53 protein-coding genes, 1 pseudogene and 1 riboswitch (2 of these 55 running past the window's edge) are annotated in these 55,208 nt (G+C 74.1%); of the genes and pseudogenes, 23 read left to right on the forward strand and 31 right to left on the reverse strand.

Annotated features, from left to right (window positions below; translation table 11 throughout):
* On the forward strand, window positions 1-72 hold the end of the coding sequence (locus ACFYU9_RS14530) for a patatin-like phospholipase family protein (RefSeq protein ID WP_389344826.1). Its footprint begins 789 nt before the window's first position; the window shows 72 of its 861 coding nt (coding positions 790-861); the start codon falls outside the window, past its left edge; it ends in the stop codon at window positions 70-72.
* A gap of 157 nt (window positions 73-229) precedes the next feature.
* Entirely contained in the window at window positions 230-1,021 is a 792-nt protein-coding gene (locus ACFYU9_RS14535; RefSeq protein ID WP_389345302.1) for a spermidine synthase, read from the forward strand.
* A 26-nt stretch (window positions 1,022-1,047) separates the two neighbouring features.
* Here ACFYU9_RS14535 and ACFYU9_RS14540 read toward each other — a convergent pair whose 3' ends face one another.
* The gene (locus tag ACFYU9_RS14540) at window positions 1,048-2,364 is read right to left on the reverse strand and encodes an MFS transporter (protein ID WP_389217170.1); all 1,317 of its coding nucleotides are present in this window, start codon (window positions 2,362-2,364) and stop codon (window positions 1,048-1,050) included.
* Window positions 2,361-3,485, reverse strand: a complete 1,125-nt coding sequence (locus tag ACFYU9_RS14545) for a hypothetical protein (RefSeq protein ID WP_389217173.1) — start codon at window positions 3,483-3,485, stop codon at window positions 2,361-2,363. The genes ACFYU9_RS14540 and ACFYU9_RS14545 overlap by 4 nt, the downstream gene beginning before the upstream one ends.
* Before the next feature lie 109 nt (window positions 3,486-3,594).
* Here ACFYU9_RS14545 and ACFYU9_RS14550 point away from each other — a divergent pair, with 109 nt between their 5' ends.
* The 3 genes from ACFYU9_RS14550 to ACFYU9_RS14560 all read left to right on the forward strand — a co-directional run bounded on the left by ACFYU9_RS14550 (window position 3,595) and on the right by ACFYU9_RS14560 (window position 7,752).
* Window positions 3,595-4,032, forward strand: coding sequence for a DUF4442 domain-containing protein (locus ACFYU9_RS14550; protein ID WP_389345303.1), 438 nt, complete (start codon window positions 3,595-3,597; stop codon window positions 4,030-4,032).
* Window positions 4,033-4,157: 125 nt separating this feature from the next.
* Window positions 4,158-6,992, forward strand: coding sequence for a glycoside hydrolase family 3 C-terminal domain-containing protein (locus tag ACFYU9_RS14555; protein WP_389344828.1), 2,835 nt, complete (start codon window positions 4,158-4,160; stop codon window positions 6,990-6,992).
* Window positions 6,993-7,086: 94 nt separating this feature from the next.
* Window positions 7,087-7,752: a DedA family protein gene (locus ACFYU9_RS14560; RefSeq protein ID WP_389344830.1), complete on the forward strand. Its 666-nt coding sequence runs from the start codon at window positions 7,087-7,089 to the stop codon at window positions 7,750-7,752.
* Between the two features lie 31 nt (window positions 7,753-7,783).
* Here the strand turns inward: ACFYU9_RS14560 and ACFYU9_RS14565 are convergent, their stop codons facing one another.
* Complete coding sequence (locus ACFYU9_RS14565) at window positions 7,784-8,320, reverse strand: gamma carbonic anhydrase family protein (RefSeq protein ID WP_389217182.1); 537 nt, start codon at window positions 8,318-8,320, stop codon at window positions 7,784-7,786.
* A 195-nt stretch (window positions 8,321-8,515) separates the two neighbouring features.
* Between ACFYU9_RS14565 and ACFYU9_RS14570 the strand changes: the two genes are divergently transcribed.
* On the forward strand, window positions 8,516-9,283 hold the full coding sequence (locus ACFYU9_RS14570; RefSeq protein ID WP_389217185.1) for an acyltransferase: 768 nt from the start codon (window positions 8,516-8,518) through the stop codon (window positions 9,281-9,283).
* A gap of 29 nt (window positions 9,284-9,312) precedes the next feature.
* Here the strand turns inward: ACFYU9_RS14570 and ACFYU9_RS14575 are convergent, their stop codons facing one another.
* Window positions 9,313-10,182 carry an EamA family transporter gene (locus ACFYU9_RS14575; protein ID WP_389345304.1) on the reverse strand — a complete coding sequence of 290 codons (870 nt, stop codon included), beginning with the start codon at window positions 10,180-10,182 and terminating at the stop codon, window positions 9,313-9,315.
* A gap of 112 nt (window positions 10,183-10,294) precedes the next feature.
* On the opposite strand from ACFYU9_RS14575, the gene ACFYU9_RS14580 reads away from it, so the two are divergent.
* Window positions 10,295-10,867 (forward strand): helix-turn-helix domain-containing protein, encoded by a 573-nt coding sequence (locus ACFYU9_RS14580; RefSeq protein WP_389217188.1) that lies wholly within the window; start codon window positions 10,295-10,297, stop codon window positions 10,865-10,867.
* A gap of 50 nt (window positions 10,868-10,917) precedes the next feature.
* On the opposite strand, the gene ACFYU9_RS14585 is transcribed toward ACFYU9_RS14580, so the two are convergent.
* On the reverse strand, window positions 10,918-11,325 hold the full coding sequence (locus tag ACFYU9_RS14585) for a CoA-binding protein (RefSeq protein ID WP_389344832.1): 408 nt from the start codon (window positions 11,323-11,325) through the stop codon (window positions 10,918-10,920).
* Between the two features lie 99 nt (window positions 11,326-11,424).
* Between ACFYU9_RS14585 and ACFYU9_RS14590 the strand changes: the two genes are divergently transcribed.
* From ACFYU9_RS14590 to ACFYU9_RS14600, 3 genes are read left to right on the forward strand one after another with little or no spacing between them, the layout of a single operon-like run.
* Entirely contained in the window at window positions 11,425-12,051 is a 627-nt protein-coding gene (locus tag ACFYU9_RS14590; protein ID WP_389217194.1) for a YigZ family protein, read from the forward strand.
* Window positions 12,052-12,111: 60 nt separating this feature from the next.
* Window positions 12,112-13,281, forward strand: coding sequence for an exonuclease SbcCD subunit D (locus tag ACFYU9_RS14595; RefSeq protein ID WP_389217197.1), 1,170 nt, complete (start codon window positions 12,112-12,114; stop codon window positions 13,279-13,281).
* The gene (locus ACFYU9_RS14600; protein WP_389344834.1) at window positions 13,278-16,364 is read left to right on the forward strand and encodes an AAA family ATPase; all 3,087 of its coding nucleotides are present in this window, start codon (window positions 13,278-13,280) and stop codon (window positions 16,362-16,364) included. Before ACFYU9_RS14595 ends, ACFYU9_RS14600 begins: the two co-directional genes overlap by 4 nt.
* 28 nt (window positions 16,365-16,392) lie before the next feature.
* Here the strand turns inward: ACFYU9_RS14600 and ACFYU9_RS14605 are convergent, their stop codons facing one another.
* The 3 genes from ACFYU9_RS14605 to ACFYU9_RS14615 form a co-directional block, all read right to left on the reverse strand.
* Entirely contained in the window at window positions 16,393-16,842 is a 450-nt protein-coding gene (locus ACFYU9_RS14605) for an Lrp/AsnC family transcriptional regulator (RefSeq protein WP_389217203.1), read from the reverse strand.
* Window positions 16,843-16,918: 76 nt separating this feature from the next.
* Window positions 16,919-18,631, reverse strand: coding sequence for a DUF885 domain-containing protein (locus ACFYU9_RS14610; protein ID WP_389217206.1), 1,713 nt, complete (start codon window positions 18,629-18,631; stop codon window positions 16,919-16,921).
* A 59-nt stretch (window positions 18,632-18,690) separates the two neighbouring features.
* Window positions 18,691-19,188: an Lrp/AsnC family transcriptional regulator gene (locus ACFYU9_RS14615; protein WP_389217209.1), complete on the reverse strand. Its 498-nt coding sequence runs from the start codon at window positions 19,186-19,188 to the stop codon at window positions 18,691-18,693.
* A 60-nt stretch (window positions 19,189-19,248) separates the two neighbouring features.
* On the opposite strand from ACFYU9_RS14615, the gene ACFYU9_RS14620 reads away from it, so the two are divergent.
* The gene (locus tag ACFYU9_RS14620) at window positions 19,249-20,475 is read left to right on the forward strand and encodes a trans-sulfuration enzyme family protein (RefSeq protein WP_389217212.1); all 1,227 of its coding nucleotides are present in this window, start codon (window positions 19,249-19,251) and stop codon (window positions 20,473-20,475) included.
* A gap of 51 nt (window positions 20,476-20,526) precedes the next feature.
* Here the strand turns inward: ACFYU9_RS14620 and ACFYU9_RS14625 are convergent, their stop codons facing one another.
* The 7 genes from ACFYU9_RS14625 to ACFYU9_RS14655 form a co-directional block, all read right to left on the reverse strand.
* The gene (locus ACFYU9_RS14625; protein WP_389217215.1) at window positions 20,527-21,996 is read right to left on the reverse strand and encodes a GNAT family N-acetyltransferase; all 1,470 of its coding nucleotides are present in this window, start codon (window positions 21,994-21,996) and stop codon (window positions 20,527-20,529) included.
* Window positions 21,997-22,072: 76 nt separating this feature from the next.
* Window positions 22,073-24,805 (reverse strand): DUF6493 family protein, encoded by a 2,733-nt coding sequence (locus tag ACFYU9_RS14630; RefSeq protein WP_389344836.1) that lies wholly within the window; start codon window positions 24,803-24,805, stop codon window positions 22,073-22,075.
* Window positions 24,806-24,828: 23 nt separating this feature from the next.
* Window positions 24,829-26,220: an SWIM zinc finger domain-containing protein gene (locus ACFYU9_RS14635; protein WP_389344838.1), complete on the reverse strand. Its 1,392-nt coding sequence runs from the start codon at window positions 26,218-26,220 to the stop codon at window positions 24,829-24,831.
* 159 nt (window positions 26,221-26,379) lie between these two features.
* The gene (locus ACFYU9_RS14640; RefSeq protein ID WP_389344840.1) at window positions 26,380-26,712 is read right to left on the reverse strand and encodes a winged helix-turn-helix domain-containing protein; all 333 of its coding nucleotides are present in this window, start codon (window positions 26,710-26,712) and stop codon (window positions 26,380-26,382) included.
* A complete protein-coding gene (locus ACFYU9_RS14645; protein WP_389217227.1) occupies window positions 26,709-27,131 on the reverse strand; it encodes a hypothetical protein in 423 nt (140 codons plus the stop codon). Before ACFYU9_RS14645 ends, ACFYU9_RS14640 begins: the two co-directional genes overlap by 4 nt.
* A gap of 107 nt (window positions 27,132-27,238) precedes the next feature.
* On the reverse strand, window positions 27,239-28,834 hold the full coding sequence (locus ACFYU9_RS14650; protein ID WP_389217230.1) for an alkaline phosphatase D family protein: 1,596 nt from the start codon (window positions 28,832-28,834) through the stop codon (window positions 27,239-27,241).
* A 367-nt stretch (window positions 28,835-29,201) separates the two neighbouring features.
* On the reverse strand, window positions 29,202-30,662 hold the full coding sequence (locus ACFYU9_RS14655) for a PLP-dependent aminotransferase family protein (protein WP_389344842.1): 1,461 nt from the start codon (window positions 30,660-30,662) through the stop codon (window positions 29,202-29,204).
* A 47-nt stretch (window positions 30,663-30,709) separates the two neighbouring features.
* Here ACFYU9_RS14655 and ACFYU9_RS14660 point away from each other — a divergent pair.
* Window positions 30,710-31,498 (forward strand): annotated as a pseudogene (locus ACFYU9_RS14660) (EamA family transporter); the annotation flags it as partial.
* A 96-nt stretch (window positions 31,499-31,594) separates the two neighbouring features.
* On the opposite strand, the gene ACFYU9_RS14665 reads toward ACFYU9_RS14660, so the two are convergent.
* Complete coding sequence (locus ACFYU9_RS14665; RefSeq protein ID WP_389217235.1) at window positions 31,595-32,428, reverse strand: alpha/beta fold hydrolase; 834 nt, start codon at window positions 32,426-32,428, stop codon at window positions 31,595-31,597.
* 152 nt (window positions 32,429-32,580) lie between these two features.
* Between ACFYU9_RS14665 and sigJ the strand changes: the two genes are divergently transcribed.
* Both sigJ and ACFYU9_RS14675 read left to right on the forward strand, forming a co-directional pair.
* The gene (sigJ, locus tag ACFYU9_RS14670) at window positions 32,581-33,462 is read left to right on the forward strand and encodes an RNA polymerase sigma factor SigJ (RefSeq protein ID WP_389217238.1); all 882 of its coding nucleotides are present in this window, start codon (window positions 32,581-32,583) and stop codon (window positions 33,460-33,462) included.
* Window positions 33,463-33,744: 282 nt separating this feature from the next.
* Window positions 33,745-34,485: a GntR family transcriptional regulator gene (locus ACFYU9_RS14675; RefSeq protein ID WP_389217241.1), complete on the forward strand. Its 741-nt coding sequence runs from the start codon at window positions 33,745-33,747 to the stop codon at window positions 34,483-34,485.
* Window positions 34,486-34,560: 75 nt separating this feature from the next.
* Here ACFYU9_RS14675 and ACFYU9_RS14680 read toward each other — a convergent pair whose 3' ends face one another.
* Window positions 34,561-35,718 carry an ROK family transcriptional regulator gene (locus tag ACFYU9_RS14680; RefSeq protein ID WP_389217244.1) on the reverse strand — a complete coding sequence of 386 codons (1,158 nt, stop codon included), beginning with the start codon at window positions 35,716-35,718 and terminating at the stop codon, window positions 34,561-34,563.
* Between the two features lie 152 nt (window positions 35,719-35,870).
* Here ACFYU9_RS14680 and ACFYU9_RS14685 point away from each other — a divergent pair, with 152 nt between their 5' ends.
* The gene (locus ACFYU9_RS14685; protein ID WP_389344844.1) at window positions 35,871-36,308 is read left to right on the forward strand and encodes a hypothetical protein; all 438 of its coding nucleotides are present in this window, start codon (window positions 35,871-35,873) and stop codon (window positions 36,306-36,308) included.
* A 40-nt stretch (window positions 36,309-36,348) separates the two neighbouring features.
* Here ACFYU9_RS14685 and mug read toward each other — a convergent pair whose 3' ends face one another.
* The 11 genes from mug to bioB all read right to left on the reverse strand — a co-directional run bounded on the left by mug (window position 36,349) and on the right by bioB (window position 47,080).
* Complete coding sequence (gene mug, locus ACFYU9_RS14690; RefSeq protein ID WP_389344845.1) at window positions 36,349-36,876, reverse strand: G/U mismatch-specific DNA glycosylase; 528 nt, start codon at window positions 36,874-36,876, stop codon at window positions 36,349-36,351.
* 62 nt (window positions 36,877-36,938) lie between these two features.
* Entirely contained in the window at window positions 36,939-38,381 is a 1,443-nt protein-coding gene (purB, locus tag ACFYU9_RS14695) for an adenylosuccinate lyase (protein ID WP_389344847.1), read from the reverse strand.
* Between the two features lie 155 nt (window positions 38,382-38,536).
* A complete protein-coding gene (locus ACFYU9_RS14700) occupies window positions 38,537-39,316 on the reverse strand; it encodes an SGNH/GDSL hydrolase family protein (RefSeq protein WP_389344849.1) in 780 nt (259 codons plus the stop codon).
* Window positions 39,317-39,393: 77 nt separating this feature from the next.
* Window positions 39,394-40,413 (reverse strand): hemolysin family protein, encoded by a 1,020-nt coding sequence (locus ACFYU9_RS14705; RefSeq protein WP_389217259.1) that lies wholly within the window; start codon window positions 40,411-40,413, stop codon window positions 39,394-39,396.
* A complete protein-coding gene (locus ACFYU9_RS14710; protein WP_389217262.1) occupies window positions 40,410-41,756 on the reverse strand; it encodes a hemolysin family protein in 1,347 nt (448 codons plus the stop codon). Before ACFYU9_RS14710 ends, ACFYU9_RS14705 begins: the two co-directional genes overlap by 4 nt.
* A 254-nt stretch (window positions 41,757-42,010) precedes the next feature.
* Window positions 42,011-42,448 carry a GNAT family N-acetyltransferase gene (locus ACFYU9_RS14715; protein ID WP_389217265.1) on the reverse strand — a complete coding sequence of 146 codons (438 nt, stop codon included), beginning with the start codon at window positions 42,446-42,448 and terminating at the stop codon, window positions 42,011-42,013.
* 35 nt (window positions 42,449-42,483) lie between these two features.
* Entirely contained in the window at window positions 42,484-43,338 is an 855-nt protein-coding gene (locus ACFYU9_RS14720; RefSeq protein ID WP_389344851.1) for a TIGR03621 family F420-dependent LLM class oxidoreductase, read from the reverse strand.
* A 38-nt stretch (window positions 43,339-43,376) separates the two neighbouring features.
* Window positions 43,377-43,733: a VOC family protein gene (locus ACFYU9_RS14725; RefSeq protein WP_389217271.1), complete on the reverse strand. Its 357-nt coding sequence runs from the start codon at window positions 43,731-43,733 to the stop codon at window positions 43,377-43,379.
* 27 nt (window positions 43,734-43,760) lie between these two features.
* A complete protein-coding gene (gene bioD, locus ACFYU9_RS14730) occupies window positions 43,761-44,450 on the reverse strand; it encodes a dethiobiotin synthase (RefSeq protein ID WP_389217274.1) in 690 nt (229 codons plus the stop codon).
* A gap of 97 nt (window positions 44,451-44,547) precedes the next feature.
* Window positions 44,548-45,828 carry an adenosylmethionine--8-amino-7-oxononanoate transaminase gene (locus ACFYU9_RS14735; RefSeq protein WP_389217277.1) on the reverse strand — a complete coding sequence of 427 codons (1,281 nt, stop codon included), beginning with the start codon at window positions 45,826-45,828 and terminating at the stop codon, window positions 44,548-44,550.
* Entirely contained in the window at window positions 45,821-47,080 is a 1,260-nt protein-coding gene (gene bioB, locus ACFYU9_RS14740; protein WP_389344852.1) for a biotin synthase BioB, read from the reverse strand. The genes ACFYU9_RS14735 and bioB overlap by 8 nt, the downstream gene beginning before the upstream one ends.
* 142 nt (window positions 47,081-47,222) lie before the next feature.
* Between bioB and ACFYU9_RS14745 the strand changes: the two genes are divergently transcribed.
* Both ACFYU9_RS14745 and ACFYU9_RS14750 read left to right on the forward strand, forming a co-directional pair.
* Window positions 47,223-48,419: an 8-amino-7-oxononanoate synthase gene (locus tag ACFYU9_RS14745; protein ID WP_389217283.1), complete on the forward strand. Its 1,197-nt coding sequence runs from the start codon at window positions 47,223-47,225 to the stop codon at window positions 48,417-48,419.
* A 164-nt stretch (window positions 48,420-48,583) separates the two neighbouring features.
* Window positions 48,584-49,024: an ATP-binding protein gene (locus tag ACFYU9_RS14750; RefSeq protein WP_389344854.1), complete on the forward strand. Its 441-nt coding sequence runs from the start codon at window positions 48,584-48,586 to the stop codon at window positions 49,022-49,024.
* Window positions 49,025-49,122: 98 nt separating this feature from the next.
* Here ACFYU9_RS14750 and ACFYU9_RS14755 read toward each other — a convergent pair whose 3' ends face one another.
* The 3 genes from ACFYU9_RS14755 to ACFYU9_RS14765 form a co-directional block, all read right to left on the reverse strand.
* Window positions 49,123-49,599 carry a C40 family peptidase gene (locus ACFYU9_RS14755; protein WP_389217289.1) on the reverse strand — a complete coding sequence of 159 codons (477 nt, stop codon included), beginning with the start codon at window positions 49,597-49,599 and terminating at the stop codon, window positions 49,123-49,125.
* Window positions 49,600-49,602: 3 nt separating this feature from the next.
* Window positions 49,603-49,800, reverse strand: a riboswitch (cyclic di-AMP (ydaO/yuaA leader).
* 315 nt (window positions 49,801-50,115) lie between these two features.
* Window positions 50,116-50,421 carry a hypothetical protein gene (locus ACFYU9_RS14760; RefSeq protein WP_389217292.1) on the reverse strand — a complete coding sequence of 102 codons (306 nt, stop codon included), beginning with the start codon at window positions 50,419-50,421 and terminating at the stop codon, window positions 50,116-50,118.
* Window positions 50,422-50,424: 3 nt separating this feature from the next.
* Complete coding sequence (locus ACFYU9_RS14765) at window positions 50,425-51,048, reverse strand: ATP-dependent Clp protease proteolytic subunit (protein ID WP_389217294.1); 624 nt, start codon at window positions 51,046-51,048, stop codon at window positions 50,425-50,427.
* A 68-nt stretch (window positions 51,049-51,116) separates the two neighbouring features.
* Here ACFYU9_RS14765 and ACFYU9_RS14770 point away from each other — a divergent pair, with 68 nt between their 5' ends.
* The 6 genes from ACFYU9_RS14770 to ureG all read left to right on the forward strand — a co-directional run.
* Entirely contained in the window at window positions 51,117-51,401 is a 285-nt protein-coding gene (locus ACFYU9_RS14770) for a type II toxin-antitoxin system Phd/YefM family antitoxin (RefSeq protein WP_389217297.1), read from the forward strand.
* 173 nt (window positions 51,402-51,574) lie between these two features.
* On the forward strand, window positions 51,575-51,877 hold the full coding sequence (locus tag ACFYU9_RS14775) for an urease subunit gamma (protein ID WP_389217300.1): 303 nt from the start codon (window positions 51,575-51,577) through the stop codon (window positions 51,875-51,877).
* Window positions 51,878-51,892: 15 nt separating this feature from the next.
* Complete coding sequence (locus tag ACFYU9_RS14780; RefSeq protein ID WP_389217302.1) at window positions 51,893-52,231, forward strand: urease subunit beta; 339 nt, start codon at window positions 51,893-51,895, stop codon at window positions 52,229-52,231.
* Window positions 52,224-53,945: an urease subunit alpha gene (locus ACFYU9_RS14785; protein WP_389217305.1), complete on the forward strand. Its 1,722-nt coding sequence runs from the start codon at window positions 52,224-52,226 to the stop codon at window positions 53,943-53,945. The genes ACFYU9_RS14780 and ACFYU9_RS14785 overlap by 8 nt, the downstream gene beginning before the upstream one ends.
* Before the next feature lie 17 nt (window positions 53,946-53,962).
* Window positions 53,963-54,637, forward strand: coding sequence for an urease accessory protein UreF (locus ACFYU9_RS14790; protein WP_389344856.1), 675 nt, complete (start codon window positions 53,963-53,965; stop codon window positions 54,635-54,637).
* A 25-nt stretch (window positions 54,638-54,662) separates the two neighbouring features.
* Window positions 54,663-55,208, forward strand: the 5' portion of a protein-coding gene (gene ureG / locus ACFYU9_RS14795; RefSeq protein ID WP_389344858.1) for an urease accessory protein UreG. It continues 132 nt past the right edge of the window; only the first 546 of its 678 coding nucleotides appear in the window; it begins with the start codon at window positions 54,663-54,665; its stop codon lies off the right edge, out of view.

Consider the following 55,208-nt stretch of genomic DNA (forward strand, 5'->3'; position numbering starts at 1 on the left):
CCCGCGGCCCGCGCCGGCCGGGCCCAGGCGGCGGCCCATGCGCGGGCCGTCGCGGCTCTGTGGGGACAATGAGGGAGTGAACGAGCACCACGAGCACCACGAGCCGGACGAGCACCAGGAGCCGGACGAGCACGACGAGCACCACGAGCCGGGCGAGCACGACGAGGCCCTCGATGCGGACGAGCGGATTCCCGTCGTCCGTGACGTCGACTGGGGCACGGCCCGGCTCATGCCCGACGTGGACGCGGAGCGGGGCTGGCTGCTCACGGTCGACGGCGCACCCCAGTCGTACGTCGACCTCGACGACCCGGCCCACCTGGAGTTCGAGTACGTGCAGCGGCTCGCCCACGTCGTCGACCGGATCGCCGAGGAGGGCGCCCCGCTCGACGTCCTGCACCTGGGCGGCGGGGCGCTCACCCTGCCCCGCTACGTCGCCGCCACCCGGCCCGGCTCCCGGCAGCACGTCGCCGAGGCCGACCGGGGGCTGCTCGCGCTCGTCGCCGAACACCTGCCGCTGCCGCCCGGTGCCGGCATCGAGGTGCACGGGGCGGACGCCCGTGAATGGCTGGAGGTCGTGCCGGGCGCCTCCGCCGACCTCCTGATCGGTGACGTGTTCGGCGGATCGCGCGTGCCGGCCCACCTCACCTCCGTCGAGTACGCCCGCGAGGCCCGCCGGGTGCTGCGCCCCGGCGGCACCTACGCGGCCAACCTCGCCGACGGCGCTCCCTTCGCCTTCCTCCGCTCGCAGCTCGCCACCTTCGCCGGCGTCTTCCCGCACCTCGCGCTCATCGCCGAGCCGGCGGTGCTGCGCGGCCGCCGTTTCGGCAACGCGGTCCTCGTCGCCTCCGACGAGGAGATCGACACGGCCGGACTCGCCCGCCGCACGGCGGCCGACCCCTTCCCGGCGCGGGTGGAGTGGGGCGAGGCGCTCGCCCGCTTCACGGGCGACGCGCGGCCGGTGCACGACGCGGAGGCGGTGCCGTCGCCGGTGCCGCCGGAGGGCGCGTTCGGGATCGGCTGACGCGGCGCGCTGCCGCCCGGCACGCGTCAGCTCAGGTCCGCCGCCTCGCTCCCTACGACGCCGTCGACCCTGTTCACGCCTTTGACCCCGTCGACAGCGTCGCGGCCGCCGTCCGAGGCCGCCACCGGCTTCGTACGCCGCGTCAGGTTCCGTACGTCCGGCACCAGCAGCACCAGGGCCGTGGCCAGCACGATGACCGCCGCCGAACCCCACAGCGCGGTGCTGCGGCCGAGCAGGCTCTCCGCCGGCCCTGCGAGGGCCGTGGAGAGCGGCAGCATGGCGGTCGAGCCGAACCAGTCGTAGGCGGAGACGCGGGAGAGCTTCTCCTCGGGGATCTCCTGGTGCAGCGCGGTCATCCAGGAGACGCCGAACCCCTCGATCGCCACGCCGCTGACGAACATCACGACGGACAGTCCCACCACGCCGAGCGGCACGGCGAGCGCCGCCGAGGGCAGCGCGATCGGGAAGACGCACAGGGTGCCCACGAGGAGCATCCGGCGCGGTTTCCAGCGGGCCATCAGGATCGCGCCGCACAGCGTGCCCACGCCGTACGCGGCGAGGGCGAGGCCCCAGGGCCGGGCGCCGCCGAGCTGGTCGCGGGCGACCAGCGGGCCGTACACCGACTCGGCGGCCCCGACCAGCGCGACCACGACGGAGAACTGGGCGACGATCGACCAGAGCCAGGGGCGGCTGACGAACTCGTCCCAGCCCTCGCGCAGATCGGCGAGCAGCCCGCCGCCGGGCGCGCGCCCGGGGATGTGCGCCACGTCGAGGAAGGCGCGGAGGGCGCCGGCCACGGCGAAGGCGGCCGCGTCGATCGCGAGCACCCAGCCGGGGCCGAAGGCCGCGATCAGCGCGCCGCCGAGCGCGGCACCGCCGATGGCGGCACCGTTCATCGCCATCCGGAAGAGCGCGAAGGCGCGGCTGACCTGTTCGCCGTCGACGCTGGACATCAGCATGCCCTCGGCGGCCGGGTTGAAGAACGCCTGCCCGGTCCCGCACAGCGCGGTCAGCAGCATCATCTGCCACAGCCGGGCCTCGCCGGTGAGCACGAGGACCGCGAACACGGCCTGAGAGACGCAGTTGAGGGCGTTGGCGGCGACCATCACGCGGTGCCGCGGCACCCGGTCGGCGACCGCGCCGCCGATGAGCAGGAAGAGCACCAGCGGCAGGGTGCGGGCCATCGCCACCAGGCCCACGTCGCCGCCGTCGCCGCCGGACTGGATGACGGCGAACGCCGCCGCGATCAGGGCACCGTGGGTGCCCAGGTTGGTGACGATCGCGGCGGCGGTCAGGAGCAGGTAGTTCCGTCCGGCCCAGCCCGGGATCCGCTCGCGGATCACGACTCCGGGGACGGCGGTTCGGGCGCCAGGCGCACGGTGGAGACGATCTTCTTGACGGTCTCGTCCGGGATCTCCTCCTTGACGCCCTTGGCGGCGTACAGCACGAAGGAGGAGAAGTCGCCCTTGGCGTTCTTGAAGGAGAAGGCGATGGACTTGCCGTCCGACTCGCACTTGTTGCGCTTCTTGATGTTCGGGGCGACGGCCGTGGCCATGCTGCCCTGGAGACCGGACGCGGTGGTGTACGGCACGGCCTTGGTGATCTTGATGGTGCCCTTGGGCATGTGCTGGGCGTAGCCGGCCCAGACCCAGTTGCCGGCCTCGTTGTAGGCCGCCTCTGCGGTGTCCTTGGCGCCTTGTCCGCCCTTGGTGCCGGCGCTGCTCAGGCCCCAGGTCTCCGGGGAGCCGTCCTTGTTGGTGTCGTAGCTGCACCAGTTGCTCTTGAGGTGCGCGGGCGCGGACATCGTGACGACGGGCGAGCCGTCGCCCTTCTTCTCGTCCTCGAAGAAGGTGACGACGCCGGGCTTGGACAGCTCCCACTCCGGTGGCACGTCGAACAGCGTCCCGTACTTGGGGTTGTAGACGACCTTCCAGCCGGGGATCGTCGGCTGGTGGGACGCGTCGGCGCGCGGGTTGTCGATCGACGGGGAGGCCGAGGTGCTGGGCGGCGTGCTCGGCGACTGGCTCGTCTTGGGGTCGTCGGCCTGGTTCTTCTTGTCGTCGTCCTTGCCGAGGACGAGCCAGCCGGCGACACCGGCCGCGGCGAGCACGGCCACGGCGGCGACGATCGCCACCACGGTGGTCTGCTTCTTCTTGCCGCCGTCACCGCCGCCCGGCTGCGCCGGACCCGGCATCGCGTACTGCGGCACGGTCGGCTGCTGGTACGGGTTCGGCTGCCCGTATCCGCCCTGCTGCCCGTAACCGGCCTGCTGGGTGGGCTGCTGGTACGGGTTGGGCTGGCCGTAACCGCCCGGCTGGGTCGGCTGCTGGTACGGCCCGGGCTGCGCGCCCGGCTGCTGGTTGGGGTAGCCGTAGCCGGGCTGCGGTGCCGGCTGGGCGTACGGGTTCTGACTCTGGTCCTGCGGGTTCTGCTCGCCCCCGGGCGGCTGCTGTCCTGGCCACATGGGCCGTAACGATAGAGGTGCGAGCGGTGACAGGCTACGGCCGCCCCCGTCCGGGGATGGCCAAGACTGCTACTCGTGGGTAACATCACGGCTCATGAGCGCAGACCAGATGTCCGTCGGTGAGATGCTCGCCGCCACGGTGCCCATGGCCAGGACCCTCAACCTCGAGTTCCTGGAGACCACCCCCGAGCGCGCCGTGGTGCGCCTGCCGGACCAGGCCGACTACCACAACCACGTGGGCGGCCCGCACGCCGGCGCCATGTTCACCCTCGCCGAGTCCGCCAGCGGCGCCATCGTCCTGGCCGCCTTCGGCGACCAGCTCGGCCGGGCCGTGCCGCTCGCCGTCAAGGCCGAGATCGGCTACAAGAAGCTCGCCATGGGCGTCGTCACCGCCACCGCGACCCTGGGCCGTCCGGCGGCCGAGGTCGTCGCCGAACTCGACGCGGGCCAGCGCCCCGAGTTCCCGGTGCGCATCGACATCACCCGCGAGGACGGCGCCGTCACCGGCGAGATGACCGTCGTGTGGACCCTGCGCCCGAACAACTGACCAGGGCCCGGTGCCGGGTTCCCTGAGCGGAGCCCGGCACGGCGGCGCCGAATCGGACGAACCGTCACGCATAGTGCGATCAATGCATGATCGTCGGAATCGTGCCGGTCCGAAGGAGCGTCGCCGTGCCCCACGCCCCCACCCCGGAGCAGCAGGAACAGCGCGAACAGCCGGAGCCGTCACGGCACATGACCGAGCGGCACGCACCAGCCGCGGCTTCCGCACGGGCTCGTGCCGCGGCTCCCGCGACGGCCCCCGCTTCCGCCTTCGCGCCTCGCCCGACCTCCCGGCGCCGGCTGCTCCTCGCCCTCGTCGGCGCGACGGCCCTCACCGCCGCCCCCGCCCTGCCCGGCGGTGTCCGGGCCACGGCGCGCGGCCGCGGCGGCTCCTCCGGCGCCGCACCCGGCTCCGAGCGGGTCGAGCGGCTCCTCGCCCGGCTCACCCTCGACGAGAAGGCCGCGCTGCTGCACGGCGCCGCCGACCCCCACAACCTCGGCCAGGCCGGCTACGTGCCCGGCGTGCCCCGGCTCGGCATCCCGGCCCTCCGGCTCGCCGACGGTCCGGCCGGCGTCCGCGTCCACGCGCCCGCCACCGCGCTTCCCGCGCCCGTCATGCTCGCCGCCGCGTTCGACCCGGCCCTCGCCCGCTCCTACGGGCAGGTCCTCGGCAGCGAGGGCCGCGCCCTCGGCCAGGACGTGGTGCTCTCGCCGATGGTCAACCTCATCCGCACTCCGTACGCAGGCCGGAACTTCGAGACCTTCGCCGAGGATCCGCTGCTCTCCGCCGACCTCGTGGCCGCCGAGATCGGCGGCATCCAGGCCGAGGGCGTCGTCGCCACCGTCAAGCACCTCGCCCTCAACAACCAGGAACGCGACCGGATGACCGTCGACGTCCGGGCCGGCGAGCAGACCCTCCACGAGACCGAACTGCGCGCCTTCGAAGCGGCCGTCGCCGCCGGGGCGGGTGCCGTCATGGCCGCGTACAACAAGGTCGACGGTGTCCACGCCACCGAGAGCCGCACGCTGCTCGGCGACATCCTGCGCGACCGGTGGGGCTTCGACGGCTGGGTGATGAGCGACTGGGGAGCCGTCCACTCCACCGCCGCCGCGCTCACCTCCGGCTGCGACATGGAGATGCCCGGCGGCCGCTACTTCGGCGCCGCCCTCATCCGCGCCGTGCGCGACGGCCGCGTCGCACAGTCCGCCGTCGACACCGCCGTACGCCGGATCCTCACCGTGCGCGAACGGTTCGCCCTGCTCGGAGAGGAGGCGCCGGGGCGCGGGACGACGGGACAGGAGACGCCGGGGCGCGGGACGACGGGACAGGAGACACCGGGACACGGGACGACGGGAGAGCGGACGCCCGGGAACGGGGCCATGGGGGAGGGGGTGCCGGGCAGGACGGGGGGCGCGGGCCGGCCCGCGCGGGACTCCGCCGCCGGGGCGCGGACCGCGCTGCGCGTCGCGCTCGCCGGTGCCACCCTGCTGCGCAACGAGGGCCACGCGCTGCCGCTCACCGGCCCGGCCGCCCGCTCCCTCGCCGTCATCGGCCCCACCGGCGCCGTGCCGTTCGTCAGCGGCGGCGGCAGCGCCCATGTCGTCCCCGACGCCGCCACCAGCCCCCTCGACGCCCTGCGCGACCGCGCCGGTGACGGCGCCACCGTGACGTTCGCCCTCGGCGAGGACCCCTACGGCAAGCCCTTCCCGCGGACCGGCGGCGACCTCGCGCCCGCGCACTCCCGCGACGGCCTCGACGCACTCGACGCCGTGAACGTGGCCGCCGGCGAGAGCTGGCACTACGAGGGCACCCTCACCACCACCGCCGACGACGACTGGAGCTTCTTCGTCCACTACAGCGGCAGACGCCCCACCGTGCTGCTCGACGGCGCCGAGCTCTTCCCCGTCCGGCCGGGCATCGCCGAGTACTTCACCGCCGGCATCGGCGGCCGCGCCGCCGACGGCCTGGAGCTGCGCCGCGCCGACCGCCGCCTCGCCGCCGGCACCCACGTCCTCACCGTCACCGCGGTCGGCGGCACCGACGGGCAGCTCGTCCGGCTGCGCGCCGCCGACACCACGACCCGGGCCACCGACGTCGCCGAGGCCGTCACGGCCGCGCGCGCCGCACGGAGCGCCGTGCTCTTCGCGTACGAGGACGCCACCGAGGGCCGCGACCGCGCCTCCCTCGCGCTGCCCGGCCGCCAGGAGGCCCTGATCAGGGCCGTGACCGCCGCCAACCCTCGCACCACCGTCGTTCTCAACACCTCGTCCGCCGTCACCATGCCCTGGCTCGACGCCACCGCCGCCGTGCTCCAGATGTACTACCCGGGCCAGGAGGGCGGGCCCGCCACCGCCGCCGTGCTCTTCGGCGACGCCGACCCCGGCGGCCGGCTCACCCAGACCTTCCCGCGCTCCGCCGACGCCCATCCCACCGCCGGCGATCCCGGCCGCTACCCCGGGCAGGGCGGGATCGAGCGGTACGACGAGGGCATCCACATCGGCCACCGCTGGTACGACGCCCAGGACGTCACCCCGCTCTTCCCGTTCGGCCACGGCCTGTCGTACACCACCTTCGGGTACGGCGAACCGAGTGCCGAGCCGGTCGGCGACGCGCTGCACGTCAGCTTCACCGTCGTCAACACCGGAGCGCGCACCGGCATCGAGGTGGCACAGGTCTACCTCGGCCCCTCGCCCGACCTCGCCGCCCTCGGCATCGACCAGCCGGTACGCCTCCTCGCCGGCTACCGGCGGCTCCAGCTCGCCCCCCGTGAGCGCCGCCGGGTCACCGTCCCGGTCGCCGCGCGGACGCTGTCCTCCTGGGACGCCGCCCGGCACCGCTGGGTGCTCGGCACCGGGCCGCGCCAGGTGTGGGTCGGGGCGTCCTCCCGCGACCTGCGGCTGACGGCCCGGGCCGAGGTCCGTCCGGTGCAGGGCCGGGCGGCCGGGACCGGGACGGGCGTTTAGAGCCCGCTTACCGCAGCCAAGGTAGGCTGCCCCGGACTCGATTCGTCCTTTGATTCGTCACTCCACTCGTCGCCGACACGGGAGAGGAACCCGCGTGCACGTCCAGGAATGGCTGGAGACGATCCCCGCGATCGCCGTCTACGCACTGGTCGGGGTGGTGATCGGGATCGAGAGCCTCGGCGTCCCGCTGCCCGGCGAGATCGTTCTCGTGAGTTCGGCCCTGCTCGCCTCCCAGCACGGCCACATCAACCCGTACGTGCTCGGCGCCTGCGCCACCGTCGGCGCGATCGTCGGCGACTCCATCGGCTACGCGATCGGCCGCAAGGGCGGCCGGCCGCTGCTCACCAAGCTCGGGAAGAGGTTCCCCAAGCACTTCAGCGAGGCCAACATCGGCCTGGCCGAACGTTCCTTCGAGAAGTGGGGCATGTGGGCGGTCTTCTTCGGCCGCTTCGTCGCCCTGCTGCGGATCTTCGCCGGCCCGCTCGCGGGCGTGCTGCGCATGCCGTACTGGAAGTTCCTCATCGCCAACGTCCTCGGCGGCGTCCTGTGGGCCGGCGGCACCACCGCCGTCATCTACACGGTGGGCATCGTCGCCGAGGCGTGGCTCAAGCGCTTCTCGTGGCTGGGCCTCGTGCTCGCGGTCCTCATCGGCCTCGTGTCGATGCTGATCCTGAAGAACCGGGCCAAGAAGGCCGCGGCCGCCCACTCGGCGGAGTCCGCCGAGCGGGCCGCCGCCACGGAGCCGGCCGCCGCCGAATAGGCCGTCTCCGTGTGCCGGTCCGCGACGGGCGTCAGTCGGCGAAGGTCTCGGCGTGGGCCTTCGCGAGGTGCAGGTACATCTCGGCGTTGAGCCGGATCCCGGCCCGCTCCTCCTCCGTCAGCGGCCGGCGCACCTTCGCCGGCACTCCCGCCACCAGGGAGCCCGGCGGCACCTCCATGCCCTGCGGTACGAGCGCCTGCGCGGCGATCAGCGAACCGGCGCCGATCCTGGCCCCGTTGAGAACGGTCGCGCCCATGCCGACGAGGACGTCGTCCTCGATCGTGCAGCCGTGCACCGTCGCGTTGTGGCCGATGGTCACCCGCGCGCCGATCGACACCGGGAAGCCCGGGTCGACGTGGACGGTGCAGTTGTCCTGAACGTTGGCGTCCTCGCCGAGCTCGATCGGCCCGCAGTCCGCGCGCAGCACGGCGTGGTACCAGACGCTGGCACGCGCCCCGAGCGTCACCTCGCCGAGGACCACCGAGGTCGGCGCCGTGAAGGCGGTGGGATCGATCCGGGGCTCCTTGCCGCCCACGCCCTTGATCAACGCACCTGAGATCTCTGACATCGTTCGCTCCTGCATCACTGGTACGGCCGTCGCGCCTTCGCCTGCACCCTATGGCCTGTCCGGCGGGTCATGGCCGGGGCCGCGACGCCTGGCCGTCCGACCCTGGTCCGCCGGACAGGCCCTGGTCCGCACCCATGACGGACATCACAGCGCACCGGTCTGATCAGCGGCGACGCCGCCGACTACGGTGTCCGGATGCCCCGGAACAGAAACACGTTCTCATCGCTGACCGCCTGGCGGCGCCGTGTCGTCGCGCGCACCCTGCAGGGCGGCTGGCGCTGGATCCAGCAGGCGGGCGCGGTCACGGCCGAGCAGCCGGGGCGGCTGCGGTTCCGCCGGATCGGCGAGGGCACCCGGCTCGCGTTCCCACAGGGCACGGTCTTCGGTGAGGAGTGGATCGAGATCGGCGCCTGCTGCATCATCGCCGAACAGGTCACGCTGACCGCGGGCATGCTGCCCGACCTCGACCTGGGCACGGACACGGTGCTCACCCTCGGCGACGGCGTCGTCCTCGGCCGGGGCAGCCACGTCATCGCCGACGCGCCGATCACCATCGGCTCCGACACGTACTGCGGCCCGTACGTCTACATCACCTCGACCAACCACAGCTACGACGACCCCGACGTGCCCATCGGCCGCCAGTGGCCCCGCTCCGAACCGGTCGTCATCGGCCCCGGCTGCTGGCTCGGCACCGGTGCCGTGATCCTGCCCGGCGCCCGGCTCGGCCGGAACGTGGTGGTGGCCGCCGGAGCGGTCGTACGGGGCGAGGTGCCCGACCACGCGGTGGTGGCGGGCGCGCCCGCGAAGGTGGTCCGGTCCTACGACCCGGAGCAGGGCTGGCAGCCCCCGCTGCGCACCCCGGCGCCGCGCCCCGTCCCGGCCGGCATCACGCCGGAGCAGCTGGCGGCGCTCGCCGGGCTCGACGACGACCAGCTGGCCGAACTGGCCGAGCTGGAACGCTGAGCGTGGCCGCGTGAGGGTGTGACCGCGCGTCAGCCCGAGGCCAGCAGGACCGTGCCGACCAGGGCCAGGCCCGCGCCCGCGGCCTGGACCGCGCGGAGCCGTTCCTTGAGCACGCCGCGGGCGGCCAGGGCCGTGACCACCGGGTAGAGGCTGGCGAGCACCGCGGCGACGGTGACCGGGCCGCGCTGGGCGGCCAGCGAGTAGGTGCCGTTCGCGGCGACGTCCGCGAGACCGACGAAGGCGAGCGCCGGGAGCGCCAGGGCGATGGCCTTGAGGCCGCCGCCGCCCTCCGGCAGGGCGCGGCCGCCGCGCCTGACGGAGAGCCACAGGGCTCCGCCGCCGACGACGACGTTGGTCACGCGCTGCACGAAGAGCGCGAGGAAGAGACCGGTCAGGGTGGTGGACGCCTCGGAGATCAGGGCCATCACCGCGCCGAAGCCGAAGGCGGCGACCAGGGTGAGGAGCACGGCCTGGCGCTGCACGGGCGCGCCGCGCAGCTCCGGGCCGCCGGCCAGGACGACGCCGATGACCGCGACCGCGATGCCGGCGAACTGGAGCAGTCCCGGCCGGTCGCCGAGGAGCAGGCCGACGCCGACGGGGACGACCACGCCGAGCGAGCCGAGCGGGGAGACCACGCCCATCGGGCCCAGGGCGAGGGCCTTGTAGAAGGCGAGCATCGCGGCGGGGCCGACCGCGCCGGCGGCGACCGCGTACCAGAGCCGGGGCCCGGCCTCGTCGAGCGCGCCGGTGGCGAGGACGACCGAGCCGAGGACGACGACCGCGACGGTCTGCGAGACCACCACGACGGTCAGCGCGGGGAAGCGGCGGGTGAGGAGACCGCCGCCGAAGTCGGCGAGGCCCCAGAGCAGACTGGTGGCCAGGGCGAAGACCGCCGTCAGTGCCGTCATCAGGGGATCCTCGCAGTACAGTGCAGTGAACAATCGGGTGCACCACACCGTAGTACAGCCTGTTGGACTCTGTCATTCAAGATATTGGACGGTTGGACGGAAAGTGTCGGACCTCGATCAGCTCACCCAGTCGCTCGCCCGCAACCTGAAGCGCTGGCGCAACGAACGCGGCTTCACGCTGGACGCCCTCGCCGCCCGCGCCGGGGTCAGCCGCGGCATGATCATCCAGATCGAGCAGGCCCGCACGAATCCCAGCGTCGGCACCACGGTCAAGCTGGCCGACGCGCTCGGCGTCTCGATCACCACCCTCCTCGACTACGAGCAGGGCCCCCACGTCCGCCTCGTGCCGCCGGAGCAGGCCGTACGGATGTGGTCCACCTCCACCGGCAGCCACACCACGCTCCTCGTCGGCGCCGAGGCCCGCGGCCCCCTGGAGCTGTGGAAGTGGACCCTGATGCCGGGCGACGGCAGCGCCTCCGACCCGCACCCCGACGGCACCACCGAACTCCTCCACGTCACCGCCGGGACGCTCACCCTCGTCGTGGACGGCGAGGAGCACCCGATGCCGGCCGGCACCTCCGCCGTCTTCGAGAGCAACGTGCCGCACGCCTACCGCAACGACGGCACCGAGCCCGTGGAACTCACGATGGCCGTCTCCATCCCGCCCGCGCGCTAGGGCCGGTCCGGCGGATCAGGGTCGGACGGGCCCCGGCCCGGGCGGCCGCGTCAGCCCAGCTTCGGTATCTCGATGGCGGGGCAGCGGTCCATGACCATCTCCAGCCCCGCCTCCCGCGTGCGCGCGTACGCCTCCACGTCGACCACGCCGAGCTGGAACCAGACCGCCTTGGCGCCGATCCCGGCCGCCTGGTCCGCGACCGCGCCCGCCAGCTCGCTGTTCACGAACACGTCGACCACGTCCACCGGGAACGGGACGTCCGCGAGCGACGCGTACCCCTGCTCGCCGTGCACCGTCTCCGCCTTCGGGTGGACCGGCACGATCCGCTTCCCGAAGCGCTGGAGCGTCGCCGCCACCCCGTACGCCGCCCGGGCGCTGTTGGCGGACAGCCCCACGATCGCCCACGTGTCGCCGCTCTCGGTGAGGATCCTGCGAACGGTCTCCGGGCTGCCGTACATGCTCTGCCTCCTGTGGGCGCGGTGACATGGTCTGCCGGACCGTGCAACCAGCGCGATCACGAGGAGATTCCCGAGTTCGCGAGCGCATAGGCTGGCGGGATGCAGGAGCAGTACCGCACGCTCGCCGCCGAGGGCGTCCACGAGTCCGAGATCAACCGATCGCGCTTCATCTGCGCGCTGGCGCCCGTCGCCACCGAGGAGGAGGCGCAGGCGTTCGTCGGCCGCATCAGGCGCGAGCACCCCACCGCGACCCACAACTGCTTCGCGTACGTCATCGGCGCCGACGCCTCCGTGCAGAAGGCGTCCGACGACGGCGAGCCCGGCGGCACCGCCGGCGTGCCGATGCTCCAGATGCTGCTGCGGCGCGAGATGCGGTACGTCGCCGCCGTCGTCACCCGCTACTACGGCGGGGTGAAGCTCGGCGCGGGCGGGCTCATCCGCGCCTACGGCGGAGTGGTCGGCGAGGCCCTGGACGCCCTCGGCACGGTCACCCGGCGCCGCTACCGGCTCGCCACCGTCACCATCGACCACCAGCGCGCGGGCAAGCTCCAGAACGACCTGCGGTCCACCGGGCGGTCCGTGCGCGAGGTGACCTACGGGGAGGCCGTCACGATCGAGATCGGGCTGCCCGACGCCGACGTGACGGACTTCACTGCCTGGCTCGCCGACGCCACCGCCGGCGAGGCCGCCTTCGAACTCGGCGGCGAGGCCTACGGCGATGCGTGAGCCCGCCTCCGGCCCCGGACCGGCCGGCGTTGTCACACCCCACCGATACGCTCAGCATTCATGAGGCTTCTGCACACGTCGGACTGGCACCTGGGACGGTCGTTCCACCGGGTCGCCCTGCTCGACGCCCAGGCCGCGTTCCTCGACCACCTGGTGGCGACGGTGCGCGCGCGCGAGGTGGACGCCGTCCTGGTGGCCGGTGACGTCTACGACCGTGCCGTGCCCCCGCTCGCCGCCGTCGAGCTCTTCGACACCGCGCTGCACCGGCTCGCAGACGCCGGCGTGCCCACCGTCATGATCTCCGGCAACCACGACTCGGCCCGCCGCCTCGGCGTCGGCGCCGGCCTGATCGGGCGCGCCGGCATCCACCTGCGCACCGACCCGGCCGGTGCCGGCACCCCCGTCGTCCTTGCCGACGCCCACGGCGACGTCGCGCTCTACGGCCTGCCCTACCTCGAACCGGCCCTGGTCCGCGAGCAGTTCGGCGCCGAGAAGGCCGGGCACGAGGCCGTGCTCGCCGCCGCCATGGACCGGGTCCGCGCCGACCTCGCCGGCCGCCCCGAAGGCACCCGCTCCGTCGTCCTCGCCCACGCCTTCGTCGCCGGCGGCGAACCCAGCGACAGCGAGCGCGACATCACCGTCGGCGGCGTCGCCGCCGTCCCCGCCGGAGTCTTCGACGGCGTCGACTACGTGGCCCTCGGCCACCTCCACGGCAGCCAGGCCCTCACCCCGCGCGTCCGTTACTCCGGCTCCCCGCTCGCGTACTCCTTCTCCGAGGCCGACCACCGCAAGACCATGTGGCTGATCGAACTCGGCGCGGACGGCGCCGTCGAGCTCGCCGAGCGGATCGACTGCCCCGTGCCCCGGCCGCTCGCCCGCATCCGCGGCCACCTCGACGACCTGCTCGCCGACCCCGCACTCGCCCGACACGAGGACGCCTGGGTCGAGGCCACCCTCACCGACCCCGTGCGTCCCGCCGACCCCATGGCCCGGCTCGCCGCCCGCTTCCCGCACACCCTGCACCTGGTCTTCGACCCCGAGCGCGGCGACGACGACCCGCCCGTCTCCTACGCCACCCGGCTGCGCGACCGCAGCGACCAGCAGATCGCCGAGGACTTCGTCGCCCACGTGCGCGGCGGCGCCGGACCCGACGGCGCCGAGCGGACCGTCCTGTACGGGGCCTTCGACGACGTCCGGGTGGACGCGGCCGAGCGCGAGGTGAGCCGGTGAGACTCCACCGCCTCGCCGTCACCGCCTTCGGGCCCTTCGGCACCGCACAGGAGATCGACTTCGACGCCCTGTCGTCGGCCGGGCTCTTCCTCCTCCACGGACCCACCGGCGCCGGCAAGACCTCCGTCCTCGACGCCGTCTGCTTCGCGCTGTACGGAGCCGTGCCCGGCGCCCGCCAGAGCCCCGGCGCCGGCCTGCGCAGCGACCACGCCGCCGCCGGCACGTACACCGAGGTCACCCTCGACCTCACCGTGGGCGAGCGGCGCCTGGAGATCACCCGCCGGCCCGCCCAGCAGCGCCCCAAGCGGCGCGGCAGCGGCTTCACCACCGAGAAGGCGCAGAGCTGGCTGCGCGAGTACGACACCGAGGGCGGCGAGTGGCGCGCGCTGAGCCGCTCCCACCAGGAGATCGGCGAGGAGATCACCCAGCTCCTCGGCATGAGCCGGGACCAGTTCTGCCAGGTCGTGCTGCTGCCCCAGGGCGACTTCGCCCGCTTCCTGCGCGCCGACGCCGAGGCCCGCGGCAAGCTCCTCGGTCGGCTCTTCGACACCCGCCGCTTCGCCGCCGTCGAGGACCGCCTCGCCGAGCTGCGCCGCACCGCCGAGCAGGAGGTCCGCGAGGGGGACGAGCGGCTGCTCGCCCTCGCCCACCGGATGGCCGAGGCCGCCGGGACCGCGGGGGGTGCCGGCGTGGCGGAGCGGCCGGGCGAACCCGGCCTCGCCGAGGCCGTCCAGATCCGCGCCGCCCTCGCCCGCAGCGAAGCCCGTGAGGCCCTCGACATCGCAGGCCTGCGCCTCGCCGCCGCCGAACAGCGGCAGACCGCCGCCCGCGCCGCGCTCGACACCGCCCGCGAGCTCGCCGACCGCCAGGCCCGGCACGCCGACGCGCTCCGCCGCCAGGAGGAGCTGGCCGCCCGCCGCCCGCACCGCGACGACTGGCAGGCCGCCCTCGACCGCTCCCTCAAGGCCGACCGGGTCGCCCCCGCGCTCGGCCTGCGCGAGCACGCCGAGCAGGCCCACCGCGCCGCGAACACCGCCCGCGACCGGGCCCGTTCCGAGCTGCCGCCCGCGCTCGCCGACGCCGGCGCCGAGCGGCTCTCCACCGTCGAGCGGCGGCTGCGCGAGGAGCTCGGCGGCCTGGAGTCCGCCCGCCGCGCCGAACGACGGCACGCCGAGATCGCCGCCGAGCGCGCCGGACTCGACCGCGAGGCCCGCGCCGACGAGGACTTCCTCCAGGACGCCACCGCCTGGCTGGCCGGCTGGGAGCCGCGCCGCGCCGCGCTCCGGCAGCGCGTCGAGGCCGCCCAGGACGCCACCGCCCGCGCCGAACAGCTCGCCGGCCGCCTCGCCCCGGCCCGCCGCCGTCTCGCCGCCGCCCGCCGCCGCGACGAGCTCGCCACCGAACTCGCCGCCGCCCGCGAGCGGTTGACCACCGCCCGCGAGCGCCGCAACGAGGCCCACGAGCACTGGCTCGACGTCAAGTCCCGCCGCCTGCGCGGCATCGCCGCCGAACTCGCCGCCGCCCTCGCCCCCGGCGCTCCCTGCCAGGTCTGCGGCTCCGCCACCCATCCCGCCCCCGCCCGCACCACCGCCGACCACGTCGACCGCGCGGCCGAGGACGCCGCCTACGCGGCCTACACGCGCGCGGACGAGATCCGCACGGCGGCGGAGACCGGAGTCGCGGCGACGGCCGAGGCGTGGGAGGCGGCCCGGCAGGAGGCACGAGCGGAGGCGCCGGACGACGGCGCGGGCCTGCCGGCCGACGGTGCCGCCGGCGCCGGCCGGGTCGCCGGTTCGGCCGCCGACCCCGTCGTCGCCGAGCTCGCCCACGCGGTCGACGAGCTCACCCGCGCGCACGCCGAAGCCCACGCGCTCGCCGCGCAGACCCATGCCGCGCGCGAGGAGCTGGCGCGGGCCGAGCGGGAGTACGAGGAGCGGGGGAGCGCGCTGCGGGAGGCCGAGCGGCGGGTGGCCGGGCGGACGTCGCGGCGGGAGGCGCTGGAGGCGGAGCAGGACGCCCTGGCGGGCGAACTGGCGCGGGGACGCGGCGAGTCGGGAAGCGTGGCCGCGCACGCCACGCTCCTTGAGCGGCGGATCGCACTGCTGACCGAGGCGGCGGAGACCGTACGGGCGGCGGAGGTGACCGCGCGCGGGCTCAAGGAGGCCGACGCTCGGCTGGCCGACGCCGCGTTCCGGGCGGGGTTCGACACGCCCGCCGAGGCCGCGGCCGCGCTGCTCGACGAGACCACCCGCCGGACGCTCCAGCAGCGCGTCGACGCCTGGCAGGCCGAGGCCGCGGCCGTCGCCGACCGCCTCGCGGAGGAGGCCACCGCGGCCGCCGCCGCGCTGCCGCCGGCCGACCCGGCCGCGGCCGAAGCCGTACACGCTGCCGCCGAGCGGGCGCTGCGCGAGGCGACCACCGCGCTCTTCGCCGTACGGGAGCGGACGGACGCGCTGGCCCGGCTCTCCCGGGCGGCCGACGCCGAGGTGCGCCGGCTCGGGCCGCTGCGCGAGGAGTACGAGCGGGTCGCCCGGCTCGCCGGGCTCACCGCCGGCACCTCGGCGGAGAACGAGCGCAAGATGCGCCTGGAGTCGTACGTGCTCGCCGCCCGGCTCGAACAGGTCGCGGCCGCCGCCACCGCCCGGCTCCAGCGGATGTCCGCCGGCCGCTACACCCTGGTCCACTCCGACGCCCGCAGCGGCGGCCGGCGCGCCGGCCTCGGGCTGCACGTCGTCGACGCCTGGACGGGCAACGAACGGGACACCGCGACGCTCTCCGGCGGCGAGACCTTCTTCGCCTCGCTCGCGCTCGCCCTCGGCCTCGCCGACGTCGTCACCGACGAGGCCGGCGGCGTCCGGCTCGACACCCTCTTCATCGACGAGGGCTTCGGCAGCCTCGACGACCAGACCCTCGACGAGGTCCTGGACGTCCTGGACTCCCTCCGGGAGCGGGACCGCAGCGTGGGCATCGTCAGCCACGTCGGCGATCTGCGCCGCCGCATCCCGGCCCAGCTGGAGGTCGTCAAGGCCCGGCACGGGTCGGCCGTCAGACTCCGTACGGGAGGGGAAGCGCTCAGCGGCTGAGCACAGGGGGAGGGGCGGTCGACCGGCTTCAGCGGCCGATGGCCCGCCGCGGCAGCGGCGAGGAGTAGACGACGCTCGTCGTCACCGAGCCCAGCGTGCCCACCTTCCCGGAGATCTCCTCCAGGTGCCGCATCGACCGGGCGGCGACCTTCAGGACGAAGCAGTCGTCGCCGGTCACATGGTGCGCCTCCAGGACCTCCGGCGTGCTCGCGATGAGGTCGTGGAAGGGCTTGTAGTTGCCGTTCGGGTAGCGCAGCCGGACGAACGCGAGGATCGGCAGGCCCAGCCGCTCCTGGTCGACGACCGCCGTGTACCCGGCGATCACCCCGGCCTCCTCAAGGCGCCGCACCCGCTCGGTCACCGCCGACGGGGACATGGACACGGCCCGGGCGAGCTCGGCGAAGCTGGCCCGGCCCTGCTCCTGGAGGGCCGCGAGGATCCGCCAGTCCGTGGCGTCCGGGGTGTATCCGCTGGTCATGGGCGTGACCTTGCAGGGAAAACCCCGGGAGTTCAAGTCCTCCCGGGGTATCTCACATCCGTGCGAGCGCGGCGGCTCACAGCTTGGAGATCTCCTCCACCAGGTCGTCCAGACCCAGCGGCCCCTGCGACAGCGCCGCCATGTGCCACGCCTTCGCGTCGAACGCGTCGCCGTGCGCGGCCCGCGCGTTGGCCCGGCCGAGCAGCCAGGCCCGCTCGCCCAGCTTGTAGCCGATCGCCTGCGCGGGGACCGAGAGATAGCGGGTCATCTCGCTGTCCACGAAGGCCGGCGGCCGGCTGCTGTGCCGCTGGAAGAAATCCTGCGCGAGCTCCGGCGTCCACCGCTCGCCCGGGTGGAACGGCGCGTCCGCCGGGATCTCCAGCTCCAGGTGCATGCCGATGTCCACGATCACCCGGCAGGCCCGCATCATCTGCGCGTCGAGGTAGCCGAGGCGGCGCTCCGGGTCCTTCAGGAAGCCCAGTTCGTCCATCAGCCGCTCCGCGTACAGCGCCCAGCCCTCGGTGTTGGCGCTGACCTTGCCGACCGTCGCCTGGTAGCGGGAGAGCCGGTCGGCCACGTGCACCCACTGCGCCAGCTGGAGGTGATGGCCCGGCACGCCCTCGTGGTACCAGGTCGACACCAGGTCGTACACCGGGAAGCGCGTCTCCCCGTCGACCGGCAGCCAGGTGCGGCCCGGCCGGGAGAAGTCCTCCGACGGTCCGGTGTAGTACGGGGCGGCGGCGCTGCCCGGCGGGGCGATCCGCGACTCCACCCGCCGTACCCGCTCGGCGAGTTCGAAGTGGGTGCCGTCGAGCGCGTCGATCGCCTCGCTCATCAGGCGCTGCAGCCAGGTCCTGACCTCGTCCACGCCCTCGATGTGCGCGCCGTGCTCGTCGAGGTGGGCCAGCGCCTCCCACGGACCGGCGCCGGGCAGGATCCGCTCGGCCTCCTGGCGCATCTCGCCGAGCAGCCGGTGGTACTCGGACCAGCCGTACGCGTAAGCCTGGTCGAGGTCCAGGTCGGTGCCGTTGAAGAAGCGCGACCAGCGGCGATAGCGCTCCCGGCCCACCGTGTCGGGCGCGTCGGCGACCGCCGGGGCGTACACGTCGCGCATCCAGTCCCGCAGCTCCGTGCACGCCAGGTCCGCGCCCGCGCCGGCCGCCGCGAGCTCGCCGCGCAGCTCCTCGGGCACGGTGTCGCCGGCGCCCGCCGCGAAGCCCGCGAACCAGCCCCGGCCGGTCCCGTCCGGTCCGGCGGCACTGACCCACTCGGTGAGCTGGGTGACGAAGGTGGCGGTGGCGCGCGGCCCGCCGCGCAGGCCCCGCTCAAGACCGAGGCCCAGCGACTCCCGGTAGCCCGCCAGGGCCGCCGGGACCGCGCGCAGCCGCGACGCGATGGCCGTCCAGTCCTCGACGCTCGCGGTGGGCAGCATGGTGAAGGAGAGGCGCACGCTGTGCGCGGGCGAGCGCAGATTGCTCACGCAGCACAGACCCTCCTGCGCGTCGTGCACGAGGAGTTGGGCGGTCAGCCGCTCCCGCAGCAGCCGCGCGCAGCGCCGCTCGGCCTCGTCCGCCGCGCCGGGCTGCCGCTCGGCCTCGTCGAGCCGGGCGAGGGTGCGCCGGGCGAGGGCGGCGACGGCTTCCTGTCCGGCGGGAGAGAAGTCGGGCAGCCGGCCCGCGCTCTCCTGGACTCCCAGGAACGTACCGGTGATCGGGTCGAGTTCGATGAGTGCGTCGACATGGTCGTCGGCGACCTGGCGGGGGAGCGCGGGGCTGGAAGTGTCTGGCATGGGGGTCATCCTCGCGGGTGCGTCGTTCTCGCGTCACCCTCCGGCACTCTCATCCGATCTCAGTCGGCTGACAAATGAGCACCCGCGACGGGCGGCAGCAGCGGGCCGCACTCCCACTGCTGGAAGATCAGCCGGGTCTCCACCCGGGCCACCTCGCGCCGCGAGGTGAACTCGTCCAGGACGAGTCGCTGCAGGTCGGCCGGGTCGGCGACGGCCACGTGGACCAGATAGTCGTCCGGTCCGGTGAGGTGGAAGAGTGCCCGGGACTCGGGCAGCGCCCGGATCCGGTCGACGAACGGGCCGATCAGTTCGCGCCGGTGGGGGCGGACCTGGACCAGCAGCAGGGCCTCCAGACCGCGGCCGAGTTTGGCCGGATTCAGCTGTAGCCGGTGTCCGAGGATCACGCCGGTGCGGCGCAGCCGGGCCACTCGGTCCAGACAGGTCGAGGGGGCGACGCCCACCTCGGCGGCGAGCTCGCGGTAGGTGCTCCGGGCGTCGTTCTGCAACAGGCGAAGAATGTGCAGATCGACCGTGTCCAGTACGACAGAATCGGCCATCGGCCGAACGTAGCACGGCGTTTTCCCGCTACGGGCCGGTATCCGTTCACAGTGCCGCGCATGGACACCTCAACGGATGCCGCTGCGGGCGGCCTCGTCTCCGCCGTCCCGGCCGCCGCCCCCACCCGGGCCCTGGCCACCGAAGCAGTGCACGCCGGCCGCGACGACCTCGCGGAGCTCGGTCTGCACGCCCCGCCGCTCGACCTGTCCACCACCTACCCCTCGTACGACGCCCGGGCCGAAGCCGCCCGGATCGACGAGTTCGCTACCACCGGCGCCCGGCCGGACGGGCCGCCGGTCTACGCCCGGCTCGACAACCCCACCACCGGCCGTTTCGAGACCGCACTCGCCCGCCTGGAGGGCACGGAGTCGGCGGTCGCCTTCGCCAGCGGCATGGCCGCGCTCAGCGCGGTGCTGCTCAGCCGGGCGAGCCAGGGCCTGCGCCACGTCGTCGCCGTCCGTCCGCTGTACGGGTGCAGCGACCACATGCTGAACGCCGGCCTGCTCGGTACGGAGGTCACCTGGACCGACCCGGCGGGCGTCGCGGACGCGCTGCGTCCCGACACCGGCCTGGTGATGGTGGAGTCGCCGGCCAACCCGACCCTCGCCGAGGTCGACATCCGCGCCGTCGCCCACGCCTGCGGCTCGGTGCCGCTGCTCGTCGACAGCACCTTCGCCACCCCGGTCCTCCAGCGCCCCGCCGAGCAGGGCGCGCGGATCGTGCTGCACAGCGCCACCAAGTACCTCGGCGGCCACGGCGACGTGATGGGCGGGGTCGTCGCCTGCGACGAGGAGTTCGCTCGCGGCCTGCGCCAGGTGCGCTTCGCCACCGGCGGCGTGCTCCACCCGCTCGCCGGCTATCTGCTGCTGCGCGGCCTGTCCACGCTCCCGGTCCGGGTCCGGGCGGCCTCGGCGACGGCGGCCGAACTGGTCCGCCGCCTTTCCGCGGATCCGCGGGTGGCGCGGGTGCACTACCCGCGGATCGGCGGGGCGATGGTCGCCTTCGAGGTGTACGGGGACCCGCACGACGTCATCTCCGGCGTCCGGCTCATCACGCCGGCCGTCAGCCTCGGCAGCGTCGACACCCTGATCCAGCACCCGGCCTCGATCAGCCACCGCATCGTCGACGCCTCGGACCGCCGCTCGGGCGGCATCAGCGACCGGCTGCTGCGCATGTCGGTGGGGCTTGAGGACGTCGAGGACCTGTGGGCCGACCTGACGCAGGCGCTTGGCGCGACGACCGGGACCGAGCGGTCCGCGCTGGTGGGAACCGCCGCGCGGGCCTGAGTCCGGCAGTCGGCCCGGCCCGGCCTCGGCCCCGGCCGTCGGCCTCAGCTGTCAGCCCCGGCCGGGGCCGTGGCCCGGCGTCGGCAGCGCCGCCGGAGCCTGGGTCTGCGCCGGGGCCGGGCGGTCGGCCGGGCGGTGGGCCGGGCGGTCGGTGAGACGGGCGGTGATGACCAGGGTGCCCTCCTCGACCTGGTAGTCGAGCGGGAGCCGCAGCGCCCGCATGGCGGCCACCATGCCGGTGTTGGAGGACTGGGTCACCGCGTAGACGCTCTCGCAGCCGGCCTCGTCCGCCATCGCCACCAGCCGGCCGAGGAGCTCGGCGCCGATGCCGCGCCGCTGCCAGTCGTCCTCCACCAGGAGGGCGACCTCGGTCTCGTCGCCGTCCCAGAGCAGATGGCCGAGGGCGACGACGCGGCCGGAGGCCGTCTGCACCGCGAGGGTCCGGCCGAAGCGCGGGCTCAGCAGGTGGTCGAGGTAGCGGTCGGCGTCGCCGACGGGGCCGTGGTAGCGCAGGCTCAGCGTGCGGGCGGAGCAGCGGTCGTGCATGGCGCGCGCGGCGCGCAGGTCGCGCTGGTCGGCGCGGCGGACGGTGATCTCGTTGCCCTCGGGCAGCGTGAGCACGTCCCGGCCGTGCGGGACGCGCGGGCCGAGCCGGGCGTCGAGCTCGACCAGGGCCCGGGCCCGGGCGAACTCGGTCGGTGTGAAGGGCAGATGGGGCCGCTCGACGACGAGCGTGCCGCCGCGCGGGTCGCGCAGCCGCATCACCGTCTCCTCCAGGACGCCCTCCTCGGGGGCCTGTTCCCCGGTGGGTCGGCCGCTGAGGGACACCGCCGGGACCGAGTGGATCGTGCACCGGCCGAGCAGCTGGCGCAGGGCGAGCGGCAGTTCCGCGGCGTCGAGCGCGGTGCGGGTGGCGAGGCCGAGCACCCGGGTCGGGGTGTCGACGAGGTCGTGGGCGTCGGCCCGCTCGGTCCAGGTGTCGGCGCCGCCGGCCGCGGCGACCGCACGGGTGAGCGTGCCGGTCTGCAGGGCGGCGGGCGCCCGGAGCAGGAACTCGTCGACCGTGCCGTCGGCGAGCGGATGGGTCTGCAGCGTCAGGATGTCGACCCCGTGCCGGGCGAGCACCGTGCACAGCGCGGCCAGGCTGCCCGGGGTGTCGCGGACGGTGGTCCGCATCCGCCACAGGACCGTTCCGGCGGAGTCCCCCACGGGGGTGGGGTCCGGGCCGGACGCGACGGCCGGCGGCAGCGGGGAGTCCTCCCCGCTGCCGCCGGGATCGTCGGCGGGCGGCGCATGGCTGTGCCGCCGCGCCCACCAGGTGTGGAAGGCGGCGGTGGCGACCAGCGCGATCGCCGAGAACACCAGCAGGTAGGGGCCGTCGGGGCCCTTGGCGATGGTCTTGGCGATCGTGTCGGCCACCACCACGGCGGTGAACATCGCGGCGAGCTCGATCACGTCGTGCCGCCAGTGGTGGCGGCCGCGGGCGTTCTTCACTGTCTTCACGGTCTTCAGATCGGTCATGACGTCACTGTGACCCAGCGGTGTTGCGTGATCACGAACGCTTTGTGACTGATGGGTTAAGCGCCGATCTGGGGGCTTACTGACTGATTTCGGCCGCTTGTGTCGCCTCCTGATCGACCCTTTGTTCGGGCCTCTGTTCGGGCTTCTGTCCGAGCCTCTCTCCGAGGGCGGCCAGCAGCCGCCGTGCCTGCACCACCAGCTGCGTCGATCCCGGCCGTGCCGCCGTCTCCGCGAGCCCCGCGATCCGCCCGTACCCGCCGCACCGCTCGGCGCACTCCGCCGCCACCGCCACCAGCTCCCCGGCCCCGCGCACCGGCTTCGGCGCGGTGAGCAGCGCCGGCAGCAGCTCCACGAGCACCGCCCGCACCGTCGCGTACGCCCCGGTGGCCGCCGCCGTACGCGCCGCGTCGGCCAGCCGGTTCGGCTTCACCGTCCCCTCGGTCACCAGCTCCGCGAGCCGCGCCCCGAGCAGCGCCGGATCCAGCTCGCCCCGGGACGCGAGCACGAGCAGCGCGTCCACGGCCGTCAGCCGGTCCTCCGCGTGCCGGGAGCCCAGCCCCAGGGCGAGCCCGAGGTGGACGGCGGGACCGACCGGTCCCTCGGATTCGGCGACGGCGGTCAGCGCCCAGGCCGCTCCCCGGTCCTCGCCCTCGGCTCCACCGGCCAGCGACGGCAGCAGCCAGGCCGCTAGCGTCTCCCGGTCGTCCGGCAGCACCGCCGGCCACAGCGGATGCACGCCCGACCAGTGGTAGCGGCTGCAGCCGCGCACCGTCTCCGTCCGCGACGCGCCCAGCCACGCGAACACGGGCGGGAACTCGTCCCGGATCACCGGGCGCTCCCGCACCGCGAGGACCAGCCGGTCCGCGAGCCACCACGGCCCCGACTGATGGCGCACGCCCCGGGGCAGGCACCGCAGGGTGGGGGCGAGCGACTCGTCCGCCGTCAGCCACTCCGCCAGCCGCGCCCCCGCCCGCGTCCCGAGCGCCGCCGCCTCCTCGGCCGCCCCGGCCGCCGACGCCTCGCCCTTGCGCACCCGCAGCAGCGCCTGCGCCAGGTCCACCGGCATCGGCTCAAGCCCGGCGTCGCGGTACTCCCGCAGCCGCGCCACCAGCACGGGCGCATCGATCGCCCCGGTGCTCCAGGTCGGCGTGGCGAGCAGGAACGGAACCGGCGTCGTGACCATGAGCCAGCCCGCCTCCCACATCCGGGCGTCGATCGCCCGCGTCAGGGCCTTGTGGGCACAGGAAGGCGCATCGACCGGCCGCCTGCGGGCGGCATCCAGCTGCCCGGGCCGCACCGCACCGAGCAGCGCTGCCAGCACGGTGAGGATGCCCATCGAACCGTTCGAGGTGTGATCCGCGCGCTCCAGCCAGTACGCCTCCGCGAACGCCTCCCGCAGCGCCGCCCTCAGCGCCTCCCGGTCCCGGTGTGCATGCCGGACGACACCGTCGAGCGCCCGCTCGAAGTCCTCCACCGATCCGTACTGGCGGCGCTCCAGCGCCACCAGCTCCTCCACCAGCTCCGCGACCGTCGGCGCCGCCGGCGCCAGCCGCCGGGGCTCCGGAACCGGCGGCAGCACCTCCACGTACGGCATGTCGTCGGCGAGCGCGGCCGCGCCGAACAGCTCCACCGCGGCCGCCCGGTGCACCGGGCTCAACAGCGCGGCGGCGCCCGCCAGTTCCTCGCGCACCCGCCCGTCGACGCGCGCCAGATACCGGCCCACCAGGGCCAGCGCCCGCTCCTGGATCGCCGTGTCCTCGTGCCCGAACGCGTCCATGACGACCGGCAGCAGCTCCGCCGCCGCGCCCGGGTCACGCCGCAGCACCTTGCCGAGCAGCGTCAACTGCGCCCGCACCAGCTTCTTCTCGGTGCGGAACAGCACCGCGCCGGACATCTCCGCCAGCTCCGCGACCGTGAGCCCGCCGTCCAGAGCCTGCTCGGCGAGCACCTTCTGCGCGTACGCGGCCACCGGAGACGGGGCGTCCGCCACCATGCCGAGCCAGTCCGCAATCCGCCCGCTCCGCTCCTGCCGCGTCGTCCCGAGCAGTTCGAGCAGGGCAAGCGGGAAACGCAGATCGCGGGGCCGCCCGCCGCGCAGCAGCCGGGACAGACAGCCGTCGACCAGCCCGGCCCGGTCCAGGACGCCCTCGTCGGCCAGCGTCCTGAGCGCGGCCGGCCAGTGCGCGGGCGACTCGGCGCCGTACGACATCGCCAGCTGGCCGGGCGTCTCGGCGAGCTCCAGGACGTACGGCACGAGCACCGGCGTCTGCGGATCGGCGCGCAGCGCCTCGACCAGCCGCGGGCCGGTCATCGCCCGCGTCCAGCCCAGCAGATACCCCTCGTTCGTCGGCACCGGACAGCCCGAGCGGACCACGAGGGCGTGCACCAGACGGTACTGCTCCTCGGCGACCACCGGCCGCTCGGCGAGCCGCTGCGCCAGGTCCGCGAGCCATGCCGGCTCCCGGCCGGCGAGCACCGCGAGGAGACCGTCCACGGTGTGCTCGCCCCAGCCGGTCAGATCCCGGGCACCGATCCAGGCGGCCGCCGCGGCCGCGCCCGTCTGGCAGCCGGCGCCGGCCACCCGCAGCGCGCGCTGCGCCTCCACCTGCGCGGACCACTGGTCCCAGCCCCAGCCGCGCACCTCCTTGCGCAGCTCCTTCAGCCGCGGCAGCAACGCCTTGCGGGCCGCCGCGTCCAGGCCCGCCAGCAGGCCCGGCACCTGCGCGTGCCGCCCCGCCCGCACCGCGGCGAGCAGCTCCGCCGTCGCCGCCGCCTCCACCGCCGTCGCCGTCGTCTCCGTCGTCTCCATCGCCTTTTCCGTCGTCTCCGCCGTCATCGCACACCCCCCACGGCCGCCGCGGCCGCCTCTGCCTTCGCCCCGCGGTGCGCCATCCGCACCGCGAGCGCGTGCTTGCACGGGCCGCGCCGGCCCCGGTAGTCCGCCCACCACGCGCACGTACAGCTCAGCCGGCCGTCCGCCGACTCCCTCACCTGGTAGCGCCGTTCCCCCGAGGTCACCGACGCGAGCGCGCCCTCCAGGGCCACCGCGCCCTCGGCGAGCAGCGACCGCGCGGCGAGCAGACGCGGATTGTGCCGCTCGGCGCGGTCCGCGTCGTACGGCAGCTTGCGGTGGAAGTAGGCCGCGTCCGCCACGTCGTACCCCACCCGGCCCGCCGTGCCGAGCCGCGTCAGCGCCGCCCGCACCCGGTCGACGGTGAGACCCGACTGGGCCGCCAGGTCGGCGAGGTCGATCCGGGGCTCCCAGGCGAGCAGCACCGACACCAGCTCCGCGTCCCGCGCCGCCTCCTCGGTGGCCAGCGCCTCCAGGACGCCGCCCTCGCCGGAGAAACCGCGAGCCGGGTCCGGGGAGAGCGTCAGCGTGAGCCGCATGCCCGGCAGCGCCACCTCCCAGGCGCTCGGCGCGGGCCGGCCATCAGGCACCGGCCCGTACACCCTGAGCGCCGTCGCGTACCGCAGCACGCGCTCCAGGGCGACCAGCCGGTCAGGTCCCGCCAGGCACACCGCGCCCGCCACCGGCCGGGTCGTCGGCCGCAGGGTCCGCCCCGACGCCACCACCCACAGCGGCCCCCGGCCCCGGGCCTGCGAGCGCGGCAGCGAGCGCAGGAACCGCACCGCCTCCGCGCCAGACAGCTCGGCCCGCAGATCGAAGCCGGCCGACGCCACCTGCGCCTCGGCGAACCCGCGCAGCCAGCGGTCCGGCAGCGGCACCTTCTTCTCCAGCACCGGACCGTCCAGCGTGGTCACCGCCAATTCCTCGGGTCCGACCCGCAGATGCAGCGGATCCTCCCCGGTGAGCCGCGACAGCGCCTCCCGCAGCGGGTTGTTGACGTCCACGTTCGTCGTCCCGTGCCCGGTCTCCGCCCCTTCGAGGCCCGCGCTCAGCACGTCGAGGCGCGCGTACACCCCGCCGCAGCCCGAGAACGACTCGAACCGCAACCGGTCGCCGTTGCCCGTCACCACCGGATCCAGCGAACCCGGCCGTATCCGCTGGTGGTAGCGGGCGGCGGCCACGTCGGCGACCGCCAGCAGACCGCGCGCGGCCGGCTGCGGCGAGGTGAGGAATCCGGAGAAGAACCGCGGATGGGCCTCGGCGCCGCGCGGCGTGAGACCCCCGGCCGTCTCCAGGCCGAGCAGCCGCCCGGAGCCCATGGGCTCCAGGGCGGACGGGCGTGCGTAGGCGAGCGCCTGTACGGATCGGGTCATGCAAACGACCGTAGGACCCGGCACTGACAATCGACCCTGGCATGGGTTCCGACCTGCGGAAACGGTCCTATGGCGAAGAGACTTGAGGGGCCGTCCGCACCCGGACCGGCCCCTCCGCTCACGCCCCTCCGCTCACGCCTTGCCGCTCAGGGTCTCCGCTCACGCCCCGGCGATGGCCCGCAGCGCGGCGAGATGGCGCAGGTAGACCGCGCGCCCTTGTTCCGTCAGGGCCAGCCAGGTCCGGGCCCGGCGGCCCACCCGGCCCTTGTCCACGGAGACGAGGCCGGCCTCCTCCAGGGCCGCGACCTGCTTGGACAGGACCGAGTCGGAGACCTCCACCAGATCGCGGACGAAGCCGAACTCGGCCTTGTCCAGCGGTGCGAGGGCCGCGACGACCGAGAGGCGCACCGGTGAGTTCAGCAGCGGATCCAGGTCGTGCCGCGGGTGGGAGCCCGGGCGGGCGCCGCCGTCGCCGTCGATCGTCGCGCTCATGCCCGCGCACGCCGTTCGAGGAGCGCCGCGACCGCGATCGTGGCCACGCAGCAGGCCGTCGCGGCCGCGGCGAACGGCAGGCTGTCCCGCAGCACCGTGGTGCCCAGCACGATCGAGATCGTGTACACCGCGGCCCACGCCGCCATCGTGAGGCTGTGCCGCAGCGCGAAGCGCCGGCGGACGGCGCGCTGGCGGGCCGCGTACCGGCTCAGCGCGATGACGGACACGACGTACAACCCCATGGAGACCGCGAACGCGACCGGCTGGTGCCACAGCAGCACGACGGGCACGAAGACCACCTGCAGGGCGCCGAAGGCCAGCAGATAGCGCAGATACCAGTCACCGCCCCGGCGGCGGGCCGAGCTCTCCATCAGCCTGCTGCGGCCCAACGCCGCGGCGGCGTCACTGAATTCGGACATGACGATTCCCCCTCGTCCTCGACGGCAATTACTTTCCACTATGGCAAGTAGATGCCATCGAGGCAAGCCGCCGGAATCCGGCGGAACCTGAAGGAATCCGCGGGGACTTACTGGCCCACGCGGCCCGGCTGCAGCGTCTTGCTGAACAGCACCAGGCCGCCCTCGGCGCGCAGCCGGACCGTCAGTTCCCCGCTGTCGCCGTCGATGTCGACCTCGCCGAAGTACTGCGGGGTCTCCATCGGCGAGAGGTTGGCCCGCTCGGGCGCCCGCACGAAGACCCGCTCCGGGCCGAAGGTGTCGTCCAGCTTGTTCGCCGGGAAGCCGCCCGCCGCCAGCGGTCCGGACACGAACTCCCAGAACGGCTCGAAGTCCTGGAACGCCGCGCGCTCCGGCGCGTAGTGCTGCGCCGAGGTGTAGTGGACGTCCGCCGTGAGCCACAGCGTGCCGGTGATGCGCCGGTGCTTGATGAACCGCAGCAGCTCGGCGATCTGCAGCTCGCGGCCGAGCGGCGCGCCAGGGTCGCCCTGGGCGACCGCCTCGAAGTTCACGGCCCCGTCGGTGACGACGAGCCCCAGCGGCATGTCCGCGGCGATCACCTTCCATACCGCGCGCGACCGGCTCAGCTCCCGCTTCAGCCACTCCAGCTGCTCGGCGCCCAGGATGCCGACGGTGTCGTCGGCCTGCCGGCCCGGCGAGTTGGCGTCGCGGTACGAGCGCATGTCCAGGACGAACACGTCGAGCAGCGGCCCGCGCCGCACCACCCGGTGCACCCGGCCCTCGGAGCGGGTCTCGCCCGCGCGCGCGTGCAGCGTGGAGACCGGGAAGTACTCGGCGAAGGCGCGCGACGCGCGGGCCGCGAGGACGTCGATGTTCTTCTCGGTGTAGCGGACGTCGTCCAGGATCTGGCCCGGATACCAGTTGTTGCGGACCTCGTGGTCGTCCCACTGCACGATCGACGGCACCTGCGCGTTGAACGCGCGCACGTTGTGGTCGAGCAGGTTGTAGCGGAAGTTGCCGCGGTACTCGTCGAGTGTCTCGGCGACCTTCGACTTCTCGGGCGTGGTGAGGTTCCGCCAGATCCGGCCGTCGGGCAGCGTCACGCTGGGCTGGATGACGCCGTCCGCGTAGATCGTGTCGCCGCTGCACAGGAAGAAGTCCGGGTCGAGGCGGCGCATCTCCTCGTACGCGCGGAAGCCGCCGATGTCCGGGTTGATGCCCCAGCCCTGCCCGGCTATGTCGCCCGACCACAGGAACCGCACCCCGTCCCGGCGGCGCTCTCCCGCCGTGCGGAAGGTGCCGAGGACCGGTTCGCCGGTACGGCGCGGGTCGTCGGGGTCGGCCAGGGTGACCCGGTAGTGGATCTGCTCCCCGGCCGGCAGGTCGCGCAGCGCGGTGGTGCCGGTGAAGTCCGTGCCGGGGCCGAGCAGCGGACCGTAGTGGCGGCGCACCCGGCGGAACGATTCGCCGGCCGAGGTCTCCACGACCATCCGGGCCGGCCGGTCCGCGCGGACCCACACCAGACCCGAGTGCGCGGTCACGTCGCCGGTCTGCACGCCCCACGCGGCCGACGGCCGCCCGGACAGGGCGAACGCCGGGCTCGCGAACGCGCCGCCGCCTGCGGTCAGGGCGGCCGCCGACGCGGCGAGCGATCCGCGCAGGACCGTACGACGGGTGGGAGCCGGGCCGGATGCGGGCTGGGACATCGAGCGCCTCCAAGGGGCGGACGGAGCGGGACCGTTGTCCCGCAGGGCGGTCAGCCGTGCGGGCAGGTGTACGGCCCCGAGGGCCGCGTCCCATGCCTAGCGCTCGGGAACGGCGCCCAGCCGAACCCCGTGTGAACAACGGCCCGGAGCGCGCCGCCGGTTGACACGGCCCGAGCCGGCCCGGTCGGCCCGTTCGGTTGCGGTCGCGGTCGCGGTCGCGGTCGCCTCTGCTGGCCGGGCCGGACCGGTCGCCCTCATCAGCCCGGTCGCCACCTTCGGTCCGCCCGGCCCGGCCAGTCCCGTCGCCACGGCCAGTCCCGTCGCCACGGTCGCCGGGCGCCGGTTCGGCCCGCCCGCCCCCGTGCGCTCAGCCTCGCTCCTCCTCGTACGCCCCCGCCACCAGCGCCACCCCGCGCGCGATCTCCGTCTCCGGCAGATGCGCGTAGCCGAGCACCAGCCGCACCGCGCCGTCGTCGGGACGCTCCGTGCCGTACTCCTCCAAGGGGCGCAGCGCGACGCCCGCCGCGTCGGCCAGCGCCAGGAAGCGCTCCGTCGGGCCGTACCGCGGCGGTACGCGCGCGATGATGTGCAGGCCCGCGGCGATGCCGCTCACCCGCGTGCCCGGGAAGTGCCGCGCGAGCGCGGCGACCAGGGCGTCGCGCCGTTCCCGGTAGGCGCGCTGGCAGCGGCGCAGCTGCCGGTCGTAGCCGCCGCCGGACACGAAACGGGCGAGGACGGCCTGGTCGAGGGCCGGATTGCCGAGGTCCATCGTCCGTTTGCGCTCGGCGATCTCGTCGAGCAGCGCGCCCGGCACCAGCATCCAGCCGAGCCGCATGCCCGGCGCGAGCGACTTGCTCACCGAGCCGGCGTAGGCGACCCGCTCCGGATCGAGCCCCTGCAGCGCACCCACGGGGGCCCGGTCGTATCGGAACTCCCCGTCGTAGTCGTCCTCCAGGACGAAGCCGTCCACCCGCCGCGCCCAGTCGAGCAGCGCGGCCCGGCGCTCCGCCGAGTAGGCGATGCCGGACGGGAAGTGGTGCGAGGGCGTCACCACCACCGCCCGCACGCCGGACGCGGCCAGCGGTCCCGGCACCAGACCCTCGTCGTCCACCGGCAGCCACACGGTGTCCAGGCCGGTCGCCGCGAACAGCCTGCCGTGCTCGGGGCTGCCCGGGTCCTCGATGCCCACCGTGCCGTGCCCGCGCGCCCGCAGCGCGAAGCCGAGCAGTGTCGTGGCCTGCGCCACCCCCGAACACACCACGAGCCGCTCGGGATCGGCCACCACCCCGCGCCGGCGCGCGAGCAGCGCGGCGAGCGCGCCCCGCAGCTCCGGCAGGCCGCGCGGATCGGGATAGCCGAGCTGCCGGTGCGCGAGTTCGGCCAGGACGGACCGCTGGGCGGCGCCCCACGCCGCGCGCGGGAACAGCGACAGGTCCGGCGTCCCGGGGCGGAAGTCGACGCGCACGCCGGCGCCCGGAGCACGCGGCGCCAGATCCCGTACGCCGGGCGCCGCCGCGCGCGCCGCCCCGCCGACCCAGGTGCCCGACCCGCGGCCGCTGCGCAGGTAGCCCTCGGCGGTCAACTGCTCGTACGCCTCGGTCACGAGCCCCCGCGACACCCCGAGGTCGGCGGCGAGTTCCCGGCTCGACGGCAGCCGCGTCCCGGGCGTCAGGCGGCCCGTACGCACCGCCTCCCGCAGCGCTCCCTGCAGCGAGCGGCCCCGCTGCCGCGCCGGCGCCGCCACGGCGGGCAGGAGCAGCTCCCAGGCCGGCTGCGGGCCGCCGGCGCCCGGGCCCGTACCGTCCGAAGTGGTCCCCGATGACGTCATGGAAGTGGACCTTAAGACAGAGAGCGCCGCTTCCTAACGTCGGTTCCATGCACACGAACACCCTGCGCGGCGCGCTCCTCGTGACCGTCGCCTACGCCCTCGTCGGCGCCTCCTTCACCGCCAACAGCCTGCTCGGCTCCTATCCGTACGCCGGCGGCCAGGCGCTGCGCTACGCCGCCGCCTGCCTGCTTCTGCTGCCCCTGATCGGCCGCGCCGGGTTCGGTCCGCTGCGCGCCCTGACCGGCCGTCAGTGGCTGCGTGTCGCGCTGCTCGCGGCCGTCGGCATGGTCGGCTTCAATCTGACGGTCCTCGCCGCCGAGCGCACCGCGGAACCCGCCGTGCCCGGCGTCCTGGTGGGCTGCGCGCCCGTCGTGGTCGCCGTCCTGGTCCCGCTGACCGAGGGGCGCAGTCCGACCCGGGCGGTGCTGTGCGGGGCGGTCCTCGTCGCCGCCGGAGCGTTCGTGGTGCAGGGGTGGGGGCGTACGGACGTGGTGGGGCTCGGCTGGTCGGTGGCCGCGCTCGCGGGCGAGGTCGGGTTCACGGTGCTGGCGGTGCCGGTGCTGCGGCCGCTCGGGCCGAAGCTGCTGACCGCGGTGGTGTGCGCGGTGGCGGCCGTGGAGGCGATGGCGCTGGGGTTCCTCGCCGACGGGACGGCGGCACTGCGCGTGCCGACGCCCGTGGAGACCGGGGCGCTGGTGTGGCAGGCCGCGCTCGCGACCGTCGTCGGCTTCGTCCTCTTCTACATGGGCGTGCAGCGGATCGGCATGGAGAGGGCGACGCTCTATACGGGGGCGATCCCGGTGGCCGCCGCGCTGACCGCGGCCGCCGTGTCCCACGGTTCCTTCGGCCTGCCGCAGGCCGCCGGCAGCCTCCTGGTGGGAGCCGGGGCGGCCCTGGGCACCGGCCTGTTCGGTCCCAGGGCCGCCGGCACCTCAGACAGCGCTGCCGTCGAGGATCACCCGGGACACCAGGGCGGGGTCGTCGTTCATGGGGACGTGGCCGCAGCCGGGCAGCCGGACCAGCCGGGCGCCCGGGACGGTCTGCTTGGCGCGGACGCCCTGACGGCGCAGCAGCAGCCGGTCCCGGCTGCCCCAGGCGACGGTCACGGGCACGGCGGGGACGTCGTCGGTGAACAGCGCGTTCCGGCCCGCGGAGAGGGTCTGCTCGAAGCCGCTCGCCTGCCGCAGGGCCAGCGTCTCGGCGACCGCGGCCTCGGGTGAACGGCGGCCGGGGCGTGCGTAGATGGTGCTGGTGAGGGCGGTGCGGCCGGCCGCGCTGCGGGAGAGCAGCTCGATCAGCGGGACGGGCAGCGCGAGCGCGGCGCCCCGCATGGCGCGCAGCGTCGTGAACGCGTAGCGCCGCTCGCCCTCGGACCAGAAGCCGCCCGGCGAGAGCGCGGTCACCGAGCGCACCAGCTCGTCGCGGCCGAGCGCCAGGGCGAGCAGCCCGCCGAGCGAGTTGCCCGCCACGTGCGGCCGGTCGATCCCGAGGGCCTCGCAGAACGCGCCGAGCAGCGGCACCACCGTGGCCAGGTCGTACGCGAGCGGCTCGGGCAGCGCCGGGGACGCGCCGAAGCCCGGCAGGTCGACGGCGACGACGTCGCGCTCGGTCGCCAGGATGTCGAGCACCGGCTCCCAGGCCTGCCAGTGGTGCCCGATCCCGTGGAGCAGCAGCAGGGGTTCGCCGGCGCCCCGCCGCTCGTAGGAGACGGTGACCGTGCGCGGCCCCGCGGGGGACTGCACGGCGAACGAGATCTGTGCGGACATGGCTGCTCCCTGTCGTACCGTCACCGTCTTGAGAGACGTCCTGTCAGCAACAATTACCCGCGAGTAGAGTCGAGTTCAAGACCTCGGGCGCCCGCCGGCCCGAACTGGACAGGCGCGGACGCGTCCGGTGGGATGGGGGAGTGCCGAGCGAGATGATCACCGACCTGACCGACGTCTTCGAGACGCACCGTTCGATGCTCATCGGCGTCGCCTACCGCATGCTCGGCCGCGCCGCCGACGCCGAGGACGTGGTGCAGGAGGCGTGGCTGCGCTGGTCCGCCGAGGACCGCGGCGAGGTCCGCGAACCCCGCGCCTTCCTCGTCCGGATCACCACCCGGCTCGCCATCGACCGGCTCCGCCAGGCCCAGTCCCGCCGCGAGTCCTACGTCGGCCCCTGGCTGCCCGAGCCGATCGTCACCGACTTCGGCCCCGCCGTGCCCGACACCGCCGAACGGGCACTGCTCGCCGACTCCGTCTCCCTCGCCCTCCTCGTCGTCCTCGAAGCGCTGTCGCCGCTCGAACGCGCCGTCTTCGTCCTGCGCGAGGCCTTCGGCTTCCCCTTCTCCGAGATCGCCACCACCCTCGACCGCAGCGAGGCCGCCGTGCGCCAGCTCGCCGGCCGGGCCCGCAAGCACGTCGACGAGGGCCGGCCGCGCTACGACGTGGATCCCGTCCAGCGGCGCGATCTCACCGAACGCTTCCTCACCGCCGCGGCGGGCGGCGACCTGGAGGGGCTGCTCGCCCTGCTCGCGCCGGACGTCCGGCTCGTCGGCGACGCCGGCGGCAAGGCCAAGACCCCGCGGCGGATCATCGAGGGCGCCGACAAGATCGGCCGCTTCCTGGTCGCCGTCACCCAGGGCGCACCCGAGGACACCACCCTCCGCTTCGCGGAGGTCAACGGCGGCCCGGCGCTGGTCACCCTGGCCGGCGGCGCGGTCGACACCGTCTTCCAGATCGACATCCGCGACGGTCTCGTCGCCTGCGTCTACATCCTGCGCAACCCCGACAAGGTCCGTGGTCTCGCCCTCGACTAGCACTCCGAGGGCCCGGCAGTGAGCTCCGCCTCACGCGCGAACACCCCGCCCGGAACCGTACGAAACGGTCCGGGCGGGGTGTTTTGCTACGCAGAGCGCACAAAGACGCGAACGTCCTGTGAACGATCAAGATCAGACGGTCACATTCCGGAGTTCCCGACGGAGGATTGGTCTTGACCAAGGGTGGGCGGCGCCCTATGGTCGCAGAGTTAGTGCAGGAACCTTTAATAAACAAAGGCGCGGAAAACGCCGCGGGACACGGCGAATGTGCGGAGGATGAGGGTGGGGACCACGCAGCTGGAGACGGTGCCGGAGCCGAAGTACTGGCACCTCAAGACCGTGATCGGCGAAGCCCTCGACTCGGACTTCGCGGTCGGCGAGATCCTGCCCAACGAGCGCGAACTGGCCGCCCGTTTCGGCGTCGCCCGCGCCACCCTCCGGCAGGCCCTGGAGCAGCTGGAGCTGGAGGGCCGCCTCCAGCGCCGCCGCGGCGTCGGCACCACCGTCGCCCCGCCGCGCGTCGGCGTCGACGTCTCCACCACCCAGCACGCCTGGCCCGGTGTCGGCGAGGAGACCTGGCAGTCCATGGACGCCGGCGCCGACACGGCCCCCGCCGCCGTCGCCCGCCTGCTGGAGATCGAGTCCGGCGAGCGCGTCCACGTCGTGCGCCGGCTCCGTGTCACCGAGGGCCAGCCGGTCGCGGCCGAACTCCTCTACGTGCCCGCCGAGTCGGTGCCCGGCCTCACCGCGGCCGACACCCCCGGCGGCCCCGGCCAGGCCCGTACCGTGCTGCGCGAGCTCCAGCGGCTCAGCCTCGACGGCCAGGACCGCTCCGTCGAGCTCGGCTCCGCCCGCGCCGACGACGCCCGCGAACTCGACCGGCTGCCCGGCTCCCCGGTCCTCGTCGTCACGACGCGCTACCTGTCCGGCGGCCGCACCGCCGCCGTCTCCGTCGCCACGTACCGCGCGGACACCTGCAAGCTGACCTTCGGCGACTCCGGCGACCTGGCCATGGCCTCCTGACGCCACAAAACCCAGCGGTACGGGACCGGCCCCGGGCGGATGCGCCCGGGGCCGGTCCCGTACCGTCACGGGCCGTCAGCGGCGGGCCGTCACCGTGCCGTCCACCGCGAACAGCTGCTCCTCCACGTGGTCGAGCGCGAGCCGCAGCGCGCCCGTGGCCACCGCCGCCTCGCCCAGCATCGAGAGGACCACGCGCGGCGGGCGCAGGCAGAAGCGGGCCAGTTCCTCGCGCAGCGGCTGCAGCACACCGTCCAGGCCGGCCGCCCAGCCGCCGATAACCACCAGCTCCGGATCGATCGCCAGGACGAGCGCCGCGACGTCGTGCACGAGACGCTGGATGAACCGCTCCACGGCCGCCCCGGCGCGCGCGTCACCCTGCCGGGCGAGCGCGAAGACCTCGGCCACCGCCTGCTCGTCGAGCGGGTGCAGCGGCTCGTCCGTCGTCGACAGCAGATGCTCCGGCGTGACGCCCCGGCCGAGCAGGTGCAGCGCGCCGATCTCGCCGGCGGCCCCGCCGTAACCCCGGTGCAGCCGGCCGCCTATCAGCGAACCGGCGCCCGGGCTCAGCCCCGCGAGGACGAAGACGATGTCGTCGGAGTCGGTGGCCGCGCCCTTCCAGTGCTCGGCGACCGCCGCCGCGTTGGCGTCGTTCTCCACGATCACCGGGCAGCGGAAGGAACGGCGCAGCCGCTCGCCGAGCGCGAGACCCGTCCAGCCGGGCAGCGCCGTGCCGAGGCGGATCGTTCCGTCGGCCTCCACGATGCCGGGCGTGCCGACGCCGACCGCGCGCAGGTTCGACCGGGGCACCCCGGTCCTGCGCAGCACGTCGGCGACCACCGCGCGGACCCGGTCGAGCCGCTCGTCCTCCGGGGCCGTGTCCGCGACCTCGCGCGAACCGGCGCCGACGATCCGGCCGTCCAGGCCGGAGATCAGCGCGGCCACCCGGTGCGGGCCGATCTCGATGCCGAGCAGATGCCCGGCCTCCGCGCGGAAGCGGAACCTCCGCGCCGGGCGGCCCTGACGCCTGGTCTCGCCCTCCTCGGGCGCCGCCTCGACGACCAGCCCGCCCTCGATCAGCCCCTCGGTCACGCCCTCGACCGTCGGCCGGGACAGGCCCGTGATCCGGGTGAGATCCGTGAGCGTGAGCGCGTCGGAGCCCCGCAGCGCATGGAGTACCACCGCGGAGTTGATCCGCCGCAGCAGCGATGGATCCCCGCCGGTCAGCCGCCCCACCGTGTGTCCTCCCAGCTCGTGCGCGTCTTTGCCCGGATGTTACTCAATGGACGAGGGGGCGGCGAGCGCCGCCCGGGGTCCGGAACGGGGCCGGCCCCGGACGGCGGCCTGACGGACCGCCAACTGTCAGTGGGGCGCGCTTTACTGGCTCCATGGACAGGGCACAGCACCTCGCGGTGATCGACGAGCTGGTGGGCCGGGCCTTCCCGGCGCGGGCCGAGCGCTCCGGGCACCTCAGCAGCGGCCCGGGCTACCACCTCGCCGCGCTCGCCACCAGCGAGGAGTTCTGGGAGGACGACGGCACCCGCCGGCCGGCCGTCGAGGAGCAGTACGAAGCGGAGCGGGACGCACTGTCCGCGCTGCTCGGCGCGCGCTGGGGCCCGCCGCAGGTCTTCAGCCTGTGGTCGGTCGCCCGCCGGAGCATGTCCGGTGAGCACATATCCGAGCCGTGGGACGACCTGAGCAACCACATACCCGACCTGCACCTGTGGCGGGCGGGGGAGCGGTGGGTCGCGCTGGGGGTCTCCCAGTGGGACAAGGAGCTGCCCTTCCAGCTCCTCGCCGCCGTCACCACGGTCGACCCGCCCTGACCCCCGGACCCCGTCCTGCCTTGAAGCGAGCGGACGGCCCTCAGGCCGGGCGGTGCGTACGACGGTCCGGCAGGCCCGCCGCCTCCCGCAGCCGCGCGAACTCCTCGGCCATCGTCTCGGCCGTCCAGTGCGCGTTCAGCCCGCTCGGGTTGGGCAGCACCCAGATCCTCGTCGTGCCCAGCGGCCCGTCGATCGTCCGCTCCTGCGGCCCGATCGCCGCGCGCTTGTCACCGAACGCCGTGCGGTACGCCGTCACCCCGACGACCGCCAGCCAGCCCGGCGCGAGCCGCCGCACCTTCTCGATGAGGATCCGGCCGCCCTCCCGGTACTCCTCGGCGCTCAGCTCGTCGGCCCGCGCGGTCGGCCGCGCCACCACGTTGGTGATGCCGAGGCCGTACGAGAGCAGCTCCTCCTGCTCCGCGGGCGCGAGCCGGCGCGGAGTCAGGCCGGACAGGTGCAGCACCGGCCAGAACCGGTTGCCGGGGCGGGCGAAGTGGTGGCCCGTCGCCGCCGTCATCAGGCCCGGGTTGATCCCGCACAGGAGCACGGAAAGGCCGCCCGCGGCCACGTCGGGGACGACGCGGTCGCGGGCGGCCTCCAGCTCCGCCTGGGTGAACCGGGGAGTCCGGGTCAGAGGATCGCCCCGGGGGTGTAGCCGGCGGCCTCCGGGTTCGCCTTGACGATCTCCTCGATCCGGGAGACCACGGCGGCGACCTGGTCGGCGGCGGCGCCCGTGAAGGAGAGCTTGTCGGCCATCAGCTCGTCGAGCTGCGCGCGGTCCAGCGGGATCCGTTCGTCGGCGGCCAGCTTGTCGAGGAGCTCGTTGCGCTCGACGCCCTGCTCGCGCATGGCGAGGGCCGAGGCCACGGCGTTCTCCTTGATGGCCTCGTGGGCGACCTCGCGGCCCACGCCGGCGCGCACGGACGCCATCAGGACCTTGGTCGTGGCGAGGAACGGCAGGTAGCGGTCCAGCTCACGGGCGACGACGGCCGGGAAGGCGCCGAACTCGTCGAGCACGGTGAGGAAGGTCTCCAGCAGACCGTCGAGCGCGAAGAACGCGTCCGGCAGGGCCACCCGGCGCACGACGGAGCAGGAGACGTCGCCCTCGTTCCACTGGTCGCCCGCCAGCTCGCCGGTCATCGACGCGTAGCCGCGCAGGATGACCATGAGGCCGTTGACGCGCTCGCAGGAGCGGGTGTTCATCTTGTGCGGCATCGCGGAGGAGCCGACCTGGCCGGGCTTGAAGCCCTCGGTGACCAGCTCGTGGCCGGCCATCAGGCGGATCGTCTTGGCGATCGAGGACGGGGCGGCGGCCAGCTGCACCAGGGAGGTGACCACGTCGTAGTCGAGCGAGCGCGGGTAGACCTGGCCGACCGAGGTGAAGGCGTGCGCGAAGCCGAGGTGGGCGGCGATCCGCTGCTCCAGGTCGGCCAGCTTGCCGGCGTCGCCGCCGAGCAGGTCCAGCATGTCCTGGGCGGTGCCGACCGGGCCCTTGATGCCGCGCAGCGGGTAGCGGCCGAGCAGCTCCTCCAGGCGGGCGTACGCCACGAGCAGCTCGTCGGCGGCGGTCGCGAAACGCTTGCCGAGGGTGGTGGCCTGGGCGGCCACGTTGTGCGAGCGGCCGGCCATGACCAGCTCGCCGTACTCGGCGGAGAGCTTGCCGAGGCGGACGAGGACGGCGACCGTGCGGTCCCGCATCAGCTCGAGGGAGAGCCGGATCTGGAGCTGCTCGACGTTCTCGGTGAGGTCGCGCGAGGTCATGCCCTTGTGGACGTGCTCGTGGCCGGCGAGGGCGTTGAACTCCTCGATCCGGGCCTTCACGTCGTGCCGGGTGACCTTCTCGCGCTCGGCGATCGACGCCAGGTCGACGTCGTCGACCACGCGCTCGTAGTCGGCGAGGGCGGTGTCCGGCACCTCGATCCCGAGGTCCTTCTGGGCACGCAGCACGGCGAGCCACAGCCGGCGCTCCAGCTTCACCTTCTGCTCGGGGGACCAGAGGACGGCGAGCTCCGCGGAGGCGTAGCGGCCGGCCAGGACGTTGGGGATACGGGGCTTCGCAGTCACAGCAGTCACGTGTCCAGATTCTACTGGCGATTTCTGCAGGCCAGCGCCGCGGTCCGGGCTGGAGCTTGCTACGAGACGGGCGTCACGTCACGCGCCGCCCCGTGCCACCGGGCGGGCGTCGCGTCGCGCCCCGCCCGGTGCCACGGGGCGGGGCGCCAGGGCCGTCAGGCCGCCGGGCCCTCGTACGGCAGCAGCTGCGGGCGCTTGGGCGGGCGGCCGTCGCCCGAGGAGCGGCCGGTCAGCCGGCGGCCGATCCACGGTCCCAGGTGCTCCTTCGCGAAGCGGGCGTCGGCCAGCCGGCGGGTCGCCCAGCCGGGGCGCTCGGACGGCCCGAGCGGGGAGCGCCAGTCGTCCTCGGCCGGCAGGCCGAGGGTCTGCCACACGGCCTCGGCCACCCGCCGGTGGCCCTCACCGGTCAGATGGAGCCGGTCCACGTCCCACATCCGCGGGTCGGCCAGGGCGGGGGCGCCGTACAGGTCGACCACCAGGGCGCCGTGCCGGGCGGCGAGCTCGTCCACGTACGCGAACAGCTCCTCCATGCGCGGCCGGAAACGCTCCAGGACCGGGCCGTTGCGGCCGGGGCTGCGCATCAGGACCAGCTGCCCGCAGGACGGGGCGAGCCGCTCGACGGCCTCGCCGAGCAGCCCGCGCACCCGGCCCATGTCGCACTTGGGGCGCAGGGTGTCGTTGAGACCGCCGACGAGGGTGACGACGTCGGCCTTCATGGCCGCCGCCGTGTCCACCTGCTCGTCGACGATCTGGCCGATCAGCTTGCCGCGCACGGCGAGGTTGGCGTACCGGAAGCCGGGCGCGCGGGCGGCGAGCCGGCCGGCGAGCAGATCGGCCCAGCCCCGGTAGGAGCCGTCGGGCCGCAGGTCCGACATGCCCTCGGTGAAGCTGTCGCCCACGGCGACGAGACTGGTGTAGGTGGCATTGATCTCCATGACCGAGCGATCATACCGCGCGGTATGGTCCCGGCGCCGAGCGGAGAACCGGGACCATGCGCGCACCGCGCGCGGACCTACGGGGCGGAGGGCCGGCCCACCAGCTCCCGCAGCACGTCCTCCATCGTCACCAGACCGGCCGGCTTGTCGTCCTCGTCCATCACCGCGGCCAGATGGGTCCGGCTGCGCCGCATCGCCGTCAGGACGTCGTCCAGCGGGGTCGCCGCCCGCACCCGGGCGATCGGCCGCATCGCGGCGACCGGGAACGGCTGGTCGCGCGGGGTGACGTCCAGGGCGTCCTTCACGTGCAGATAGCCGAGGATCCGGCGGCCCTCGTCGACGACCGGGAAGCGGGAGAATCCGGAGCGCGCCGAGAGCGCCTCCAGCTCCTCCGGGGTCGTGCCCGCCTGCGCGTACACGACCTTCTCCACCGGCATCACGACGTCCCGCACCGGGCGGCGGCCCAGCTCCAGGGCGTCGTGCAGCCGCTCGGCGGCCCGGTCGTCGAGCAGTCCGGCGTCACCGGCGTCGGTGACCATCCGGGCCAGCTCGTCGTCCGAGAAGGTGGCCGAGACCTCGTCCTTCACCTCGACCCGGAGCAGCCTCAGGATCGCGTTGGCGAAGGCGTTGACCGCGAAGATCACCGGGCGCAGCGCCCGCGCCAGCGTCACCAGCGGCGGGCCGAGCGCCAGCGCGGCCTTGCTCGGCTCGGCCAGCGCGATGTTCTTCGGGACCATCTCGCCGAGCAGCATGTGCAGATAGGTGGCGACGGTCAGGGCGATCACGAACGAGACCGGATGGACCAGGCTGTCCGACACGCCGAGGGCGTTGAAGACCGGTTCGAGCAGGTGCGCGATGGCCGGCTCGGCCACGATGCCGAGCACCAGGGTGCACAGCGTGATGCCGAGCTGGGCGGCCGCGAGCATCGCCGAGACGTGTTCGAGGCCCCAGATGACGCTGCGGGCCCGCCGGTTCCCGGCCTCCGCGAGCGGCTCGATCTGGCTGCGGCGCACGGAGATCAGGGCGAACTCGGCGCCGACGAAGAAGGCGTTGACGACCAGGGTCAGCAGACCGACGAGGAGCTGGATCGCGATCATCGGCCCGCCTCCCCGTCCTGGTCCGCCGCACCGGAGCGGCGCAGCGGGGCGTGCAGCAGCAGCCGGGCCGCCCGCCGCCCGGAGGCGTCCACCACGTCGACCCGCCAGCCGGCCAGCTCCACGCTGTCGCCGACGGCCGGGATCCGGCCGAGCGCGGTGGCGAGCACGCCCGCCAGGGTCTCGTACGGGCCCTCCGGCAGCCTGAGGCCGATGGCCGCCAGCTGGTCGGTGCGGGCCGCGCCGTCCGCCGACCACAGCGTGCGGCCGTCGGCGTCCTCGCCCGCCGGCGCGAGGTCCGGCGTCTCGTGCGGGTCGTGCTCGTCGCGCACCTCGCCGACGACCTCCTCGACGATGTCCTCCAGGGTGGCGACGCCGGCCGTGCCGCCGTACTCGTCGATGACGACGGCCATGGTCTGCCGGCCGGACAGCCGGTCGAGCAGCTTGTCCACGGTCAGGCTCTCGGGCACGAGCAGCGGCTCGCGCAGCACCTCGCCGACCGGGCGGCGCGGACGGTCCTCGGCCGGTATCGCGAGCACGTCCTTGATGTGCGCGATGCCGACGACGGTGTCCAGGTTGCCGCGGTAGACGGGGAAGCGGCTCAGGCCGGTCGCCCGGGTCGCGTTGGCGACGTCCTCGGCGGTGGCGTGCACCTCCAGGGCGGTGACCTGGACGCGCGGGGTCATCACGTTCTCCGCGGTCAGCTCGGACAGGTTGAGGGTGCGCACGAACAGCTCGGCGGTGTCGGCTTCCAGGGCGCCCTCCTTGGCGGAGTGGCGGGCCAGGGCGACCAGCTCCTGCGGGGAGCGGGCGGAGGCCAGCTCCTCGGCGGGCTCCAGGCCGAGCCGGCGCACGGACCGGTTGGCCGTGTTGTTGAGATGACTGATCAGCGGCTTGAACGCGGACGTGAAGATCCGCTGCGGGGTGCCCACCACCTTGGCGACGGCGAGCGGCGAGGAGATCGCCCAGTTCTTGGGGACGAGCTCGCCGACGACCATCAGGACGATCGTCGACAGGGCGGTGCCGATGACCAGGGCCACGGAGGAGGCGGTCGACGCGGACAGGCCGAGGGCCTCGACGGGGCCCTGGATCAGCTTGGAGATCGAGGGCTCGGAGAGCATGCCGACGACCAGATTGGTGACGGTGATGCCGAGCTGGGCGCCGGAGAGCTGGAGGGTGAGCGACCTGACGGCCTTCAGGGCGCCGGCGGCGCCCCGCTCACCGCGCTCGGCGGCGGCCTCGAGCTCGCCGCGCTCGACGGTGGTCAGGGAGAACTCGGCCGCGACGAACGCGCCGCAGGCGAGGGCGAGGAGCAGCGCCACGACGAGCAGCAGTACCTCGGTCATCGGTTCTTCACCTCCGTCCCTCGACGAATCCCATGATCAGTCAGGGGAGGGAGGACCGCGCGATGTCGGCTCCGGGAACGGGGCAGGGAACGGCTACTGGGAGGCTCGCCCATGGGCGGACGCTCACACCTTTCGGTATTGGGTGATGATCATCAATGATCGGTTCTGTCCACCATGGTAAAGGATCAGCAAAGCGGCCCGCGGTGTCGTCGGTGATCGCCGGCGATCCCGGTGATCACCGGCGATCCCGGTGGTCAGCGGGCCGGCAGCGGCTTCACCCAGCGCGTCCACTGCTCCTCGGGGCCGTACGCCGCCGCCCGCCACGCGCGCTGCCCGAGCTCGTTGCGGTCGAGCACCATCGCGTCCGCCCGCCGGCCCCCGAGCCCTGCGAAACGCTCCTCGGCCGCCGCGAGCAGCGCGCCGCCGATGCCGCGCCGGCGGTGGTCCGGATGGACGGCGAGCCGGTAGAGGTGACAGCGCCAGCCGTCGAACCCGGCGATCACCGTGCCGACCAGCGCGCCGCCCCGCTCGGCGAGGAGCAGGGCCTCCGGGTCGCGCTCGACGAGCCGGGCCACGCCGGCCCGGTCGTCGCTGATGCTCGTGCCCTCGGCCGCGGACCGCCAGAAGGCGAGCACGGCGTCGATGTCGGCCGCGACCGCGGCCCGAATCCGAAGATCGTCCATGCCCGCCATCCCACTACCGGCCGCCCCGGCCTGTCGACCGCGTTTCAGTGCGTGGAACGCAGCTCCGCGATCACCGGGCCGAACGCCTCCATCGAGTGGTCCAGCACCGTGAAGTACGAGATGCCGAGCCGCTCGCGCAGCGCGCGCAGCCGGTCGGCGATCTCCCGGACCGTGCCGGCCGCGAGGATCGGCAGGTCGAGGACCTGCTCCTGGGTGAGGTACGGGACGTGCGGGAGGAAGTCGGCGGCCGCCGCGGCCCGGTCCTCGGTCACCACGACGCGCTGGATCAGCAGATTGCGCTCCGCGGGCATCTCCCGGCCGGCCTCCTTCTCGAAGCCCGCGTAGGCCTCGACGCGCGCCGCCAGCTCCTCGGCCGTGAGCACGGTGGGCGTGTCGCCGTCGAAACGGCCGCCGGAGAAGGCCATCACGTCGGCGTGCCGGGCGGCGAGCCGCAGCACCCGGTTGCCGTTCCCGCCGATCAGGAGCGGCACGCCGGACGGCTCGTCCTTCAACTCCTCGACGGTACGGGTGAGATGGTCGACGCGTTCACGCGGCGGCAGGAACGGGATGCCCGCCTGCTCGTGCTCCGACGGCACATAGCCGGTACCGAGGCCGAGTTCGAGCCGGCCGTCGGTCAGCGCGGCCGTCGTCGCCACCTCGCGGGCCAGCAACGCCGGGTTCCAGAAACCCGCGTTGAGCACGAAGGTGCCCACCCGGGTGCGGGTGGTGGCCTGCGCGGCCGCCACCAGGGAGGGGAACGGGGCGGGCATGCCGAGGTGGTCGGCGACCAGGATCAGGTCGTAGCCGAGCTCCTCGGCGCGGGCGCAGCGGGCACGCCACTCGCCTCCCGTGGCGCTCTGCTCCAGCATGTTGACGGCGAATCGGAACGGTAACACCACGGCGGTACCCCTCTGTCGGAGATGTCTGCCGCAGGAAACTACCCGCCGGACCACCCCGTCACGAAACAGAACTCGTTGCCCTCCGGATCGTGCATGACCTGGAACGATCCCTGCTCGTCGGTCACGATCCCGCCCGAGCGCCGCGCGCCCAGCGGCAGTACCTCCGTGGCCGCCGCGTCCGGGTCGGCCACCTCCACGTCCAGGTGAAGGCGGTTCTTCACGGCCTTGCCCTCCGGCACCCGCTGGAACGCGATCCGCACGAACCCGGGCGGGTCCACGTACGACCACTCCGGGCTCCGGTCGACCGGCGTCCCGCCGAGAAGCGCGGCCCAGAACCGCGCGAGGGCGGCCGGGGCGGCGCAGTCGAAGACGATCTCCTGAACACGAGCGCGCATGGCGCCAGCGTACGAGTACCGGAGTGGTCAGGCTTCCCGGGTGCCGCCGAGCACGGGCGCCAGCCAGGTCGGCGCGGCCGCCCGGAACGCCTCCGGGGACAGCGTGCCCACGCCCGCCGGCACCACGCCGAGCAGCGGTGCGCCCGCCACCTCCGGCAGATCCGTCAGATTGCACCGCTCCGCGAGCCCCGGCTCCTCGGGCCAGCTGCCCACGACCACGCCCAGCTGCTCGATCCCGCGCGCCCGCAGCGCCTCCGCCGTCAGCTCGGCGATGTTGAGCGTCCCGAGCCCCGCCTGTGCGACGACGAGCACCGGCGCGCCGAGCAGCCCGGCCGCGTCGGCGAGCGTCCCGCCCTCCTCGTCGAACCGCACCAGGAGCCCGCCCGCGCCCTCGACGAGGACCAGGTCGTGCTCCTCGGCCAGCTTGCGTGCGGCGTCGGCGACCTCGGCCGGCCGCACCGGCGCCATGCCGGCCCGCCGAGCCGCCGTCCCTGGCGCCAACGGCTCGGGGAAACGAGCGAGTTCAGCGATGGTCACGGCGCCGGAGAGACGCGCGACGTCGTCGGCGTCGCCGGGCTCGCCGGGCGCGACACCGGTCTGAGCGGGCTTGAGGACGGCGACGGAACGCCCGGCGGCAGTGGCGGTGGCGGCGAGAGCGGCGGTCACGACGGTCTTGCCGACCTCGGTGTTGGTGCCGGTGATGACGATGATGCTCATGGGATGTCTGTCCTTTGTCCGTAAGGGGGGAGCGGGGGCGTGGACGGGCCGGGCCGTGCGGGACGAGAGCCCCGCACGGCCGGAGCCTTGCGGCCTCTCAGCCCGCCCGCGCCGCCTCGCGGACCGCCGCGCAGATGCGGGCCAGGTCCTCGTCGCCCGTCACGTACGGCGGCATCGTGTAGATCAGGTCGCGGAACGGGCGCAGCCACACGCCCGCCCGGACCGCCGCCTCCGTGGCCGCCGCCATGTCGACGTCGTGGTCGAGCTGGACGACGCCGATGGCGCCGAGCACCCGCACCTCGCGCACACCGGGGAGTTCCGCGGCGGGGGCGAGCCCCTCGCGGAGTCCCGTCTCGATGCGCTTGACCTCCAGTGCCCAGTCCTGGGACATCAGCAGGTCGATCGACGCGCAGGCCACCGCAGACGCCAGCGGATTGCCCATGAAGGTCGGCCCGTGCGCCAGGACGGGAACCTCGCCGCGCGAGATGCCCTCGGCGATCTCCGTCGTGCAGAGCGTGGCCGCCATCGACAGGTAACCGCCCGTCAGCGCCTTGCCCACGCACATCACATCGGGCGAGACGCCGGCCTGGTCGGCGCCGAACAGCGTGCCCGTACGGCCGAAGCCGGTCGCGATCTCGTCGAAGATCAGCAGGACCCCGTGCTCGTCGCACGCCTCGCGGAGGACGCGCAGGTACTCGGGCGGGTGGAACCGCATCCCGCCCGCGTTCTGCACCACCGGCTCCACGATCACCGCGGCGACCTCGTCCGCGTGGAGAGCGATCTGCTCCCGCAGCATCCGGGCGTACGACTCCTCGTACGTGACCGGCGGCGCGTCGACGAAGACCTGGCGCTGGAGCACGCCCGACCACAGCTCGTGCATCCCGCCCTCGGGGTCGCACAGAGACATCGGCTGCCAGGTGTCCCCGTGGTAGCCGCCGCGCCAGGTCATCAGGAGCTGCTTGCCGGGCCGGCCCACCGAGCGCCAGTACTGCAGGCACATCTTGGCCGCGACCTCGACGGAGACCGAGCCGGAGTCGCTGAGGAAGACGTGCTGGAGGGGCTCCGGGGTGATCTCGACCAGGCGGGTGGCGAGCCGCACGGCCGGCTCGTGGGTGAGCCCGCCGAACATGACGTGGCTCATCCGGTCCAGCTGGCCGTGCGCCGCCTCGTTGAGGACGGGGTGGTTGTAGCCGTGGAGCGCCGACCACCACGAGGACATGCCGTCGATCAACTCGGCCTGGCCGTGCACCGGTTCGGCGAGGCGGAGCCGGACACCCGACGCGGACTCGACGACCAGCGGCTCCGTACGTCCCGGCATGGGCCCGTACGGATGCCACACGTGCGCCCGGTCCAGGGCGAGCAGCTCGTCGTTACGCATTCGGGGCGAGCTCCGTCCCGGCACCGCGGCGGCGCACCGCCACGAGGTCGGGACGCGCACCCGGCACCTCGCTCGCGGGCTCGGCGGCGGGCTCGGCCGAGGGGGCCGCCTGCGCGTGACCGCCGCACGGACCGCAGCCGCCGGCCTCGGCGTGCGAGCCGCAGCCCGCGCCCTCCGCCGCCTCGTGCGAGCCGCAGCCCGCCGACGCCTGGGAACCACAGCCGCCGCCCGCCGCGGCGAGCGCGTCCGCGCGGTGCTTCGGCAGCGTCGTCGTGCCCGCGCCCTCCACCTCGAAGCCCGCGTCCGCGATCATGTCGAGGTCGGCCTGGCCGGCCTGGCCCTCGCTGGTCAGGTAGTCGCCGAGGAAGATCGAGTTCGCGATGTTCAGCGCCAGCGGCTGCATCGAGCGCAGGTGCACCTCACGGCCGCCGGCGATCCGCACCTCGACGTCGGGGCAGACGAACCGGACCATCGCGAGGATCCGCAGGCAGCGCTGCGGGGAGAGGTTCCACTCCTTGGCGAGCGGGGTGCCCTCGAAGGGGATCAGGAAGTTGACCGGCACCGAGTCGGAGTCCAGCTCGCGCAGCGCGAACACGACGTCGACCAGGTCCTCGTCGCTCTCGCCCATGCCCGCGATCAGACCCGAGCAGGCCGACAGACCGGCGGCGTGCGCCTTCTGCACGGTGTCCACCCGGTCCGCGTACGTGTGGGTCTTGGTGATGCCCGCGTACGTGGCCTCGGACGTGTTCAGGTTGTGGTTGTACGCGTCGGCGCCGGCCTCCTTCAGCCGCTCCGCCTGGCCGTCGGAGAGCAGACCGAGGCAGGCGCAGACCTCCACGCCCTCGTTCTGCTCCTTGATCGCCTCGATGGTCTTGCCGACCCGGTCGACGTCGCGGTCCGTCGGACCGCGGCCGCTCGCCACCAGGCAGACCCGCTTGGCGCCGCCGGCCACACCGGCCGCGGCGGCCTCGGACGCCTCCTCGGGCTTCAGCCAGGTGTACTTGAGGATCTCGGCCTTGGAGCCGAGCCGCTGCGAGCAGTAGGAGCAGTCCTCGGGGCAGAGCCCGGACTTCAGGTTGACGAGGTAGTTGAGCTTCACCCGGCGGCCGAACCACTGGCGGCGCACCTTGCCGGCCGCGGCCACCACATCGAGCAGTTCGTCGTCGGAGGTCGCCAGCACGGCGAGCGCTTCTTCGCGGGTCGGCGTCTCGCGCCGCAGCCCCTTCTCCACCAGCGTGTTCAGCAGGTCCATAAGGGCTGATCCTGGCCTACCGCACACCCCGCGGCCAAGGAGGAACTGAACAAACGACCCCGTTTGAGGTGTGTGTATGGCCACACCCTGACCTCGGCCGCGGCCGGTTAGGGTCTGTGCGCTGCCTACAAAAGGATCTGCCATGCCGTCGTACGCCCTGGACCCGTCCGCCTCCGGGGAGGCGCCGGACCCGCGCCGGGCCGCCTTCGACTGGACCGGGGCCGCCGCGCGGCAGCGCGCCGAGTCCGGTCTCGTACGCACGCTCAGGCCCCGGGCCGCCGAGTCCGAGCTGCTCGACCTCGCGAGCAACGACTACCTGGGCCTCACCCGCCGCCCGGAGGTCACCGAGGCGGCGGCGGAAGCGGCGCGCCGCTGGGGCGCGGGCGCCACCGGCTCCCGGCTCGTCACCGGCTCGACCCGGCTGCACGCCCGGCTGGAGCGCGAACTCGCCGAGTTCTGCGGATTCGAGGCCGCGCTCGTCTTCTCCTCCGGCTACGCCGCCAACCTGGCCGCGCTCACCGCGCTGTCCGACCGCGACGGGCTGATCGTCTCCGACGCCGCCAACCACGCCTCGATCGTCGACGGCTGCCGGCTCGCCCGCGCCGAGACCGCGGTGGTGCCGCACGCCGACCCGGAGGCCGTCGGGAAGACGCTCGCCGCGCACCCGGGCCGCCGGGCCCTCGTGGTCAGCGACTCCGTCTTCTCCGTGGACGGCGACCGGGCACCGCTCGCCGAACTCGCGGCGGCCTGCCGGGAGCACGGCGCGGGCCTGGTCGTGGACGACGCGCACGGCTTCGGCGTCCTCGGCGACGGCGGGCGCGGGGCGCCGCACGGGGCCGGGCTCGCGGGCGCGCCGGACGTGGTGGCGACGCTGACGCTGTCCAAGTCGCTGGGCAGCCAGGGCGGTGCGGTCCTCGGCCCGGCCCGGGTGATCGAGCACCTGGTCAACGCGGCCCGCACCTTCATCTTCGACACCGGCCTCGCCCCGGCGGCGACGGGCGGCGCGCTGGCGAGCCTGCGGCTGATCGCCGCCGATCCGGGCCTCGCGGCCCGGGCCCGTACGGTCGCGACGACCCTGCACCGCCGGCTCACCGAGGCCGGCCTCACCGCCGCCCACCCCGACGCCGCCGTCGTCTCGGTCCGCGCGCCCGGCCCCAACGAGGCCCTCGGCTGGGCCGCCGACTGCCGCGAACTCGGGCTCGCCGTCGGCTGCTTCCGCCCGCCGTCGGTCCCGGACGGCATCTCCCGGCTGCGGCTGACCGCGCGCGCGGACCTCACCGACGCCGAGATCGAGCGCGCGGTGACGACGATCGTGCGGACCGCTCCGCAGGGCGCCTAGCGACCGCCACGCGGCCGTCGGGCCGCCCGTCGCACGGTTCACCGCTTCGGGCGACAGATATCCGTATAACTTGGTGGATCGCCGCCCAGGGCGGCACGATCGGTGGCACTCTGGCGCGAAGCGCAATCCGGGCCCGGCCCGGAGGGGAAAGGGACAGCGTCGCCATGGCAGACCACCAGGAAGCAACCGTCACGCTGCCGAGCGACCCCGCATCGGTCTCCGCCGCCCGGCGGTACGTCGCCGAGGTGCTCGTCTCCTGGGGGCTCGGCGGCGCTGCGGACGCCAGCGAGACGGCCGAGGCGGTCCGGCTCATCGTGTCCGAGCTGGCGACCAACGCCGTCCAGCACACCTTCGGGCAGTCGCCGACCTTCACGGTCGACGTCCGGCTCGACCGGGACGAGCGGCTGCGCGTCGGGGTGACGGACAGCCACCCCCGCTGGCCCAAGCGCCTGCCGGCCGCCGTCCAGCAGGACAACGGGCGCGGCATGATGATCATCCGCTCGCTGGCCGCCGAGGCGGGCGGCCGGCTGTCGGTGACGCCGACGGCCGAGGGCGGCAAGACCGTGTGGATCGAGCTGCCCTGGCCGGCGGCGGTTCCCGGCTGAGACGGTCCTACTGAGACGCGTCCGCTGAGACGGGCCCGCTGAACGGGCCCGCTGGGGCGGGTTCGCTGCGACGGCCCGCTACGGGGCCGGCCGGCGGGTCAGCGGACCCGGCCGTAGAGGACTCTGGAGGTCCAGATCCGTTCCAGCTTCACCCACGATCCGGTCTTCGGCGAGTGCCAGATCGCGTTGTTACCCGCGTAGATCCCGACGTGGTACACCCTTCCGCCGGAGTGGAAGAAGACCAGGTCCCCCTTCTGGCGGCTCGCCGCCGAGATGTGACGCGTGGTGTTGTACTGCTGCTGCGCGGTGCGGGGCAGCGTCTTGCCCGCCCTCTTGTACGAGTAGAGCGTGAGACCCGAGCAGTCGAACCTGCTGGGGCCTGATGCGCCGTACCGGTAGGGCGATCCCTTCTTGGAGGCGGCGATGCTCAGCGCCGTGTTGGCGTACGAGCTCGCGGCCTGGGCCTCCGGCGCCGCTCCTGGGGCGAGCAGCGTGCCGCCGACGGCGGCGAGAGTGAGAGCCGAGACGGCTCCGGCCCGGGACAGCAGGGACGGGACATGAATCTGCGCAGTCATGCGCAACCCTTCGTCAGCCGCCTGTGAAGGATGACCTGTCGGGTTCGGGCAGGCGAAGATGCCCGGCCGCGGCTGCGGCTTCACCCCAAGGAACGTCCCACTGGCCCGGACGTCCCGTACTGCTCGGGTCCTCCACTCCTGCCGATCCACTCCTGTCGACCAGACATCCGGGACGGCGGCAGGACTCGGCGTCCGCCCGGACCGCCCCGCCTCGGGTGGCGGGGGCTTGTCGTCGACAGGGATCTTGACCCACGTCCTGGCCGAAATCCGAGTGGAAACGGCGATATGTGAGGCTCCTCACGACTGATCCATTCGGGTGGACAGTCAGGTTTGGTGATCGTCCGAGATGTCCGCGACGAGTCCTCCACCAGGGGTGGAACGCCCTGTTCCGCCAGATGCGTACACCTGTTGCGCAACATAGCCGAGCTCTATGTCGATACGTCGACTACGCCGAACGGGGGAGCGATTCTGCGGTCCCGCTGGCCCGAGTGGACCTCGACACGACACGCCCCCGTGTCAACTCACCGGGCTTCGGGGCACGGTGACGCGGGCCGCGCGGCGCTCACCGTCCAACACCCGCAGCGCGCGGGCGAGTGTGTCCGCGTGCACCTCGCTCTCGCCCCGCGCGTGCATCAGCGTCAGCGCCTCGCGCAGCGCCGCCGCCCGCCCGACCAGGGCCTGCGCGGCCCGCAGCGCTCCATAGGTGTGCGAGGACCTGGCGGGATTGATCCGCCCGAGCAGATCGACGACCTCGAGGTACGCGTCGACGAGTTCACCCTCGGCGCGGGTGAGCGCGGGCAGCGGCGGCAGGTCCGGGACCACGGCTCACCGCTCCCCGTGACCGTCGGCCGCGGACTCCCGGCGGCTGCGGACCACCTGGTCCACCAGGCCGTACGCGAGCGCGCCCGGCGCGTCGAACACGGTGGTCCGGTCGATGTCGGCGTCGATCCGGGCCCGCTCCCGTCCGGTGTGCTCGGCGAGCATCCGGGAGATCAGCTCCCGCTGCCGCAGCAGCTCGCGGGCCTGGACGTCCAGATCGCTGGGCTGCCCCTGCAACGGCTCGTCGAGGGAGGGCTGCTGAAGGACGATCCGGGAACCCGGCAGCGTGAGCCGGCGCCCCGCAGAGCCCGCCGCGAGCAGCACCGCGGCCGGCCCGACGGCCTGGCCGAGGCAGATGGTCTCCACCTCGCACGAGACCGTGCGGATCGTGTCGTAGATCGAGGTCATGGCGCTGACGGAGCCGCCGGGGGAGTTGATGTAGAGGCTGATCACCCGCTCCGGGGCCGCGTAGTCGAGATGCAGGAACTGGGCGATCACATCGCCCGCCGCGATCTCGTCGACCGGCGTGCCCAGGAAGACGATCCGCTCCTCCAGGAGCTTCGCGTAGGGGTCGAGGGTGCGGGTCCCGGAGCCGGTGCGCTCCGTGAACTCCGGAAGGACATGTCGCATGGCGCTCCTCCTCGTATCGCCCGTCCTGTAAAAAATGTACAGGACGTACAGACCGTAAGATGAGGAGCATGGCCTATGAGATTCCGGTGACGCAAGCGCGCGCAGAGCTCGCGGATCTGATCAACCGCGTCGTCTACGGCAACGAGAGGGTCGTGGTGACCCGCCACGGGAAGCCGCTCGTCGCCCTCGTCTCCGCCGCCGACCTGGCGCGACTCGAAGAGTCGGAGCAGCCGGCCGAGGAGTCCGTGATCAGCTCCGTCACCCCCCTCGGGGGCACCCCGTCCGCTCCGGGCGAACAGCGCCGATTCGGCATCGCCGCCCACCATCAGGAGCCCGGCCGTCCGAACGGCTGAATCCCGGCGTTCGCCATGTACGCGCAAAGGACCGGTTAACCAGCCGGAAAAACTTCCGCCCTAACGTGCAATCTCTGACCGGGCGGCCCGTCGACGCAGTTCAACAGCCTGTTGAAGATCGGTAGGGTCCGTCGCTGTCCGGGGCAACCCGGTGGAGACAGTGAGGTGGAAGCGTGCAACTCAGCCCCCACGAGCAGGAACGCCTGCTCATCCATGTCGCGGCCGACGTGGCCGAGAAGCGCCGGGCGCGCGGAGTGAAGCTCAACCACCCGGAAGCCGTCGCCCTCATCACCTCCCACGTCCTGGAAGGCGCCCGGGACGGCCGCACCGTCGCCGAGCTGATGAACACCGGGCGCAAGGTGCTCACCCGCGACGAGGTCATGGACGGCATCCCCGAGATGATCCACGACGTCCAGGTCGAGGCCACCTTCCCCGACGGCACCAAGCTCGTCACCGTCCACGACCCGATCGTCTGACGGCGGCCGCGACCCATGATCCCCGGAGAGATCCTCTACGCGGACGGGCCCGTGCCCCTGAACGAGGGCCGTCCCGTCACCCGCCTCACCGTCCTCAACGCGGCCGACCGGCCCGTCCAGGTCGGCTCCCACTACCACTTCGCCGAGGCCAACCCCGGTCTCGACTTCGACCGCGCGGCCGCGCGCGGCCTGCGGCTGCACATCGCCGCCGGCACCGCCGTCCGCTTCGAGCCCGGCATCCCGGTCGAGGTCGAGCTGGTGCCGATCGCCGGCCGCCGGATCGTGCCCGGCCTGCGCGGCGAGACCGCGGGACCCCTCGACCACGACGAGACCAAGGGGGGCGAGCGTGCCTGAGCTGCACCGCGCCGTCTACGCCGACCTGTTCGGCCCCACCACCGGCGACCGCATCCGGCTCGCCGACACCGATCTGCTCGTCGAGATCGAGGAGGACCGCTCCGGCGGCCCCGGCCGGGCCGGCGAGGAGGCCGTCTTCGGCGGCGGCAAGGTCATCCGCGAGTCCATGGGCCAGTCCCGCACCACCCGCGCCGAAGGCGCCCCGGACACCGTGATCACCGGTGCCGTGGTCATCGACCACTGGGGCGTCGTCAAGGCCGACATCGGCATCCGCGACGGCCGGATCACCGCGCTCGGCAAGGCCGGCAACCCCGACACGATGGACGGCGTCCACCCCGGCCTCGTCATCGGCCCGGAGACCGAGGTGATCGTCGGCAACGGCCGGATCGTCACCGCCGGCGCCGTCGACACCCACGTGCACTTCATCTCGCCGACCGTCGTCGAGCAGGCACTCGCCACCGGCGTCACCACCCTCGTCGGCGGCGGCACCGGACCCGCCGAGGGCACCAAGGCCACCACCATCACGCCCGGCCCCTGGCACATGGCCCGGATGTTCGAGGCGCTGGACACCTTCCCGGTCAACATCGGCCTGCTCGGCAAGGGCAACACGATGTCCCGGGAGGCCATGCACAGCCAACTGCGCGGCGGCGCCCTCGGATTCAAGATCCACGAGGACTGGGGCGCCACCCCGGCCGTCATCGACGCCTGTCTGAGCGTCTGCGAGGAGACCGGCGCCCAACTCGCCATCCACACCGACACCCTGAACGAGGCCGGGTTCGTCGGCGACACCCTCGCCGCCATCGCGGGCCGCACCATCCACGCGTACCACACCGAGGGCGCGGGCGGCGGACACGCGCCCGACATCATCACCGTCGTCTCCGAGCCGCACGTGCTGCCCAGCTCGACCAACCCCACCCGGCCGCACACCGTCAACACCATCGAGGAACACCTCGACATGCTGATGGTCTGTCACCACCTCAACCCGGCCGTGCCCGAGGACCTCGCCTTCGCCGAGTCCCGGATCCGCCCCTCGACGATCGCCGCCGAGGACGTCCTGCACGACCTCGGCGCCATCTCGATCATCTCCTCCGACTCCCAGGCCATGGGCCGCATCGGCGAGGTGATCATGCGGACCTGGCAGACCGCCCACGTGATGAAGAAGCGGCGCGGCGCGCTGCCCGGCGACGGCGCCGCCGACAACCACCGGGCCCGGCGCTATGTCGCCAAGTACACGATCAACCCGGCCGTCGCCCAGGGCATGGGCCACCTCATCGGCTCCGTCGAGCCCGGCAAGCTCGCCGACCTGGTGCTCTGGGAGCCCGCCTTCTTCGGCGTCAAGCCGCTCCTCGTCATCAAGGGCGGCCAGATCGCGTACGCGCAGATGGGCGACGCCAACGCCTCCATCCCCACCCCGCAGCCGGTGCTGCCGCGCCCGATGTTCGGCGCGCTCGGCCGGGCCGCCGCGGCCGGCTCCGTCAACTTCGTCGCCGAGGCGGCACTCGAAGACGACCTGCCGCACAAGCTCGGTCTGCACAAGGAGTTCACCGCCATCGGCTCCACCCGGCGGATCACCAAGGCCGACATGCGCGAGAACGACGCCCTGCCCCGGGTCGAGGTCGACGCGGACACCTTCTCGGTGACCATCGACGGCGAACCGGTCGAACCCGCGCCCGCCGCCGAACTTCCCATGGCACAGCGCTACTTCCTCTTCTGAGCCCGGACCGGTACGCCATGTCACGATCCGCGCTGCTCGTGCTCGCCGACGGGCGCTTCCCCGCCGGCGGGCACGCCCACTCCGGCGGCGCCGAGGCCGCCGTCAAGGCCGGACGGCTCACCGACGCCGCCGGCCTGGCGGCGTTCTGCCGCGGCCGGCTGCACACCACCGGCCTCACCTCGGCCGCCCTCGCCGCCGCCGCGGCCCTCGGCGCCGACCCGTACGCACTCGACGAGGCCGCCGACGCCCGCACCGCCTCGCCCGCGCTGCGCGCCGCCGCCCGCAGGCTCGGCAGACAGATGATGCGGGCCGCCCGCGCCGCCTGGCCGGGCCCCGAACTCGACGAGCTCGCCGCCGCGTTCCCGCGCGGCGCCCACCAGCCCGTGGTGCTCGGCACCGCCGCCCGGGCCGCCGGCCTCGGCCCCGAGGACGCCGCCCACTGCGTCGCCTACGAGACGGTCAGCGGCCCGGCGACCGCCGTCGTGCGGCTACTCGGCCTGGACCCCTTCCAGGCCACCGCCGTCCTCGCCCGGCTCGCCCCCGAGCTGGACGAGGTCGCGGCCCGCGCCGCCCGGGCCGCCGAACTCGCCCTTCGCGAGGGCCTCGACGCGCTGCCCGCCGCCGCGTCCCCGCTGCTCGACCTCACCGCCGAACAGCACGCGGCCTGGCCCGTCCGCCTCTTCGCCTCCTGACACCTCCCGCCCGCTAGGAGCCCCCATGCACCTCGACCACTCCCACGAGCACCTCGGCGCCGTCTCCGCCGACGCCCACCGGCCCGACGGCAGCCGCCGCGCGCTGCGCATCGGCCTCGGCGGACCCGTCGGCTCCGGCAAGACCGCCACCGTCGCCGCGCTCTGCCACGCCCTGCGCGACACCCTCTCCCTCGCCGTCGTCACCAACGACATCTACACGCGCGAGGACGCCGAGTTCCTGCTCCGCGAGGCCGTCCTGCCGCCCGAGCGGATCGCCGCCGTCGAGACCGGCGCCTGCCCGCACACCGCCATCCGCGACGACATCTCCGCCAACCTCGAAGCCGTCGAGGACCTGGAGGACTCGGTGGGCCCGCTCGACCTCGTGCTGGTCGAGTCCGGCGGCGACAACCTCACCGCCACCTTCTCCAAGGGCCTCGTCGATGCCCAGATCTTCGTCATCGACGTCGCCGGCGGCGACGACATCCCGCGCAAGGGCGGTCCCGGCGTCACCACCGCCGACCTGCTCGTCGTCAACAAGACCGACCTCGCCCCGTACGTCGGCTCCGACCTG

Origin of the sequence: Streptomyces sp. NPDC004327 (genome assembly GCF_042873935.1) — a bacterium.
Taxonomy (GTDB): Bacteria; Actinomycetota; Actinomycetes; order Streptomycetales; family Streptomycetaceae; genus Streptomyces.

Excerpts from the sequence above, each read along its gene's own strand:
- ACFYU9_RS14535 (WP_389345302.1), top strand. The coding sequence starts at position 230 with ATGCCCGACGTGGACGCGGAGCGGGGCTGGCTGCTCACGGTCGACGGC.
- ACFYU9_RS14545 (WP_389217173.1), bottom strand. The coding sequence starts at position 3,485 with ATGTGGCCAGGACAGCAGCCGCCCGGGGGCGAGCAGAACCCGCAGGAC.
- ACFYU9_RS14550 (WP_389345303.1), top strand. The coding sequence starts at position 3,595 with ATGTCCGTCGGTGAGATGCTCGCCGCCACGGTGCCCATGGCCAGGACC.
- ACFYU9_RS14565 (WP_389217182.1), bottom strand. The coding sequence starts at position 8,320 with ATGTCAGAGATCTCAGGTGCGTTGATCAAGGGCGTGGGCGGCAAGGAG.
- ACFYU9_RS14570 (WP_389217185.1), top strand. The coding sequence starts at position 8,516 with ATGCCCCGGAACAGAAACACGTTCTCATCGCTGACCGCCTGGCGGCGC.
- ACFYU9_RS14585 (WP_389344832.1), bottom strand. The coding sequence starts at position 11,325 with ATGTACGGCAGCCCGGAGACCGTTCGCAGGATCCTCACCGAGAGCGGC.
- ACFYU9_RS14590 (WP_389217194.1), top strand. The coding sequence starts at position 11,425 with ATGCAGGAGCAGTACCGCACGCTCGCCGCCGAGGGCGTCCACGAGTCC.
- ACFYU9_RS14595 (WP_389217197.1), top strand. The coding sequence starts at position 12,112 with ATGAGGCTTCTGCACACGTCGGACTGGCACCTGGGACGGTCGTTCCAC.
- ACFYU9_RS14605 (WP_389217203.1), bottom strand. The coding sequence starts at position 16,842 with ATGACCAGCGGATACACCCCGGACGCCACGGACTGGCGGATCCTCGCG.
- ACFYU9_RS14610 (WP_389217206.1), bottom strand. The coding sequence starts at position 18,631 with ATGCCAGACACTTCCAGCCCCGCGCTCCCCCGCCAGGTCGCCGACGAC.
- ACFYU9_RS14615 (WP_389217209.1), bottom strand. The coding sequence starts at position 19,188 with ATGGCCGATTCTGTCGTACTGGACACGGTCGATCTGCACATTCTTCGC.
- ACFYU9_RS14620 (WP_389217212.1), top strand. The coding sequence starts at position 19,249 with ATGGACACCTCAACGGATGCCGCTGCGGGCGGCCTCGTCTCCGCCGTC.
- ACFYU9_RS14625 (WP_389217215.1), bottom strand. The coding sequence starts at position 21,996 with ATGACCGATCTGAAGACCGTGAAGACAGTGAAGAACGCCCGCGGCCGC.
- ACFYU9_RS14630 (WP_389344836.1), bottom strand. The coding sequence starts at position 24,805 with ATGGAGACGACGGAGACGACGGCGACGGCGGTGGAGGCGGCGGCGACG.
- ACFYU9_RS14635 (WP_389344838.1), bottom strand. The coding sequence starts at position 26,220 with ATGACCCGATCCGTACAGGCGCTCGCCTACGCACGCCCGTCCGCCCTG.
- ACFYU9_RS14640 (WP_389344840.1), bottom strand. The coding sequence starts at position 26,712 with ATGAGCGCGACGATCGACGGCGACGGCGGCGCCCGCCCGGGCTCCCAC.
- ACFYU9_RS14645 (WP_389217227.1), bottom strand. The coding sequence starts at position 27,131 with ATGTCCGAATTCAGTGACGCCGCCGCGGCGTTGGGCCGCAGCAGGCTG.
- ACFYU9_RS14650 (WP_389217230.1), bottom strand. The coding sequence starts at position 28,834 with ATGTCCCAGCCCGCATCCGGCCCGGCTCCCACCCGTCGTACGGTCCTG.
- ACFYU9_RS14655 (WP_389344842.1), bottom strand. The coding sequence starts at position 30,662 with ATGACGTCATCGGGGACCACTTCGGACGGTACGGGCCCGGGCGCCGGC.
- ACFYU9_RS14665 (WP_389217235.1), bottom strand. The coding sequence starts at position 32,428 with ATGTCCGCACAGATCTCGTTCGCCGTGCAGTCCCCCGCGGGGCCGCGC.
- sigJ (WP_389217238.1), top strand. The coding sequence starts at position 32,581 with ATGATCACCGACCTGACCGACGTCTTCGAGACGCACCGTTCGATGCTC.
- ACFYU9_RS14685 (WP_389344844.1), top strand. The coding sequence starts at position 35,871 with ATGGACAGGGCACAGCACCTCGCGGTGATCGACGAGCTGGTGGGCCGG.
- ACFYU9_RS14700 (WP_389344849.1), bottom strand. The coding sequence starts at position 39,316 with ATGGAGATCAATGCCACCTACACCAGTCTCGTCGCCGTGGGCGACAGC.
- ACFYU9_RS14705 (WP_389217259.1), bottom strand. The coding sequence starts at position 40,413 with ATGATCGCGATCCAGCTCCTCGTCGGTCTGCTGACCCTGGTCGTCAAC.
- ACFYU9_RS14710 (WP_389217262.1), bottom strand. The coding sequence starts at position 41,756 with ATGACCGAGGTACTGCTGCTCGTCGTGGCGCTGCTCCTCGCCCTCGCC.
- ACFYU9_RS14715 (WP_389217265.1), bottom strand. The coding sequence starts at position 42,448 with ATGGCGGGCATGGACGATCTTCGGATTCGGGCCGCGGTCGCGGCCGAC.
- ACFYU9_RS14725 (WP_389217271.1), bottom strand. The coding sequence starts at position 43,733 with ATGCGCGCTCGTGTTCAGGAGATCGTCTTCGACTGCGCCGCCCCGGCC.
- bioD (WP_389217274.1), bottom strand. The coding sequence starts at position 44,450 with ATGAGCATCATCGTCATCACCGGCACCAACACCGAGGTCGGCAAGACC.
- ACFYU9_RS14735 (WP_389217277.1), bottom strand. The coding sequence starts at position 45,828 with ATGCGTAACGACGAGCTGCTCGCCCTGGACCGGGCGCACGTGTGGCAT.
- bioB (WP_389344852.1), bottom strand. The coding sequence starts at position 47,080 with ATGGACCTGCTGAACACGCTGGTGGAGAAGGGGCTGCGGCGCGAGACG.
- ACFYU9_RS14745 (WP_389217283.1), top strand. The coding sequence starts at position 47,223 with ATGCCGTCGTACGCCCTGGACCCGTCCGCCTCCGGGGAGGCGCCGGAC.
- ACFYU9_RS14750 (WP_389344854.1), top strand. The coding sequence starts at position 48,584 with ATGGCAGACCACCAGGAAGCAACCGTCACGCTGCCGAGCGACCCCGCA.
- ACFYU9_RS14755 (WP_389217289.1), bottom strand. The coding sequence starts at position 49,599 with ATGACTGCGCAGATTCATGTCCCGTCCCTGCTGTCCCGGGCCGGAGCC.
- ACFYU9_RS14765 (WP_389217294.1), bottom strand. The coding sequence starts at position 51,048 with ATGCGACATGTCCTTCCGGAGTTCACGGAGCGCACCGGCTCCGGGACC.
- ACFYU9_RS14770 (WP_389217297.1), top strand. The coding sequence starts at position 51,117 with ATGGCCTATGAGATTCCGGTGACGCAAGCGCGCGCAGAGCTCGCGGAT.
- ACFYU9_RS14780 (WP_389217302.1), top strand. The coding sequence starts at position 51,893 with ATGATCCCCGGAGAGATCCTCTACGCGGACGGGCCCGTGCCCCTGAAC.
- ACFYU9_RS14790 (WP_389344856.1), top strand. The coding sequence starts at position 53,963 with ATGTCACGATCCGCGCTGCTCGTGCTCGCCGACGGGCGCTTCCCCGCC.